This window comes from Vibrio azureus, assembly GCF_002849855.1.
Lineage (GTDB): Bacteria > Pseudomonadota > Gammaproteobacteria > Enterobacterales > Vibrionaceae > Vibrio > Vibrio azureus.
Genome location: NZ_CP018616.1, coordinates 1 through 57,671, shown reverse-complemented (window position 1 = coordinate 57,671; position 57,671 = coordinate 1). Strand labels below are relative to the sequence as shown.

43 protein-coding genes, 7 tRNA genes and 6 rRNA genes (1 of these 56 running past the window's edge) are annotated in these 57,671 nt (G+C 46.2%); 28 read left to right on the top strand and 28 right to left on the bottom strand.

The window, feature by feature from the left end:
* Positions 1-461 carry the final stretch of a dihydroxy-acid dehydratase gene (gene ilvD / locus BS333_RS00285; RefSeq protein ID WP_021709714.1) on the top strand. It extends 1,381 nt beyond the left edge of the window, so only the last 461 of its 1,842 coding nucleotides appear in the window; its start codon lies beyond the left edge, outside the window; it ends in the stop codon at positions 459-461.
* Positions 462-464: 3 nt separating this feature from the next.
* Positions 465-2,012 (top strand): threonine ammonia-lyase, biosynthetic, encoded by a 1,548-nt coding sequence (gene ilvA / locus BS333_RS00280; RefSeq protein ID WP_021709713.1) that lies wholly within the window; start codon positions 465-467, stop codon positions 2,010-2,012.
* Between the two features lie 35 nt (positions 2,013-2,047).
* On the opposite strand, the gene punR is transcribed toward ilvA, so the two are convergent.
* On the bottom strand, positions 2,048-2,953 hold the full coding sequence (gene punR, locus BS333_RS00275; protein ID WP_021709712.1) for a DNA-binding transcriptional activator PunR: 906 nt from the start codon (positions 2,951-2,953) through the stop codon (positions 2,048-2,050).
* Between the two features lie 153 nt (positions 2,954-3,106).
* Here punR and punC point away from each other — a divergent pair, with 153 nt between their 5' ends.
* The gene (punC, locus tag BS333_RS00270) at positions 3,107-4,312 is read left to right on the top strand and encodes a purine nucleoside transporter PunC (RefSeq protein WP_033003722.1); all 1,206 of its coding nucleotides are present in this window, start codon (positions 3,107-3,109) and stop codon (positions 4,310-4,312) included.
* Between the two features lie 77 nt (positions 4,313-4,389).
* Here the strand turns inward: punC and glmU are convergent, their stop codons facing one another.
* The 20 genes from glmU to rpmH all read right to left on the bottom strand — a co-directional run bounded on the left by glmU (position 4,390) and on the right by rpmH (position 22,149).
* Positions 4,390-5,751 carry a bifunctional UDP-N-acetylglucosamine diphosphorylase/glucosamine-1-phosphate N-acetyltransferase GlmU gene (glmU, locus tag BS333_RS00265; RefSeq protein ID WP_021709710.1) on the bottom strand — a complete coding sequence of 454 codons (1,362 nt, stop codon included), beginning with the start codon at positions 5,749-5,751 and terminating at the stop codon, positions 4,390-4,392.
* A gap of 147 nt (positions 5,752-5,898) precedes the next feature.
* Positions 5,899-6,321, bottom strand: coding sequence for a F0F1 ATP synthase subunit epsilon (locus tag BS333_RS00260; protein ID WP_021709709.1), 423 nt, complete (start codon positions 6,319-6,321; stop codon positions 5,899-5,901).
* Positions 6,322-6,339: 18 nt separating this feature from the next.
* Positions 6,340-7,743, bottom strand: a complete 1,404-nt coding sequence (gene atpD / locus BS333_RS00255; RefSeq protein ID WP_021709708.1) for a F0F1 ATP synthase subunit beta — start codon at positions 7,741-7,743, stop codon at positions 6,340-6,342.
* Positions 7,744-7,778: 35 nt separating this feature from the next.
* On the bottom strand, positions 7,779-8,645 hold the full coding sequence (atpG, locus tag BS333_RS00250) for a F0F1 ATP synthase subunit gamma (RefSeq protein WP_021709707.1): 867 nt from the start codon (positions 8,643-8,645) through the stop codon (positions 7,779-7,781).
* Between the two features lie 44 nt (positions 8,646-8,689).
* A complete protein-coding gene (gene atpA / locus BS333_RS00245; RefSeq protein WP_021709706.1) occupies positions 8,690-10,231 on the bottom strand; it encodes a F0F1 ATP synthase subunit alpha in 1,542 nt (513 codons plus the stop codon).
* A 12-nt stretch (positions 10,232-10,243) separates the two neighbouring features.
* Positions 10,244-10,777, bottom strand: a complete 534-nt coding sequence (gene atpH / locus BS333_RS00240) for a F0F1 ATP synthase subunit delta (RefSeq protein WP_021709705.1) — start codon at positions 10,775-10,777, stop codon at positions 10,244-10,246.
* A gap of 14 nt (positions 10,778-10,791) precedes the next feature.
* Positions 10,792-11,262 (bottom strand): F0F1 ATP synthase subunit B, encoded by a 471-nt coding sequence (atpF, locus tag BS333_RS00235; RefSeq protein WP_021709704.1) that lies wholly within the window; start codon positions 11,260-11,262, stop codon positions 10,792-10,794.
* Between the two features lie 56 nt (positions 11,263-11,318).
* Entirely contained in the window at positions 11,319-11,576 is a 258-nt protein-coding gene (gene atpE, locus BS333_RS00230) for a F0F1 ATP synthase subunit C (RefSeq protein ID WP_005372317.1), read from the bottom strand.
* A gap of 56 nt (positions 11,577-11,632) precedes the next feature.
* Positions 11,633-12,445 (bottom strand): F0F1 ATP synthase subunit A, encoded by an 813-nt coding sequence (gene atpB / locus BS333_RS00225; protein ID WP_021709703.1) that lies wholly within the window; start codon positions 12,443-12,445, stop codon positions 11,633-11,635.
* Positions 12,446-12,453: 8 nt separating this feature from the next.
* A complete protein-coding gene (locus BS333_RS00220; RefSeq protein ID WP_021709702.1) occupies positions 12,454-12,843 on the bottom strand; it encodes a F0F1 ATP synthase subunit I in 390 nt (129 codons plus the stop codon).
* A gap of 194 nt (positions 12,844-13,037) precedes the next feature.
* Positions 13,038-13,919, bottom strand: a complete 882-nt coding sequence (locus tag BS333_RS00215; protein WP_021709701.1) for a ParB/RepB/Spo0J family partition protein — start codon at positions 13,917-13,919, stop codon at positions 13,038-13,040.
* A 23-nt stretch (positions 13,920-13,942) separates the two neighbouring features.
* Positions 13,943-14,716: a ParA family protein gene (locus BS333_RS00210; RefSeq protein WP_021709700.1), complete on the bottom strand. Its 774-nt coding sequence runs from the start codon at positions 14,714-14,716 to the stop codon at positions 13,943-13,945.
* A gap of 10 nt (positions 14,717-14,726) precedes the next feature.
* A complete protein-coding gene (gene rsmG / locus BS333_RS00205) occupies positions 14,727-15,365 on the bottom strand; it encodes a 16S rRNA (guanine(527)-N(7))-methyltransferase RsmG (RefSeq protein WP_021709699.1) in 639 nt (212 codons plus the stop codon).
* Positions 15,365-17,260 carry a tRNA uridine-5-carboxymethylaminomethyl(34) synthesis enzyme MnmG gene (gene mnmG, locus BS333_RS00200; protein ID WP_021709698.1) on the bottom strand — a complete coding sequence of 632 codons (1,896 nt, stop codon included), beginning with the start codon at positions 17,258-17,260 and terminating at the stop codon, positions 15,365-15,367. The genes rsmG and mnmG overlap by 1 nt, the downstream gene beginning before the upstream one ends.
* 469 nt (positions 17,261-17,729) lie before the next feature.
* Positions 17,730-18,170: an FMN-binding protein MioC gene (mioC, locus tag BS333_RS00195; RefSeq protein ID WP_021709697.1), complete on the bottom strand. Its 441-nt coding sequence runs from the start codon at positions 18,168-18,170 to the stop codon at positions 17,730-17,732.
* Positions 18,171-18,270: 100 nt separating this feature from the next.
* Positions 18,271-19,632, bottom strand: coding sequence for a tRNA uridine-5-carboxymethylaminomethyl(34) synthesis GTPase MnmE (mnmE, locus tag BS333_RS00190; RefSeq protein WP_021709696.1), 1,362 nt, complete (start codon positions 19,630-19,632; stop codon positions 18,271-18,273).
* Positions 19,633-19,762: 130 nt separating this feature from the next.
* Positions 19,763-21,418, bottom strand: a complete 1,656-nt coding sequence (gene yidC, locus BS333_RS00185; RefSeq protein WP_021709695.1) for a membrane protein insertase YidC — start codon at positions 21,416-21,418, stop codon at positions 19,763-19,765.
* 2 nt (positions 21,419-21,420) lie between these two features.
* Complete coding sequence (gene yidD / locus BS333_RS00180; RefSeq protein ID WP_021709694.1) at positions 21,421-21,678, bottom strand: membrane protein insertion efficiency factor YidD; 258 nt, start codon at positions 21,676-21,678, stop codon at positions 21,421-21,423.
* Positions 21,645-21,968 carry a ribonuclease P protein component gene (gene rnpA, locus BS333_RS00175; protein ID WP_021709693.1) on the bottom strand — a complete coding sequence of 108 codons (324 nt, stop codon included), beginning with the start codon at positions 21,966-21,968 and terminating at the stop codon, positions 21,645-21,647. Before rnpA ends, yidD begins: the two co-directional genes overlap by 34 nt.
* 46 nt (positions 21,969-22,014) lie before the next feature.
* Positions 22,015-22,149: a 50S ribosomal protein L34 gene (gene rpmH / locus BS333_RS00170; protein ID WP_005378825.1), complete on the bottom strand. Its 135-nt coding sequence runs from the start codon at positions 22,147-22,149 to the stop codon at positions 22,015-22,017.
* Positions 22,150-22,856: 707 nt separating this feature from the next.
* Here rpmH and dnaA point away from each other — a divergent pair.
* The 5 genes from dnaA (at position 22,857) to BS333_RS00140 (ending at position 29,987) form a co-directional block, all read left to right on the top strand.
* Positions 22,857-24,263, top strand: coding sequence for a chromosomal replication initiator protein DnaA (dnaA, locus tag BS333_RS00160; RefSeq protein ID WP_021709692.1), 1,407 nt, complete (start codon positions 22,857-22,859; stop codon positions 24,261-24,263).
* Between the two features lie 60 nt (positions 24,264-24,323).
* Positions 24,324-25,424 carry a DNA polymerase III subunit beta gene (gene dnaN, locus BS333_RS00155; RefSeq protein WP_021709691.1) on the top strand — a complete coding sequence of 367 codons (1,101 nt, stop codon included), beginning with the start codon at positions 24,324-24,326 and terminating at the stop codon, positions 25,422-25,424.
* Between the two features lie 9 nt (positions 25,425-25,433).
* Positions 25,434-26,513, top strand: coding sequence for a DNA replication/repair protein RecF (gene recF / locus BS333_RS00150; RefSeq protein ID WP_021709690.1), 1,080 nt, complete (start codon positions 25,434-25,436; stop codon positions 26,511-26,513).
* A gap of 13 nt (positions 26,514-26,526) precedes the next feature.
* Complete coding sequence (gene gyrB / locus BS333_RS00145) at positions 26,527-28,944, top strand: DNA topoisomerase (ATP-hydrolyzing) subunit B (RefSeq protein ID WP_021709689.1); 2,418 nt, start codon at positions 26,527-26,529, stop codon at positions 28,942-28,944.
* 608 nt (positions 28,945-29,552) lie between these two features.
* Entirely contained in the window at positions 29,553-29,987 is a 435-nt protein-coding gene (locus BS333_RS00140) for an Hsp20 family protein (protein WP_021709688.1), read from the top strand.
* Positions 29,988-30,091: 104 nt separating this feature from the next.
* Here BS333_RS00140 and BS333_RS00135 read toward each other — a convergent pair whose 3' ends face one another.
* The 3 genes from BS333_RS00135 to glyQ form a co-directional block, all read right to left on the bottom strand.
* Positions 30,092-31,345: a valine--pyruvate transaminase gene (locus tag BS333_RS00135; protein WP_021709687.1), complete on the bottom strand. Its 1,254-nt coding sequence runs from the start codon at positions 31,343-31,345 to the stop codon at positions 30,092-30,094.
* Between the two features lie 246 nt (positions 31,346-31,591).
* Positions 31,592-33,673 (bottom strand): glycine--tRNA ligase subunit beta, encoded by a 2,082-nt coding sequence (glyS, locus tag BS333_RS00130; RefSeq protein ID WP_021709686.1) that lies wholly within the window; start codon positions 33,671-33,673, stop codon positions 31,592-31,594.
* Between the two features lie 13 nt (positions 33,674-33,686).
* Complete coding sequence (gene glyQ, locus BS333_RS00125; protein WP_009842813.1) at positions 33,687-34,604, bottom strand: glycine--tRNA ligase subunit alpha; 918 nt, start codon at positions 34,602-34,604, stop codon at positions 33,687-33,689.
* A gap of 482 nt (positions 34,605-35,086) precedes the next feature.
* Here glyQ and BS333_RS00120 point away from each other — a divergent pair, with 482 nt between their 5' ends.
* Together BS333_RS00120 and BS333_RS00115 are read left to right on the top strand one after the other, a co-directional pair.
* Complete coding sequence (locus BS333_RS00120; RefSeq protein WP_021709685.1) at positions 35,087-35,641, top strand: TMEM165/GDT1 family protein; 555 nt, start codon at positions 35,087-35,089, stop codon at positions 35,639-35,641.
* Between the two features lie 148 nt (positions 35,642-35,789).
* On the top strand, positions 35,790-36,047 hold the full coding sequence (locus tag BS333_RS00115; protein WP_021709684.1) for a hypothetical protein: 258 nt from the start codon (positions 35,790-35,792) through the stop codon (positions 36,045-36,047).
* A 45-nt stretch (positions 36,048-36,092) separates the two neighbouring features.
* Here the strand turns inward: BS333_RS00115 and tusA are convergent, their stop codons facing one another.
* Positions 36,093-36,341, bottom strand: coding sequence for a sulfurtransferase TusA (gene tusA, locus BS333_RS00110; protein WP_021709683.1), 249 nt, complete (start codon positions 36,339-36,341; stop codon positions 36,093-36,095).
* Positions 36,342-36,469: 128 nt separating this feature from the next.
* Here tusA and BS333_RS00105 point away from each other — a divergent pair, with 128 nt between their 5' ends.
* Together BS333_RS00105 and BS333_RS00100 are read left to right on the top strand one after the other, a co-directional pair.
* Positions 36,470-36,652 carry a hypothetical protein gene (locus tag BS333_RS00105; protein WP_033003714.1) on the top strand — a complete coding sequence of 61 codons (183 nt, stop codon included), beginning with the start codon at positions 36,470-36,472 and terminating at the stop codon, positions 36,650-36,652.
* Between the two features lie 167 nt (positions 36,653-36,819).
* The gene (locus BS333_RS00100) at positions 36,820-37,761 is read left to right on the top strand and encodes a LysR family transcriptional regulator (protein ID WP_021709682.1); all 942 of its coding nucleotides are present in this window, start codon (positions 36,820-36,822) and stop codon (positions 37,759-37,761) included.
* Positions 37,762-37,844: 83 nt separating this feature from the next.
* On the opposite strand, the gene acuI is transcribed toward BS333_RS00100, so the two are convergent.
* The 3 genes from acuI to fadB all read right to left on the bottom strand — a co-directional run bounded on the left by acuI (position 37,845) and on the right by fadB (position 42,480).
* Positions 37,845-38,825, bottom strand: a complete 981-nt coding sequence (acuI, locus tag BS333_RS00095) for an acrylyl-CoA reductase (NADPH) (RefSeq protein WP_021709681.1) — start codon at positions 38,823-38,825, stop codon at positions 37,845-37,847.
* Positions 38,826-39,118: 293 nt separating this feature from the next.
* Positions 39,119-40,294: an acetyl-CoA C-acyltransferase FadA gene (gene fadA, locus BS333_RS00090; RefSeq protein ID WP_021709680.1), complete on the bottom strand. Its 1,176-nt coding sequence runs from the start codon at positions 40,292-40,294 to the stop codon at positions 39,119-39,121.
* Between the two features lie 14 nt (positions 40,295-40,308).
* Entirely contained in the window at positions 40,309-42,480 is a 2,172-nt protein-coding gene (gene fadB / locus BS333_RS00085) for a fatty acid oxidation complex subunit alpha FadB (RefSeq protein ID WP_021709679.1), read from the bottom strand.
* A 266-nt stretch (positions 42,481-42,746) separates the two neighbouring features.
* Here fadB and BS333_RS00080 point away from each other — a divergent pair, with 266 nt between their 5' ends.
* The 16 genes from BS333_RS00080 (at position 42,747) to BS333_RS00005 (ending at position 57,398) form a co-directional block, all read left to right on the top strand.
* The gene (locus BS333_RS00080; RefSeq protein WP_021709678.1) at positions 42,747-43,367 is read left to right on the top strand and encodes a YigZ family protein; all 621 of its coding nucleotides are present in this window, start codon (positions 42,747-42,749) and stop codon (positions 43,365-43,367) included.
* Positions 43,368-43,412: 45 nt separating this feature from the next.
* Complete coding sequence (locus tag BS333_RS00075) at positions 43,413-44,870, top strand: TrkH family potassium uptake protein (protein ID WP_021709677.1); 1,458 nt, start codon at positions 43,413-43,415, stop codon at positions 44,868-44,870.
* A gap of 9 nt (positions 44,871-44,879) precedes the next feature.
* The gene (hemG, locus tag BS333_RS00070; protein ID WP_021709676.1) at positions 44,880-45,407 is read left to right on the top strand and encodes a menaquinone-dependent protoporphyrinogen IX dehydrogenase; all 528 of its coding nucleotides are present in this window, start codon (positions 44,880-44,882) and stop codon (positions 45,405-45,407) included.
* Between the two features lie 514 nt (positions 45,408-45,921).
* Positions 45,922-47,473: ribosomal RNA gene (locus tag BS333_RS00065) — 16S ribosomal RNA — on the top strand.
* An 89-nt stretch (positions 47,474-47,562) separates the two neighbouring features.
* Positions 47,563-47,638: transfer RNA gene (locus tag BS333_RS00060), tRNA-Glu, on the top strand.
* A gap of 19 nt (positions 47,639-47,657) precedes the next feature.
* A tRNA-Lys gene (locus BS333_RS00055) sits at positions 47,658-47,733 on the top strand.
* Positions 47,734-47,762: 29 nt separating this feature from the next.
* Positions 47,763-47,838, top strand: a tRNA-Val gene (locus BS333_RS00050).
* Between the two features lie 387 nt (positions 47,839-48,225).
* A 23S ribosomal RNA gene (locus BS333_RS00045) occupies positions 48,226-51,114 on the top strand.
* A gap of 128 nt (positions 51,115-51,242) precedes the next feature.
* Positions 51,243-51,359, top strand: a 5S ribosomal RNA gene (gene rrf, locus BS333_RS00040).
* Between the two features lie 403 nt (positions 51,360-51,762).
* Positions 51,763-53,314: ribosomal RNA gene (locus tag BS333_RS00035) — 16S ribosomal RNA — on the top strand.
* Between the two features lie 104 nt (positions 53,315-53,418).
* A tRNA-Ile gene (locus BS333_RS00030) sits at positions 53,419-53,495 on the top strand.
* A gap of 42 nt (positions 53,496-53,537) precedes the next feature.
* A tRNA-Ala gene (locus tag BS333_RS00025) sits at positions 53,538-53,613 on the top strand.
* A gap of 336 nt (positions 53,614-53,949) precedes the next feature.
* Positions 53,950-56,838: ribosomal RNA gene (locus BS333_RS00020) — 23S ribosomal RNA — on the top strand.
* A 128-nt stretch (positions 56,839-56,966) separates the two neighbouring features.
* A 5S ribosomal RNA gene (rrf, locus tag BS333_RS00015) occupies positions 56,967-57,083 on the top strand.
* Together the 16S, 23S and 5S rRNA genes with 7 tRNA genes alongside form the textbook arrangement of a ribosomal RNA operon.
* A 106-nt stretch (positions 57,084-57,189) precedes the next feature.
* Positions 57,190-57,266: transfer RNA gene (locus BS333_RS00010), tRNA-Asp, on the top strand.
* 55 nt (positions 57,267-57,321) lie between these two features.
* Positions 57,322-57,398: transfer RNA gene (locus tag BS333_RS00005), tRNA-Trp, on the top strand.
* Positions 57,399-57,671: the final 273 nt, after the last annotated feature.

The following is a 57,671-nucleotide window of genomic DNA, read 5'->3' as shown; positions in this document are numbered from 1 at the left end:
CCGTGGAAGGCATCTTAGGCGGCAAAGTCAAAGCAGGCGACGTGGTTGTTATCCGCTACGAAGGCCCTAAAGGTGGTCCGGGCATGCAAGAAATGCTTTACCCAACCACTTACCTAAAATCGATGGGGCTTGGTAAAGAGTGTGCTCTTCTAACTGACGGCCGTTTCTCTGGTGGAACATCAGGCTTGTCTATCGGTCACGCTTCGCCTGAAGCTGCAAACGGCGGTGCGATTGGTCTGGTAAAACAAGGCGATATGATCGCGATTGATATTCCAAATCGTTCAATTTCACTTCAAGTTTCTGAACAAGAACTTGCTGAGCGACGTGCAAAACAAGACGAGCTAGGCTGGAAACCTTTAGACCGCCAACGTAACGTTTCTTTTGCACTTAAAGCTTATGCCAGTATGGCGACCAGTGCTGACAAAGGTGCAGTACGAGACAAGTCTAAGCTAGAGGACTAGCTTATGAGCGATAGTGTACTTTCTGGTCAACAACCACAAACTGGTGCAGATTATCTGCGCCAGATCTTACGAGCGCCTGTGTATGAAGTTGCGACAGTGACCCCACTGCAAGAGATGCCTCGTCTTGCCGCTCGTATTGGTAACAATGTACAAATCAAGCGTGAAGATCGCCAACCGGTGCACTCGTTCAAACTGCGTGGTGCATACAACATGGTAGCGAGCCTATCTGACACACAGAAAACCGCTGGAGTGATTGCGGCATCGGCAGGTAACCACGCTCAAGGCATGGCACTTTCTGGTACTAAGCTGGGGATTAAAACCACCATTGTGATGCCAAAGACCACCCCAGACATCAAAGTCGATGCGGTACGCAGTTTCGGTGGCAACGTAGTGTTGCATGGCAATAACTTTGATGAGGCGAAAGCTGAAGCTGAACGTTTATCAGAGCTACATGGTTACACCTTTGTACCACCTTTCGATCATCCATTAGTGATTGCAGGACAAGGTACTATCGGCATGGAAATGCTGCAGCAAAATGGCCACTTAGATTACATTTTCGTCCCTGTCGGTGGTGGTGGCTTGGCAGCCGGTGTTGCAGTACTTGTGAAACAACTGATGCCAGAAATCAAAGTCATCGCGGTTGAACCAGAAGACTCTTCTTGTCTTAAAGCTGCATTAGACGCAGGCCAGCCTGTCGTGCTAGATCAAGTTAGCATGTTTGCTGATGGTGTTGCAGTAAAACGCATTGGTGAAGAGACCTTTCGCCTGTGCCAAAAATACATTGATGGCCATATCGCGGTCTCCAGTGATGAAATCTGCGCAGCCGTCAAAGACATCTTTGAAGATACACGAGCGATCGCCGAACCTTCAGGTGCACTCGCTCTCGCAGGCCTAAAAAAGTTCGCGGAACAGAACAAGCTCAAAGACAAAAACCTTGCTACAGTCCTGTCTGGTGCAAACACCAACTTCCATGGCCTACGTTATGTTTCTGAGCGCTGCGAACTGGGTGAGAAGCGAGAAGGTCTCCTCGCAGTAACCATTCCAGAGCGTCAAGGAGCATTCTTTGAGTTTTGTCACTTAATCGGTGGTCGAGCCGTAACGGAATTTAACTACCGTTACAATGATGATGCTTTAGCCAACATCTTTGTGGGTGTGCGTTTGCAAGGCGGCCAGGAAGAACTGGACAACATCATTCGTGATTTACGAGACGGTGGCTACCCTGTGGTTGATTTATCTGATGACGAAATGGCGAAGCTGCACGTGCGCTACATGATTGGTGGTAAGCCATCTAAGTCACTTAAAGAACGGCTGTACAGCTTTGAATTCCCAGAATACCCAGGAGCACTGCTTAAGTTCTTAAGTACACTCGGCACCCATTGGAATATCAGCCTGTTTAACTACCGTAATCACGGTGCAGATTATGGCCGTGTTCTCTGTGGTTTCGAGCTAGATGAGCATGATTTAGCCCAATTTTCCGCACATTTACGTGAACTTGGCTATCGATGCAAAGATGAGACGGACAATCCGTCGTATCAGTTTTTCTTATCCTAGCAACCATAAAGCCACTTTTCGCCAAAGTGGCTTTATTATTCACACTCCAGCCAATCTTGATACAGTTGACTTGAGGTGCCCAAATAATCAACCATCCATTGAATCAATCGGTGATTATCCTCTTTACGCCATACCAAACAACACTGGCTAAGCGGTTTATTATCCAATAAAACTTTTTCCACCAGCACACCTTGATGAATCAACGGCATCGCAATATGTCGAGGCATGTAGCCGACCCCAACACCATTCTTTAAACATTCAATCGCACTGAACCAGTTCGGTAGTAGCAAGCGGCGCTGTTTTGGATAATACCCGGTATAGCGTTTTGGCAACACGTTCGATGTATCATCTAAGCAGATCGCTGGAAATTGACTGACAAATGCTTCGTTGAGTACTTGCTGATGAACACAAGGGTGATTCGGAGACATCACAAAAGCCCAATCCAAAACGCCCATTTCTTTGATTTCAAAATCACCACTAACAGGAATGGCAGCCGTCGCACCAATCACGATATCGGCTCGCTGCTGAGCAATGGCCTCCCAGCAACCGTTAAACACTTCCATGTTGATCTGTAATTCAGCAAATTCAAACTCACGATAAAAATCTTCAATCAAAGGCTTAAGTTTGTCGAGCTTAACCACATTGTCCAAAGTGATCTTAAGGGTCGATTGCCAACCATTAGCGACTCGTTGTGTTTGTGCTTTGACTTCGGCCATCTGTCGCAATAACAGCCGAGCTTCAGCAATAAAAAGTTCTCCCGCAGACGTCAGCTCGACTTTTCGTGGCAAACGATGAAACAACACAACACCCAACTCTTGTTCCACCTGACGAACGCCATAACTGATCGCCGAAGGTACTTTATGCAGAACTTCTGCAGCCGCAGTAAAACTGCCCAAGCGTGCAACCGTATCAAGCATCTCTAACGAAGATTTTGAGAACATCAATATCGACCCTTCAAAAATTTTGATTGATAACCAACAATTTTAGCGTTTCATTTTCTTAAAATCGAAAAATAGAATAGTAAGCCAAATAATTAAGGGTTAGTGAGAACTAACACTGAACCACATTGATTAAATAATTTGATTGGTTGACTCATGAAAATCTCAAAACTCCAGCTTGTTTACCTCGCAGCTTTATCGATGCTCGGCTTTATTGCAACAGACATGTATTTACCCGCATTCAAAGTCATGGAAGTAGACTTTGCGACAGGCCCTGAACACATCGCTCTATCATTAACAGTATTTCTTGTTGGCATGGCTTTTGGTCAATTAATATGGGGACTGGCTTCTGATAAGTTTGGTCATCGTAATACGTTAGCTGCTGGCTTGGCACTGTTTACTGTTGCCTCATTTGGCCTGGCCTTTAGTGAGCAAGTTTGGCAGTTACTCACATTGCGCTTTGTTCAAGCAATCGGCGTATGCGCTCCTGCGGTCATTTGGCAGGCCATGGTGATAAAACGCTACTCGAGTCAAAGTCAGCAGATCTTTGCCACTATCATGCCGTTGGTTGCTTTATCACCTGCCCTTGCCCCTCAACTTGGTGTGTTACTAGCCGACAACTTTGGCTGGCATAGTATTTTTGTTACGTTAACCTTAATGGGCGTACTGCTGGTCGTGGCAACCATGACTCAAAAAGATGAAACACCAGAAATAAAGCAAACCAGCATGTCGACTGACATTAAAGCACTCTTAGGATCGAAAACGTATCTCGGTAATGTGCTGATGTTTGCAACAGCCTCTGCCGCTTTCTTTGCTTACCTAACCGGTATGCCAGAGATCATGTCTCAACTTGGCTACCAAGCAAAAGACATTGGTTTAAGCTTTATCCCGCAAACGATCGCTTTTATGGTCGGTGGTTACTTAGGCAAGGTGGGCGTTCGTAAATATGGCGATGCGAAAGTACTGCTTCAGCTAATTGGTCTGTTTAGTGTTGCTGCGCTACTTATCTTTGTTGCATCACAATGGCACTTGACCTCTATCTGGCCAATCCTCGCGCCATTTTGCTTAATTGCAGTAGCAAATGGCGCACTTTACCCAATCGTGGTAAATCGTGCATTAGCAAGTGCGAAACAAAGCCCTGCGACCGCTGCTGGTCTACAAAATAGTCTGCAAATTACCGTAAGCAGCCTAGCAAGTGCACTGGTAGCCGCGATGGCCAGCCAAGCTCAGTTAGTAACCGGGATCGCGATCGTCATTTGTATGGGCGGATTATGGATAGGTTACATTCTATCAAACCGTGAGCTAGCAAAGCATTTCACACCGCCTGATAACGCTCGCGTAGTCCGCGAAGAAGACATGTAATTCACACTGTTCGATATAGACAACAAAGCCGCTGATTGTAAGCGGCTTTGTTTTTTACGATGAGCAGTAATGGAGACTTACTTTTGTTTTACTGGACGTTGCCATCCGGCGATTTTACGTTCTTTAACGCGCGTAATCACCAGTTCACCTTCTGCTACGTCTTTGGTCAAGGTTGTCCCAGCTCCAATCGTTGCACCATCAGCAATAGAGACTGGCGCGACTAGCTGGCTATCAGACCCAACAAAAACATCGTTACCAATGAGAGTCTTAAATTTGTTCGCACCGTCATAGTTACACGTGATGGTGCCTGCACCAATATTCGTACGCTGACCAATCTCGGCATCACCTAGGTAAGTGAGGTGATTTGCTTTAGAACCTTCACCAATACGCGTATTTTTTACTTCAACGAAGTTACCTACGTGAGAATCGTTACGCATCTCGGCACCAGGACGCAGGCGTGTGAATGGACCAACTGTACATTCTTCACCAACTGTTGCGCCTTCAATTACGCTGTATGGGCGAACGATGGTGTTATCGTCTATTTCACAGTCTTTCAGTACACAACCAGCGCCGATGACAACATTATCACCCAGTGATACCTTGCCTTCAATGATCACGTTGACGTCGATTTCACAGTCCATACCGCATTGCAGTTCACCGCGTAGGTCAAAACGTGCTGGATCACGCAGCATTACGCCTTGCTCTAGTAGCTTCTGCGCCTGCATTGACTGGAATGCACGCTCAAGACGAGCCAATTGCGCACGATCGTTGACCCCTTCCACTTCAATGGCATTAACTGGGTGAACCGCTTCAACTGCACGGCCTTCGTCGTGCGCTGCTGCGATAACGTCGGTTAGGTAGTATTCGCCTTGCGCGTTTTCATTGTTTAGACCAGCAAGCCAGCGTTTCAGGTCACCACCTGTCGCCACCAGCACACCAGTGTTACATTCTTTGATAAGCTTTTGCTCTTCTGTGGCATCTTTTTGCTCAACGATCGCGACTACAGGGCCGTTTTTACGAATGATACGACCATAGCCCGTTGGGTTATCAAGCATCACGGTTAAGAGTGCGATACCACCCGTTGGTTGGGCATCTAATAGGTTTTCAATCGTTTCAGCAGAAATCAGCGGCACATCACCGTAAAGCACCAGCACTTTTTCATCGTCTTCAAACTTTGCAGAAGCTTGATCAACCGCATGGCCGGTACCTAATTGTTCCGCTTGCAGTACCCAGTTGACTGGCTCTTTTGCCAGAGTCTGCTGCATTTGATCACCACCATGACCAAAGACGAGGTGGATGTTTTGGGCTCCAAGACCAGTACATGTATCAATAACATGTTTTGCCATCGGTTTACCGGCTAAAGTATGCAGTACTTTAGGCATGTTAGAGTACATACGGGTCCCTTTACCCGCAGCAAGAATCACCGCGCTGAATTTCATTAGTAACCTATTGATGTTCTGAGTTCATTAACGTTTATTTTAACCATCTCGGTCTAAATAGTTAATGATGAAATATTAATTTCTAATAAAAATAAACAAAAAGGCGACCGAACGGTCGCCTTTGTCATGTAACGTAGCTAATTAAATTTAGCGACGCTTTTTGGTCAGCTCGATAACTCGTAGCTGAGCAATGGCTTTAGCCAGCTCACTGGCCGCTTGTGCAAAGTCCATATCGCCATGCTGGTTTTGGATATTCTCCTCAGCACGACGCTTGGCTTCTTCTGCCTTCGCTGCGTCTAGATCTTCACCACGAATCGCGGTATCAGCCAGTACTGTTGCCGTACCAGGCTGAACCTCGACCATACCACCAGAGACATAAATGAACTCTTCTTGGCCGTGCTGTTTCACAATACGCACCATACCAGGCTTAATAGCGGACAGCAGCGGAGTATGACCATGGAAAATACCAAGTTCACCTTCGCTACCGGTCACCTGAAACGTTTCTACGCGACCAGAGAAAAGACGCTTCTCTGCGCTGACTACGTCTAGGTGAAAGGTTATTGGTGCCATATCGCCTCCTAGTTAGCCTTATAGCTTCTTCGCATTCTCAAGAGCGTCTTCAATTGAACCGCAGTACATGAACGCTTGCTCTGGAATATCGTCGTAGTCACCAGCTAGAAGACCTTTGAAGCCACGTAGTGTCTCTTTAAGAGATACATAAACGCCAGGGTCACCAGTAAATACTTCCGCTACGTGGTAAGGCTGAGTTAGGAAACGCTCAATCTTACGTGCACGAGATACGACTTGCTTATCTGACTCAGATAGCTCATCCATACCAAGAATCGCAATGATGTCTTTCAGCTCTTTGTAGCGCTGAAGTGTCTGCTGAACGCCACGAGCGATGTCGTAGTGCTCTTGACCAACAACCAATGGATCAAGCTGACGAGATGTCGAATCCAGTGGGTCGATCGCAGGGTATAGACCCATTGACGCGATGTTACGGTTAAGTACAACCGTTGCATCTAAGTGCGCGAATGTTGTTGCCGGAGACGGGTCAGTCAAGTCATCCGCAGGTACGTATACCGCCTGTACAGAGGTGATAGAACCTTGCTTAGTTGACGTAATACGCTCCTGAAGAACACCCATCTCTTCTGCAAGAGTTGGCTGGTAACCTACCGCAGAAGGCATACGACCAAGGAGTGCTGATACTTCTGTACCTGCTAGCGTGTAACGGTAGATGTTATCAACGAACAGAAGTACGTCACGACCTTCGTCACGGAAACGCTCTGCCATTGTTAGACCCGTTAGAGCAACACGTAGACGGTTGCCCGGTGGCTCGTTCATCTGACCGTAAACCATTGCTACTTTAGATTCTTCAGGCTTCTCGATGTTTACAACACCCGCTTCCTGCATCTCGTAGTAGAAATCGTTACCTTCACGAGTACGCTCACCAACACCAGCAAATACTGATAGACCAGAGTGCTGAAGTGCGATGTTGTTGATAAGTTCCATCATGTTAACGGTCTTACCTACACCTGCACCACCGAATAGACCGATTTTACCACCCTTAGCGAATGGACAAATCAAGTCGATTACTTTAACACCTGTTTCTAGAAGTGCTGTCTCGTTTGATTGTTCTTCGTAGCTTGGTGCTTCACGGTGGATAGAGTAAGTCTCTTCCGCACCGATCTCACCACGCTCATCAATCGCGTCACCTAGGACGTTCATGATACGACCTAGCGTTTTAGTACCTACTGGTACTGAAATTGGAGCGCCAGTGTTTACCACTTCCACACCGCGACGTAAACCATCAGAGCTACCCATTACGATACAACGAACTACGCCACCGCCTAGCTGTTGTTGAACCTCAAGAACAAGACGCTCTTTTGATTCTGTAACGTTTAGAGCGTCGTATACACTTGGTACATCGCTCTGTGGGAACTCTACGTCGACTACCGCACCGATGATCTGTACGATCTTACCTGTAGCCATCGTTAATCCTCTAAACTAATTCGTTTTACCTAAGCTTAAACCGCAGCTGCACCACTAACGATTTCCGACAGTTCTTGTGTAATCGCCGCTTGACGGGCTTTGTTGTACACAAGCTCTAAGTCTTCAATCAAGTTAGATGCGTTATCCGTTGCAGCCTTCATAGCAATCATTCGTGCCGCTTGCTCACAAGCAAGGTTTTCAACCACACCTTGGTATACCTGAGACTCTACGTAACGCACTAATAGTGCATCCAGCAAAGGCTTTGGTTCAGGTTCATAGATGTAGTCCCATGAATGCTCACGCTGCATCTCTTCGCTGTCTGATTTAGGCAAAGGAAGCAATTGATCGATCGTTGGTTGTTGAACCATAGTGTTAACAAACTTGTTAAAGACTACGTATAAACGGTCCAACTCACCTTCATCGTATTTCTTCAGCATAACGCTAACCGAGCCGATTAGATCTTCTAAGCTTGGACGATCGCCAAGACCAGAAACCTGAGCGACCACTTTTGCGCCACCACTGTTAAAGAAAGCTGTCGCTTTTGAACCGACTACCGCCAGTTCAACTTCAGCACCTTTCTCTTTCCATGTTTGCATATCTGTGACAGCTTTTTTGAACACGTTAATGTTCAAACCACCACACAGACCACGGTCTGTCGAAACGATGATGTACCCAACACGTTTAGCTTCACGCTCTTCTAGATACGGATGACTGTACTCTAGATTTGCATTTGCTACATGACCGATCACTTTACGCATGGTTTCAGCATATGGACGAGAAGCTTCCATCGACTCCTGAGAGCGACGCATTTTTGAAGCTGCTACCATTTCCATTGCTTTCGTAATTTTCTGCGTGCTTTTAACACTACCGATTTTATTACGTATCTCTTTTGCGCCGGCCATCGTTACTCTCCGTTAGTTGGTGGCAGAATCTGCCACCGACCTAATTACCAAGTTTGGGTTGCTACGAAATCGTCAGTCAGTTTCTTCAACTGAGTTTCAACTTCATCGTTGTATTTACCCGTCTTGTCGATCTCAGCTGCAAGTTCAGCATATTGACCGCGAGCGAACGATAGAAGAGCCGCTTCGAAATCTAGCAATTTGTTGATTTCGATATCAGCTAAATAGCCACGCTCTGCCGCAAAGATAACCAGAGCTTGATCAAAAACAGACATTGGAGCGTATTGCTTTTGCTTCATCAGTTCTGTTACTTTTTGACCATGGTCTAGCTGTTTCTTCGTCGCTTCATCAAGATCAGAAGAGAACTGAGCAAACGCTGCAAGTTCACGGTACTGAGCTAGTGCAGTACGGATACCGCCAGATAGCTTCTTGATGATTTTCGTCTGAGCTGAACCACCTACACGAGATACTGAGATACCTGGATCAACTGCTGGGCGAATGCCTGAGTTGAATAGCTCAGTTTGTAGGAAGATCTGACCATCGGTAATCGAGATTACGTTAGTCGGTACGAACGCAGAAACGTCACCAGCTTGAGTTTCAATGATAGGAAGCGCAGTCAAAGAACCGGTCTTACCTTTCACTTCACCATTAGTGAAACGCTCTACATACTCTTCGCTAACACGAGCTGCACGCTCTAGTAGACGAGAGTGAAGGTAGAATACGTCACCTGGGAATGCCTCACGGCCTGGTGGACGTTTAAGTAGTAGAGAGATCTGACGATAAGCAACCGCTTGTTTAGATAGATCATCGTAAACAATCAGAGCATCTTCACCGCGATCGCGGAAGTATTCACCCATCGCACAACCTGCGTATGGCGCTAGGTATTGCAGCGCTGCAGATTCAGAAGCTGATGCAACAACAACGATCGTGTTAGATAGTGCGCCGTGCTCTTCTAGTTTGCGAACTACGTTAGCGATAGTCGATGCTTTCTGACCGATTGCTACGTAAATTGAGAAAATACCAGAATCTTTCTGGTTAATAATCGCATCGATCGCCATTGCTGTTTTACCAGTCTGACGGTCACCGATTACAAGCTCACGCTGACCACGACCGATTGGGATCATTGAGTCAACAGATTTGTAACCTGTTTGTACAGGCTGATCAACCGATTTACGGTCGATTACACCTGGTGCGATTACTTCAACAGGCGAAGTCATTTTCGCTTCGATTGGACCTTTACCATCGATAGGTTCACCTAGCGTGTTCACTACGCGACCTAGTAGTTCTGGACCAACTGGCACTTCAAGAATGCGGCCAGTACCTGTTACTTTCATGCCTTCCCTAAGGTCAGCATATGGGCCCATTACAACCGCACCAACCGAGTCACGCTCAAGGTTAAGTGCTAGTGCATAACGGCCACCCGGTAATTCAATCATTTCACCTTGCATCACGTCCGCTAGGCCGTGAATGCGGATGATACCATCGCTTACCGATACGATAGTACCTTCGTTACGAGCTTCACTTACAACGTCGAAAGATTCGATACGCTGTTTGATCAGATCGCTAATTTCCGTGGAATTAAGTTGCATGCTCCATCCCCATTAAGACTGCAATGCATCACTCAGGCGGTTCAAACGACCACGCGCTGAGTCATCGATGACTAGGTCTCCGGCTCGAATAATAACCCCACCAAGTAGGGTCTCATCTACGCTGCAATTCAGCTTCACTTTACGTTCAAGACGTACTTCAAGTTTGCTGCCGATATTTGCAATTTGCTCATCAGAAAGCTCTGTTGCTGAAATCACTTCAACATCAATTTGCTTCTCATGTTCTTTCTTCAAGATGAAGAATTGCTCACAAACATCGGGAAGGGCCGTTAGACGACCATTCTCAGCCATAACCTTAATTAGGTTCTGGCCAAACGCATCAACTTGTTCACCACAAACAGCAACAAACACTTCTACCGCTTTTTCAGCTGATACAGAGCCAGTTAAAAGCTCTTGTATTTGTTCGTTTTTGGCAACTTCAGCAGCAAAAGACAACATTTGGCCCCATTGGTCCAACTGGTCTTTCTCTACCGCAAAGTCAAAAGCTGCTTTAGCATAGGGGCGTGCGATTGTAGTCAAATCAGACATATGCGCCCCCAGACTTAAAGTTTTGCAGTAATGTTGTCGAGAATATCTTTCTGAGCATCTTTATCGATAGAACGCTCCAGAATTTTCTCAGCACCAGCTACAGCCAGAGCAGCAACTTGTTTGCGCAGCTCATCGCGTGCACGATTGCGTTCAGCTTCAAGCTCAGATTCTGCTTGTGTTAGGATTTTCTGGCGTTCTGCCTGAGCTTCCTCACGAGCTTCGTCGATGATTTGAGACTTACGCTTGTTCGCTTGATCGATGATCTCCGTTGCTGTGCGCTTCGCTTCTTTCAATTGTTCAGAAGCGTTGGCTTGTGCTAGATCCAAGTCTTTTGCAGCACGTTCGGCTGCCTGAAGGCCATCAGAAATTTTCTTCTGACGCTCTTCAATCGCTTGCATCAATGGTGGCCATACATACTTCATGCAGAACCACACAAACAGTGCAAACGAGATTGCTTGACCTAGCAGGGTTGCGTTTATATTCACAACAGCTACTCCCTTTTAAGAATCAACTACAAAATTACAATTAACAGCGTGGTTAATTAGCCTGCTAGTTGACCCACAAATGGGTTTGCGAAAGTGAATAGTAGCGCGATTACGATACCGATCATTGGAACCGCATCAAGTAGACCCGCGATGATGAACATCTTAACTTGTAGCATAGGAGCCATTTCTGGTTGACGTGCTGCACCTTCTAGGAATTTACCACCTAGTAGTGCGAAACCAATCGCTGTACCAAGAGAAGCAAGACCGACGATAATACCTACGGCGATTGCAGAAAAGCTCAGTAAAGTTTCCATTACTATCTCCAATTTATAGTTGTTGGCTTAGTGCCCAAATAAAAAGCTTAAAAAAATTAATGATCAGAGTCTTCGTGTGCCATTGACAAGTAAACGATTGTCAACATCATAAATACGAAGGCTTGGATCGTAATAACCAAGATATGGAAGATTGCCCACGGTAGTGAACCCATCCATTGTAAGTACCATGGTAGCATCGCCGCACAAAGAATGAATACAACCTCACCCGCGAACATGTTACCGAATAAACGCATACCAAGAGAAAGAGGCTTCGCCAGTAGCGATACCACTTCAATCAATAGGTTAAACGGAATCATCAGAGGGTGATTGAATGGATGTAGTGCAAGTTCTTTTGCGAATCCACCTAGACCTTTCACTTTAATGCTGTAGTAAATCATCAAAGCAAAAACACCTAGAGCCATAGCCATGGTGATATTCACATCAGCAGATGGTACAACCTTAAGATAAGGAATACCTAGCCAATGCTCTGCTGGATAAGGCAAGAAGTCGATCGGGACAAGATCCATCACGTTCATCAAGAATACCCAACAAAAGATAGTTAGTGCTAAAGGAGCGATCAGTGGATTGCGTCCATGAAAAGTATCTTTGACGTTTTCCGCGACAAATTCTACTATCATTTCTACAGCACACTGAAGCTTACCCGGTACACCCGTTGTTGATCTCTTTGCTACTTTGTAAAAAATTCCAAGGAAAATTAAACCAGTAAACCAAGAAAAAAACAGACTATCGATATGTACGTTCCAGAAACCTGTCTCCTCCGCTACCAAGCCTAACTTAGCTAAAGATAGGTTTGATAAGTGGTGGGCAATGTAACCGGACGATGTTAGCGCTTCACCTGGCGCAGCCATAACTCATCCTATTTCTTGTTGTTAATGAAAAGCACTGGTGCAAAGATATTAATACCTAGTACCAGCAAATAGGTTAGTTTGAGGGGAACAAGTTCCACCTGCATATACATGTAGGCAACACAGAACAACACAACCGTGATAAGAATTTTCAGAGCTTCACCCGTGTAGAATGATGCTGCAATACGCTTAGCAGCGCGAGCGCCACTAAACATAAATGCAAAAAAAGCAAACACTGCATTGGCAACGACAAAAATGCCTCCACCAATCAACGCTGAAAATCCCCATTTAGGGTTCACGGCCATCGCCATTCCTGCCGCCACAAAAATAACCGCGCCAGACTGGATCATTAACAATTGCTTTGCAAGCTCTCGTCCTGGCCTAGCTAACGCAGCCACCATGTATTCGTACCTCTAGTAATATCCATTCGCACTGACTCATTTGTGCATGGAAAGAGAAATCGGCAAAAATTATACGATGCAAACAGTTGAATGCAATGAGATTGCATTAAAAACTTACAGTTTTGTTTACATACCGACAACTTTTGCTCAAAATTCGGTTAAATCGATTAATTGACTTGAATCAATTATCTCATCTAGGAGTGTAGCTTGGCAATCAGTAGATCTAATTTGTGAGGCTCATCAAGACTTATTGTCACTTTTGCCTTCCCGTTCGCAGTTCGCACTAAACAAACCTGAGCATCAAGCAACTGACTCAGTTTTTGCGATATTTGTTCTGCTTCAACATCTGCTTGTTGAACGTTGTGCTCATTTTTAGGCATTAAGTGCTTTTTTACTAACTGTTCGGTTTGACGAACGGTCATTTGCTTCTTCGCAACTTGCTGTGCCACTGCCACTTGCTCCTCGCCATCAAGGGCTAATAAAGCACGGGCGTGACCCATTTCAAGTTTCTTATCGGCAACTAACGCTTTGACTTCTGATTCCAGCTGATTAAGACGCAACAAGTTACTCACGGTGGCTCTTGATTTACCAATTACCTCAGCAACTTGTTGGTGTGTTAGGGTGAATTCATCTTGTAAGCGCTCAAGGGCTTGCGCTTCTTCGATGACGTTCAAATCTTCACGTTGTATGTTTTCGATCAGTGCCATTGCAATGGCCGCTCGATCTTCAACGGTTTTAATCAAACAAGGTACGCGCTTAAGGCCCGCTTGTTTCGCAGCACGCCAACGACGCTCACCAGCGATGATCTCAAACTGATTCGCAGCAACTTCACGAACGACGATAGGCTGAATAATGCCTTGTGACTGAATCGATGCTGCAAGCTCTTCTAACGCTTCTGGTGCCATATCTTTGCGTGGTTGATACATACCAGGCTGAAGCTGACTCACTGACAATTCAACAAGTTCACCTTCGGTTGAAAGCGCCTGACTGTTCGAAGCAATATGCTGTTTTTCACGAGCTAACGAACTGGTCGACAACAATGCATCCAGCCCTTTTCCTAGACCACGCTTAGACATAGGAGAAATCCTTAGAGTAAATATTAAAGTTGGGTATCTTCGCGGCGAAGCATCTCACCTGCCAATGCTAAGTAGGCTTTCGCCCCTGCGGAGTATTTGTCGTAGTACATGGCTGGCTTACCATGACTTGGCGCCTCTGCTAAACGTACATTACGAGGAATTACTGTCCGATAGACCTTACTGCCAAAGTGCTTTTTAATTTGATCGGAAACTTCATTCGATAAACGATTGCGTGGATCGAACATGGTACGCAGTAAACCTTCAATCTTCAGGTGTTCATTAACCACCGCCGCTAATTTACTGATGGTATCCATAAGTGCAGTCAAACCTTCTAATGCAAAGTATTCACACTGCATTGGGACTAAGACCGAATCGGCCGCCGCCATCGCATTGATCGTCAGTAGGTTCAAAGAGGGAGGGCAATCAATAAAAATAAAGTCATAGTGATCACGTACAGGCGCTAGTGCATTTTTTAAGCGCACCTCACGGGCAAAGACTTCCATAAGCTTAATCTCTGCCGCAGTGACGTCACCATTAGCAGCAATAAGGTCATATTTCCCCGTCGTCTCGGTGCACACCACTTGATCAAAAGGCACTTCTTCGACCAGAAGATCGTAAGCTGTCGCATCGACCATGTATTTATCCACACCGCTAGCCATAGTGGCATTGCCTTGAGGATCGAGATCAATCACCAAAACTTTGCGCTTGGTTGCCGCCATAGACGCAGCTAAATTAATACACGTTGTTGTTTTACCTACGCCACCTTTTTGGTTGGCAATAGCGACAATTTTGCCCACAATGACCTCACTAATTATCCTTGCGCGATAAGATTACTAGATGACGCTCACCTTCTAACTCAGGAACAACCAAAGATATGATCTCTGTCACACTACACCACTCTGGCAACTGTTCTATCTCATTGTTAGGCTGTAAACCTTTTAATGCGAGAAAGACGCCCGTGTTTGCTTTTGGCAAATGCTGACACCATTCGACCATATCTGTCATTGAAGCAAAAGCTCGACTTAAAACGCCATCAAATTTTTCTTCAGGTTGGAACTCTTCAACTCGACTTTGGATAGGAGTCACATTTTTTAGTCCAAGAGCATGAACAACCTGCTTGAGAAAACGAATTCGCTTACCCAAACTATCCAATAAGAAGAATACTTTGTCTGGATTCATGATCGCCAGAGGAATGCCTGGCAATCCAGGTCCCGTACCAACATCGATAAAACGCTCACCTTCCGGTAAGTGATTACTCACTACGATACTATCGAGAATATGTTTAACCAACATTTCCTGAGGATCACGCACTGAGGTTAAGTTGTAAGCTTTATTCCATTTATCGAGCCATTCAACGTAAGCGATCAACTGCTCACGTTGCTGCTCAGAAACGGTTAATTCAGTCTGAGCAATTAAGCTATCGAGTTTGGTCCGTAGAGCGCTCATTATTCGTCCTCACCTTTTTTCAGCAGGCCGTGCTTCTTCAAATGAACAAGTAAAATTGAGATTGCAGCAGGAGTAACACCGGAAATACGAGATGCAATCCCAATACTTTCTGGCTTTGACTCGTTCAGCTTGGTGACAACTTCGTTTGACAGACCTTTGACGTCTTGGTAGTTCAAATCTGTCGGTAACTTAGTGTGCTCATGACGCAATGATTTTTCGATCTCATCTTGCTGACGCTTGATATAACCATCGTATTTCACTTGAATTTCAACTTGTTCTGCTGCTTGTTGATCGTCTAACGCAGGAGAGAATGCATCCAGTTGAGTCAATTGTGAGTAATTAATTTCTGGACGACGCAGAAGATCCTCACCACTGGCTTCACGGGCCATTGGTGTTTTCAATAACTTGTTCAACTCATCCACACCCGCTGAATTTGGATTCATCCAAGTTGATTTCAGGCGCTGACGTTCGGTTTCCATATTATCGATCTTTTGGTTAAAGCGAGCCCAACGAGCTTCATCAATCAAACCAAGTTGATGGGCTTTTTCTGTTAGACGCAGATCGGCATTATCTTCACGAAGCAACAGACGGTATTCAGCACGTGACGTGAACATACGGTACGGTTCTTTAGTCCCCATGGTCGATAAATCGTCAATCAATACTCCCATATAAGCTTGATCACGGCGTGGGCTCCAACCTTCTTTGTCTTGACTGTATAAACTCGCGTTAAGACCGGCCATCAAACCTTGTGCTGCCGCTTCTTCATAACCTGTTGTACCGTTAATTTGGCCAGCAAAGAACAAACCATTGATGAATTTTGTCTCATAGGTTTGTTTCAAATCTCGAGGATCAAAGAAATCGTACTCAATCGCATAACCTGGACGTACAATATGCGCGTTCTCAAACCCTTTCATTGAGCGAACGATCTGTACTTGAACGTCAAATGGTAAGCTGGTGGAAATACCATTCGGATACAACTCATGAGTGGTTAAACCCTCAGGTTCAATGAAAATTTGATGACTGTTCTTGTCCGCAAAGCGCATCACTTTATCTTCGATCGATGGGCAGTAACGAGGACCAATTCCTTCGATCACACCTGCATACATAGGGCTGCGATCAAGGTTGTCACGAATGACATCGTGGGTTTGTTCATTGGTGTGCGTAATGAAACATGGGATTTGGCGTGGATGCTGCTGACGGTTCCCCATAAATGAAAATACTGGGGTTGGATTATCACCGTGCTGCACTTCAAGTGCTGAAAAATCAACACTGCGCGCGTCAATTCGTGGTGGTGTGCCTGTTTTCAGACGATCAACACGAAATGGCAGTTCGCGTAAACGATCAGCAAGTGCGATCGATGGAGGATCGCCTGCACGGCCACCAGAAGAGCTTTCCATACCAATGTGTATCTTTCCGCCAAGAAAAGTTCCAACGGTCAATACAATCGCTTTGGCGCGGAATTTGAGACCCATTTGAGTCACAACCCCAACCGCACGATCATGTTCCACAATCAAATCGTCCACCGATTGCTGGAACAAGGTTAAATTAGGGGTATTTTCTAATCCATTACGAACATAGGCTTTGTAAAGAGCACGATCAGCTTGTGCACGAGTGGCTCGAACCGCTGGCCCTTTAGATGCATTAAGAGTTCTAAATTGAATACCTGCATGATCTATTGCTTCAGCCATTAGACCACCCATAGCGTCAACTTCTTTGACTAAGTGGCCTTTACCAATACCACCAATGGCCGGATTACAGGACATTTGGCCTAATGTATCGATGTTATGTGTTAGGAGAAGCGTTTTTTGTCCTGTGCGTGCAGATGCGAGTGCCGCTTCCGTTCCTGCGTGTCCGCCACCAACAACAATGACGTCAAAATTTTCGTGATAAAGCATGAACCGACCTCAGGTATTCAAAGGATTTTATGGACAGATAAAAAAGAGCGGTATTCTACCTTTTTTATCTCTGAGAGAGAATTGTTTTCTTATGTTAAACATTTTAGTCTCTGAATCTATTAATATAAGATCTTTATATATGATCTTTTATTGGATCTATTATTAGGATCCCACCTTTCTGTGGATAAGTGATAAATGATCAACAAGATCATGGATCTTTTTAAGATCATATCTTGTGATCATGATTGGATCTAAGTGAGGATTTCCTGGGATCAAAATGGCCACTTATACACAGGGGTAGAGATCGTAAAAAGTTATTAATTGGATAACTAAAGGAAGATCACTGGATTACACGATACTTATCCACAGATGGTTTGATGGGTTTTTAAGCACTTAAATCATTAAAGGTGGGAGTCGGACAGGTCTAAATCGTGGTAAAGAGCCGCTGAGCGACTCTCCATCACCATCATTATGCGTTAAAGCGGGCAAGATTTTCGTTTAACCACACCTCTGCGGCATCTTCAGGTACATCGTGACTGAGTACATCGATCTTCAAGCAGTCGCTGATAGGTGTTGCGCCAATGTCTTCTAACAGGTCGTAAGCATGTTGGCCTGCAGCACAGAACGTATCGTAACTTGAGTCACCAATCGCTATCACAGCAAACTTTACGTCTGCCATCTTAGGCGGTGTGTTTTGTAATGCAGCAATGAAAGGCTGAATGTTATCTGGGTATTCACCCGCGCCGTGAGTTGAAGTGATCACCAACCAAGTGCCTTGGTTTTCGATCGCAGACAACTCCGGCTGGTTGTGGATCGTTGTTTCAAAACCGTTCTCATTGAGTAGATCACTTAGGTGATCACCAACGTATTCTGCGCCACCTAACGTACTGCCTGTAATAATGTGGATCATGTGTCTTCCTTTATTGAGCCTCACTGACGCCAACGTGTTATTAGCGCCAGTACAAAAAGAAACGCGGTGTTAAACCTATGCTTAACACCGCGTGTTTTGATTATTTACCGATACAGAATGAGGAGAAGATTCGGCCTAGTAAGTCATCAGAACTGAATTCACCTGTGATTTCGTTCAGGTGTTGCTGAGTAATGCGGAGCTCTTCTGCCAAGATTTCTCCCGCCATATAGCCTTCGAGCTGTTCTTGGCCTATCTGGAGGTGCTGAGCGGCACGCTCTAATGCATCCAAATGACGACGGCGAGCCATAAATCCACCTTCGGTATTACCAGAGAAGCCCATACAATCTTTTAGGTGATTTCTGAGTGCGTCTACCCCTGATCCTGTTTTGGCCGAGAGACGAATCAAGGTAGGATCGTTGACATGACAGATCCCCATCGCTTCGCCAGTTTGATCAGCTTTATTGCGGATCACGGTAATGCCAATGTTTTCAGGCAGGCGATCAACAAAATCAGGCCAGATTTCTTTCGGGTCAGTTGCATCGGTTGTGGTGCCATCAACCATGAATAACACCCGATCAGCTTGGCTAATTTCATCCCATGCACGCTCGATACCAATTTTTTCCACTTCATCAGATGCATCACGTAGACCTGCGGTATCGATAATGTGCAATGGCATCCCATCGATGTGGATATGCTCACGTAGGACATCACGCGTCGTACCGGCGATATCTGTGACGATGGCAGACTCTTTACCAGACAGAGCATTGAGTAGGCTCGACTTACCGGCATTAGGGCGGCCTGCAATCACGACTTTCATCCCTTCACGCATAATCGCACCTTGATTGGCTTCTTTGCGGACGGCTTCGAGGTTATCGATGATCGCCTGTAGATCGGCTGAGACTTTGCCATCTGCCAGAAAGTCGATTTCTTCTTCTGGAAAATCGATGGCGGCCTCGACGTAAATACGCAAATGGATCAGAGACTCCAACAAAGTATGAATACGTTGTGAGAATTGACCTTGTAGGGACTGCAGTGCGGATTTCGCTGCTTCTTCTGAACTGGCATCAATCAGATCAGCAATCGCTTCTGCTTGGGTGAGATCCATCTTGTCGTTCAAGAAGGCACGTTCTGAGAACTCACCAGGACGCGCAGCACGCACGCCGTCAATGCCTAGAATACGTTTGATCAGCATATCCATTACGACAGGGCCGCCATGGCCTTGAAGCTCGAGTACGTCTTCACCAGTAAAGGAATGTGGGTTAGGGAAGTACAGCGCGATGCCTTGGTCGAGTACGCTACCATCTTCCGCTTGGAATGGCAGATACTCAGCATAGCGAGGTTTGAGCACTTTGCCTGTGACTTCAAGTGCTACTTGGTTGGCCTTTGGGCCAGAAACACGAATAATGCCCACACCACCACGACCAGGAGCGGTGGCTTGAGCGACAATCGTATCTGTAGTCATAATCTTGCCTTTTGAGCTGGGCTATAGGGTTATCTCCTAGGGAGCCAAAACGGGTAGTTAGCTGAATTGTAATCAGCCCAAAACAAAAAGGCGACCTTTTGGCCGCCTTTGTTATGCTTTTATTCAAAGGTTACTTAGTATGTAAGCCTTTTTTCTCCAGCGATTTGTAAATAATGGTTTGCTGGATAAGCGTTACAATGTTCGATACTAGCCAGTATAGAACCAGACCTGCTGGGAACCATAGGAAGAACACGGTAAACATGACAGGCATAAATGTCATGATCTTCTGCTGCATTGGGTCAGTAACGTTTGTTGGGCTCATTTTTTGGATAATGAACATCGATACACCCATCAGCAATGGTAGTACGTAGTATGGATCCGGTGAAGAAAGGTCGTGAATCCACAACATGAATGGTGCATGACGCAGTTCAACCGATTCCATCAATGCCCAGTAAAGCGCGATAAAGATAGGCATTTGCAGTACAAGTGGTAAACAGCCACCAAGTGGGTTTACTTTTTCTTTCTTGTACAGTTCCATCATTTCTTGGCTCATACGTTGGCGATCTTCACCAAAACGCTCACGCATCTCTTGCAGTTTTGGTTGCAACATGCGCATTTTAGCCATCGATGTGTACTGAGCTTTTGTCAGTGGGTACATCGCACCACGGACCACAAACGTTAGCAAGATGATCGCGAAACCCCAGTTACCCACAAAACCGTGGATGAAAGAGAGCAGCCAGTGCAATGGCTTAGCAATAAACCATAACCAACCGTAGTCGACAACGAGGTCAAGGTTTGGTGCAACGGCTTCCATCTGTGATTGCAGTTTAGGACCTACCCAAAGAGCCGCTTTAAAGTGCGCTTGCTCACCAGAGGCAATGGTTGTTTCCGGCATACGGAAACCGATGTCGCCAGTATTCTCTATGCCGGGCTTAGTGTTTCTTCGGGTAAACAGTTCCGTGCCAGGTTCACTTTTAGGCACCCACGCTGCAGCAAAGTAGTGTTGGATCATTGCTGCCCAACCCTCACCATTGGTTAATGTCGCTAAGTTAAGCTCTGTATCAGGAGTTTTTATGTCCTCAAAATCTTCAAAGCTGTACTTTTTATAACGTACATCTTGAGTCGAATAAGCGCCACCACGGTATGTTGGCATGGTAATGCTGCCACCGTCATCCATTAGATTTTGGCGTAGGTATGCATACATACGTACGGTTGCGTTGCTGCCTGAGTTGTTGACGATATCGTATTCAACTTTGACGGCATAGCTGCCACGCTCTAGAACGAAAGTCTTAGTGTAGTCAATGCCATTAACGCTTACCGTCATTGGGATACGCAGCTCATTTTGCCCATCGACAAGAGTAAAGCTGTCAGCGCTGACGTTGTAGTAAGGGCGATTGGTTGTGCTTTTATCAATGCCTTGTGGGCCCCAAAGACCACTTTTGGCGATGAACTGGTGACCTTTGGTATTTTTTAACAGGACAAACGGATCAGAAGAGTCCATTTGAGCGGCATATTGGTTGAGGTCTGCATGAACAATGTCACCACCAAAGGTGTTAATCGACAGAGTTAAAACATCAGTCGTCACTGTGATCGTTTTTGCAGCGGCTTGCTGTTGAACTGGTAGTGGATCGAACTCATCTGCATTAGATGGCGCCATTACAGTATTGCTTGATTGAGCCTGTTCAATGGCTTGTGGCGTTGGGTTCTTATCTTTTTGCCATTGTTGAAATAGCAAGAAAGAAACCGCGAGCAAAGCGATGAGCAGGATATTACGTTGAGAATCCATCGTTAATTATCTCTGTCTTGTGTTTGGACTGGTGGAACGGGATCATACCCCCCTTGGTTCAAGGGGTGGCATTTTAATAGACGTTTGCCTGATAACCAACATCCTTTTACAAAACCGTGAGCTTTTAAGGCTTCGAGCGCGTAAGTAGAACAAGTTGGTGTGAACCGGCAACGAGGACCTATCAGAGGGCTGATAAACCAGCGATAAAGATAAACGAGCCCAATGGCTACCCACGTGAAGGGCGAGACAGGCGTTGCCATAACTTATCAAACAACTTAAATAATTCCTCATTGCTTAAATCTTGCGCGCTTTTCTTGGCAATAACAACAAAATCTTTGTTTGCAAGCTGATGTTGATTGTTACGAAAGCTTTCACGCGCTAAACGTTTAAATCGATTTCGGCCGACAGCAGTTTTGATTTGCTTCTTGGGAACCGCTAAACCTAAGCGTGGGTGAGAAAGCTTATTATTGCGAGCAATGATGGTGAAATGAGGCGAGCCAGCTCGATGAGCTTGCTGGAAGACGTTTTGATAATGCTCGGGAGTTAACAAACGTAACTCCCGATTAAACGCGTACGTGTTCAAAATAAACTAGCGATTATTTTGATAGGCGCGCACGGCCTTTTGCACGACGTGCGTTAATAACTTTACGACCGTTCTTAGTTGCCATGCGAGCACGGAAGCCGTGAGTACGCTTGCGCTTTAGAACTGTAGGTTGAAAAGTGCGTTTCATGATAATTACCTTTACTGATCAGTAGTTTTAGGTTCTTGTTGAACCCGGCGTGGGTATGATGCTTTCTTAATATAAAGAAGCTCTTTATATAGAGAAGACTAACCGACGCCTCTCAACAAAGAGGCGGAATTGTAATCACACTCACATAATGTGTCAATGACCCGTGAGTATGAAATTCCGGCCGGACGATTATACGTAGTGTGAGCAAAATCTCAAGGATCGATTGATCTTAGTGTTGATCTTGATGTTTTTTCGTTCCAAGTTGCTGTTTTATTGGGTTTTGTTGTTTTATAAATGCTGATGGAAGCGCTGTGTTTTATCGCAGTGTTGTAGAAGGCTGCCGTTAGAGTTTATTTTGTTTAGGCGAAGATGTGGTTTTTTCAGTTGTGAGCAGTGGTATAAAAATGAAAATTGATAATCTTGTGCATAAATCTAAAAAAATCGCTCAACGGTGTGTATAAATAGACATGGAATAAAATTCATGCACAGAGTTATCACCAACGACGAGATCGCCCCGATTGTGACTAAATGTGGATCAATGTGTGGGCAAAGTTGGGGTAAGGTGTGTTGATCTTACTCTATTGGATGAAATAATTGTGCATAACGTAGATCTTATTCACTGGATCGTCGATCAATTACTGGCGATCTTGGTTATCAACAGGTAAAATTCTATTCTTTCCTATAATTTAATACTCAGTGGGGGCGCCGTGTCATCTTCGCTTTGGCTGCAATGTTTGCAGCAGCTTCAAGAAGAGCTACCAGCTACAGAATTCAGTATGTGGGTTCGTCCGTTACAAGCGGAGCTCAATGACAATACTCTCACTTTGTTCGCACCTAACCGTTTTGTTTTGGATTGGGTTCGTGACAAATATCTAAATAGCATTAACCGTTTACTTCAAGAGTATTGCGGAAGTGACATACCAAGCTTGCGCTTTGAGGTCGGCAGTCGTCCGGTGGCCGCTCCGAAGCCAGTGCCAACTCGTACGCCAGCCGATGTCGCAGCGGAGTCTTCTGCTCCAGCACAGCTGCAAGCTCGTAAACCTGTGCATAAAACATGGGACGATGACGCTCAAGCCATTGCAAACATCAATCACCGCTCCAACGTTAACCCAAAGCACAAGTTCAATAACTTCGTCGAAGGTAAGTCTAACCAACTTGGACTGGCAGCAGCCCGTCAGGTATCAGATAACCCGGGTGCTGCTTATAACCCATTATTTCTTTATGGCGGGACGGGTCTTGGTAAAACACACTTGCTGCATGCGGTGGGTAACGCGATTGTTGATAATAAACCTAATGCAAAAGTGGTTTATATGCACTCCGAGCGTTTTGTGCAAGATATGGTGAAAGCGCTGCAAAACAATGCGATTGAAGAATTTAAACGTTATTACCGCAGTGTGGATGCCTTGCTGATCGATGACATTCAATTTTTTGCCAACAAAGAGCGTTCTCAAGAAGAGTTTTTTCATACCTTCAACGCACTATTAGAAGGTAATCAACAGATCATTCTGACTTCCGATCGTTACCCGAAAGAGATCAGTGGGGTAGAAGATCGCTTGAAATCACGCTTTGGTTGGGGTCTGACGGTTGCGATCGAGCCACCTGAGTTAGAAACTCGTGTGGCGATCTTGATGAAGAAGGCTGAAGACCATCAAATTCACCTTGCAGATGAAGTCGCATTTTTCATCGCTAAGCGTTTGCGTTCTAACGTTCGTGAACTTGAAGGAGCTCTTAACCGTGTTATTGCTAATGCAAACTTCACAGGGCGTCCAATTACGATCGATTTCGTACGTGAGGCGCTGCGAGATCTTCTAGCATTGCAAGAAAAACTGGTCACGATTGATAATATTCAAAAAACCGTTGCGGAATACTACAAAATCAAAGTCGCTGATTTGTTATCCAAACGACGCTCTCGCTCTGTTGCTCGTCCTCGCCAACTAGCTATGGCGTTAGCCAAAGAGTTAACCAACCACAGTTTGCCAGAAATTGGTGATGCATTTGGTGGGCGTGACCATACCACGGTGTTACATGCATGCCGTAAGATTCAGCAGTTGCGTGAAGAAAGCCACGATATCAAGGAAGATTACTCTAACTTGATTCGCACCCTGTCCTCTTAATCGGTTACAATAACAAGATTAAAAGCAAATCATCAATTGAGCTGATAGCGTAAGAACATCATGAAATTTACTATTGAACGTAGTCATTTAATCAAACCGTTGCAACAGGTCTCGGGTGCACTGGGTGGCCGCCCAACTTTGCCGATCTTAGGCAATTTACTACTTAAAGTAGAACAAGGCATTTTGTCGATGACAGCAACTGATCTGGAAGTTGAATTGGTCAGCAATGTCGCACTAGAAGGTGACTTCGAAGCGGGTAGTGTGACGGTGCCTTCGCGTAAGTTTCTTGATATCTGTCGTGGTCTTCCTGATGATGCTATTATTACCTTTGTATTAGAAGGTGACCGAGTTCAGGTGCGATCTGGTCGCAGTCGTTTTTCTTTGTCTACTTTGCCTGCGAGTGATTTTCCTAACATTGAAGATTGGCAGAGTGAGGTTGAAGTCTCTTTAACTCAGGCTGCACTGCGTTCTTTGATCGAAAAAACTCAGTTTTCTATGGCTAATCAGGATGTACGCTATTACCTCAATGGTATGCTATTTGAGATCGATGGCACCATATTACGAAGTGTTGCAACCGATGGCCACCGAATGGCGGTTTCACAAACACAACTCGGTGCTGATTTTGCACAAAAGCAAATTATCGTGCCACGCAAAGGGGTACAAGAGTTAGTTAAATTGATGGATGCACCTGAGCAATCTGTTGTGCTGCAAATCGGCGGTTCTAATGTCCGAGCGGCAGTGAATAACTTTATCTTTACTTCTAAATTAGTCGATGGCCGTTTTCCTGATTACCGTCGCGTACTGCCTCAAAGCACGAATAAGACCCTGGAAACTGGCTGTGATGAGTTGCGCCAAGCGTTTTCTCGTGCCGCGATTCTTTCTAATGAGAAGTTTCGTGGTGTGCGTGTTAATCTGGCAGGTAATGAAATGCGGATTACGGCTAATAACCCTGAGCAAGAAGAAGCGGAAGAAGTGCTTGATGTTAACTTTGATGGCGACGCAATCGAAATTGGCTTCAATGTCAGCTACGTGCTTGATGTATTAAACACATTGCGTTGTGAGAAGGTGCGAGTGTCGATGTCGGATGCCAATGCCAGCGCACTGATTGAAAACGCCGATGATGACAGCGCAATGTACGTGGTGATGCCAATTCGCCTCTAAGTTATTTGCATGCCACTTACTCGTCTAATTATCCAGCAGTTCCGCAACATTAAAGCCTGTGATATTGAATTATCAGCAGGCTTTAACTTTCTTATTGGGCCTAATGGCAGCGGAAAAACCAGTGTGCTCGAGGCGATTTATTTGCTCGGCCATGGGCGTTCTTTTAAAAGCTCACTGACTGGACGTGTGATTCAAAATGAGTGCAGTGAACTGTTTGTTCATGGACGTTTTTTGAATTCAGACCAATTTGAGCTGCCAGTTGGGATCAATAAGCAGCGTGATGGTTCAACTGAGGTTAAAATAGGCGGGCAATCTGGACAGAAACTCGCGCAATTAGCTCAAGTATTACCTCTGCAACTGATTCACCCTGAAGGGTTTGATTTATTAACCGATGGGCCGAAACATCGTCGCTCTTTTATGGACTGGGGAGTATTTCATACTGAACCTGCATTTTATGATGCATGGGGGCGCTTTAAGCGACTTAATAAACAGAGAAATGCTTTACTTAAAACGGCGAACAGTTATCGAGAGTTAAGTTATTGGGATCAAGAAATGGCACGCTTGGCAGAAAACATCAGTCAATGGCGAGCGGAGTACCTTAGCCAGATGAAGGTAACGGCTGAAACTATTTGCCGGACATTTTTGCCAGAATTTGATATCCAATTGCAGTATTATCGTGGGTGGGAGAAAGGCACCTCCTACCAAGAAATACTAGCCAAGAATTTTGAACGCGATCAGTCTTTAGGGTACACCTTTAGTGGCCCAAATAAGGCAGATTTGCGCATAAAAGTGAATGGAACACCCGTTGAGGATGTTCTGTCACGTGGTCAGTTAAAGCTGATGGTGTGTGCCTTAAGGGTTGCACAAGGTCAACATTTAACACAAATGACCGGAAAGCAATGTATTTACCTAATTGACGACTTTGCGTCGGAATTAGACAGCCAACGTCGTAAGCGTCTTGCCGATTGCTTAAAAGAGACAGGCGCACAAGTATTTGTAAGCTCTATTACTGATAGCCAGATCGCCGATATGTTGGACGATTCAGGTAAATTGTTCCATGTGGAACATGGCAGTATAGAGTCAAACTAGAAGAGAGAAACTCATGTCTGAAAATTACGATTCATCGAGTATTAAAGTACTAAAGGGTCTGGATGCGGTTCGTAAGCGTCCAGGTATGTACATTGGCGATACGGACGACGGCACCGGCCTTCACCACATGGTCTTTGAGGTGGTGGATAACTCAATTGATGAAGCGTTGGCAGGTCACTGTAAAGACATCGTTGTGACCATTCATGAGGATAACTCGGTTTCAGTGAGCGATGATGGTCGTGGCATTCCAACAGAAATGCACCCAGAAGAAAATGTCTCAGCAGCAGAAGTTATCATGACGGTACTTCACGCTGGTGGTAAGTTCGACGATAACTCGTACAAAGTATCGGGCGGCCTTCACGGAGTAGGGGTTTCAGTGGTAAACGCTTTGTCCGAGAAAGTAGTACTGACTATCCATCGTGGTGGTCATATCCATACGCAAACTTACCACCATGGTGAACCTCAAGCGCCATTAGCGGTTGTGGGTGATACTGACCAAACAGGTACACAAATCCGTTTTTGGCCAAGTGCTGAAACCTTCACAAATATCGAATTCCATTACGATATCCTAGCAAAACGTCTACGTGAGCTTTCTTTCCTAAACTCGGGTGTTTCTATCAAGCTGGTTGATGAGCGTGAAGCCGACAAGAGTGACCACTTCATGTTTGAAGGTGGTATTCAAGCGTTCGTTGATCACTTAAACACCAACAAAACACCAATCATCGATAAAATTTTCCACTTCGACTTTGAACGTGAAGATGGCATTGCAGTAGAAGTCGCTATGCAATGGAACGATGGCTTCCAAGAAAACATCTACTGCTTCACCAACAACATTCCACAACGTGATGGTGGTACTCACCTTGCGGGCTTCCGTGCCGCGCTCACGCGTACACTGAACTCTTTCATGGATAAAGAAGGGTTTTCTAAGAAAGCAAAAACCGCAACATCAGGTGATGATGCTCGTGAGGGTCTGACTGCGGTTGTTTCGGTTAAAGTGCCAGACCCTAAGTTCTCAAGCCAAACCAAAGACAAACTGGTTTCTTCTGAAGTGAAATCAGCGGTTGAATCAGCAATGGGTGAAAAACTGTCTGAGTTCCTCATTGAGAACCCAACAGAAGCGAAGATGGTTTGTTCGAAAATCATCGATGCAGCACGTGCTCGTGAAGCTGCGCGTAAAGCTCGTGAAATGACTCGTCGTAAAGGCGCATTAGATTTAGCAGGTCTTCCGGGTAAACTTGCAGACTGTCAGGAAAAAGATCCCGCTGTCTCTGAACTTTACATAGTGGAGGGTGATTCGGCAGGCGGCTCCGCAAAACAAGGTCGTAACCGTAAGAATCAAGCAATCCTACCGCTAAAAGGTAAGATTCTTAACGTAGAAAAAGCTCGATTCGACAAGATGCTTTCTTCGCAAGAAGTCGCTACGCTGATCACTGCACTAGGTTGTGGTATCGGTCGTGACGAGTACAATCCGGATAAACTGCGTTACCACAACATCATCATCATGACCGATGCTGACGTTGATGGTTCACACATCCGTACGCTATTGCTGACTTTCTTTTACCGTCAAATGCCAGAGCTTATCGAGCGTGGCTACGTGTACATCGCTCAGCCACCACTTTACAAAGTGAAAAAAGGTAAGCAAGAGCAGTACATCAAAGACGAAGACGCAATGAACCAATACCAAGTGGCTTTGGCGCTTGATAACGCATCACTGCACGTCAACGCAGAAGCACCAGCTTTGGCAGGAGAAGCACTAGAGAAGTTGGTTCAACAGTACAATGCTGGTCTTAAACTGGCAGGACGTATGAGCCGTCGTTACCCAAGTGCTTTAGTTCATGAATTTATTTACACACCTCGTCTGACGGCAGAGCAGTGTCATGATGCGGCAGCAGTGGAAGCGTGGACTAAACAGTTGGTTGAGCAACTCAATGCCAAAGAAGTCGGTGCGAGCCAATACAGCTTCGAAATTGAACAACATCAAGAGCTTGGTTTAAACCTACCTAAAATCATTGTTCGTACCCACGGTGTGACACACAACTACGCGTTAAGTATCGATCTTCTAAACTCGAAAGAGTACAACAAGCTCGCTGAGCTGTCTGAAGCACTCGATGGCTTGATTGAAGAAGGTGCTTACATCAAGCGTGGTGAGCGTACTCAGCCAGTATCAAGCTTTGCATCGGCACTTGAGTGGCTGATTAAAGAATCTCGTCGTGGTCTAAGCCTACAGCGCTATAAAGGTTTGGGTGAAATGAACCCAGATCAGCTTTGGGAAACGACGATGGATCCAGAAACACGTCGTATGATGCAAGTAACCATTGAAGACGCGGTTGGCGCAGACCAATTGTTCACAACGCTAATGGGTGATCAAGTTGAGCCACGTCGTAACTTCATCGAAGAGAATGCGCTTAAAGTAGCGAACCTAGACGTTTAGATTATTTCTCTTCGCTGGATGAACTGATTTCTATATCGAAGGTGCTCATTTATGCTTGTAAACTCTGCGCCTTCTCCTTGAACTAAGCCCATCCAGCTTTGATAAAGTAATCTAAATATATTGAGTCAACTCAAACAAACTTAATAAAAACGCCATCTCGCAAGAGGTGGTTTTTTTTGGTTTGAATACCGAATACGAAGCGCTGCGCTGACAGAATACAGAATCGCTTGACGTAAAAGAGAGACAAACAGACGATAATCCGTAATCCGTAATCCGTAATCCGTAATCCGTAATCCGTAATCCGTAAAAAGTTTTTGTTTCCCCCTTGAAAGCCAATTTTTTGCCCCTATATCTAGTATTGAAGAAGATACTGGCTTGCTAGCAAACTAGAAGTTCAGTATTTTCACCACCGCTAAACCCGTATCGCTCATTGGAGGATAATGGCTTAGCACACAATTGAACCTAAATTCGAGATCATGTCCCCGAGCTGAAACTGTCGGCCAGAGGAGTGAAAATCGAACGTTTAGCCCGGCGTAGATTTGCATAAATACGCCAGTGAATGACCTTCATTCGGGCTAACACTATTGCTTAAAAAAGAGGATAGGATTATGCGTAATGTAGATTTCTCACCACTATACCGTAATGCAATTGGCTTCGACCGTCTGTTTAACCTGATGGAAGCAAGCTCTGCGAAGAACACTTCTGGCGGTTACCCTCCGTACAACATCGAGCAAAAAGGCGAGCACAACTACCGTATCACTATGGCAGTGGCAGGCTTTGCTGAAGACCAGCTTGATCTAACTCAGAACGAAAACATGTTGATCGTGAAGGGCGAGCGTAAAGCAGAAGAAGATAAAAACTACGTCTATCAAGGTATCGCAGAACGTGACTTTGAGCGTAAATTCCAACTGGCGGATTACGTAAAAGTAGTGGGTGCCTCAATGGAAAATGGTCTGCTTCATGTCGACTTAGTACGTGAAATTCCAGAAGCCATGCAACCACGTAAGATTGCTATTGGTGGCAATATGATTGAAAACAACTAATCAGTTCCCCACCTCGGCTATAGAATGAGAAAGAGCGCCATATGGGCGCTCTTTTTAATAGTGCTATAAAGTGGCGGCCTAAAGGCCAGACTGACAGAGAAAGCCTATTCGCCTTCGCGGTAAGCTTTTTCCACTTCTTCAGCAATAATCGCAATGCCTTTTTGCATCATCTCATCGTCTTGAACGTAGTTCATCCGCAAGCATTGGTGCGCATGATCCCACTCGTCTTTCTGACCAATAAAGAAGTATTCACCCGGAACAATCAATACCCCTCGTGCTTTCAAGCGTTGGTACAGTGCCATTGTTGTGATTGGCAACTCATCAAACCATAGCCACAGGAAGATAGCACCTTCCGGTTTATGGATGCGGAATCGGTGATCGGTGATGGCGTTTTGGAGCAGTTCCACCGCACGCTGTGACTTCTGCTTGTAGAATGGTTTGATTACCTCTGAGCTCAGTTTGAGTAAATCACCTTTAGCAATGATGTGATTGGCAATAGCTGGCCCAACACTGCCTGGAGCTAAGCTAATGATGCCGTTCATATTGGTTAACGCTTGAGTGATTTCTTCATTCGCGATCACAATCCCGCAGCGTACACCGGGCAAGCCCAGTTTAGATAAGCTCATACACAGGATGGTATTGTCATTCCAAAATGGAGCGACATCTTCAAAAATAATGTTCGGGAATGGTAAACCATAAGCATTATCGATGATTAGAGGGATACCATTGTCACGTGCTAGTTGATCCAGCTTTTGGATTTCTTCATCCGTAAGTACGTTGCCAGTGGGGTTGGTTGGACGAGACGCGCAGATGGCGGCGACGGAATCATCGACTTGTAGCTGTTCAAAATCAACATGGTATTTAAACAGGCCGTTCTCTAGTAGCTCAATTTCTGGGTGGTAAGAGACAAAAATATCTTCATCAATACCCGCGTCGCCATAACCAATATATTCCGGTGCGAGTGGTAGGAGTATTTTCTTGTGTGAGCCATCAGGCTGTTTACCAGCAAGTAGGTTAAATAAGTAGAAAAAGCCACTTTGGCTGCCGTTGGTTAAACTGATGTTCTTTTCCGAAATGTCCCAGCCGTAAGTGTTACGGAATAAACGAACCAGCGCTTTGACAAATGCGTCTTTGCCTTGCGGCCCATCGTAGTTGGCAAGGGCAGCAATCAGTTCACCACTGGCGAGCAATTCTTCACTGGCTTGGTTAAAGTAATCGAGCATGGCTGGAATGGCGGCTGGATTACCTCCGCCGAGCATGATGGCACCGGGTGTGCGTAAGCCATCGTTTAAATCGTCCATTAACTGCGTAATGCCTGAATACTGATTAAACTTTTCACCAAACTTTGAGAACTGCATGTGTTTTTATACCTAATCCATAGTGATTTTTATTGTGCTGAGACTTTTCCAGCCTGTAGAGTGATTATTGACCTTACCTTAATGTGTGATAAACGCAAAGTGTGAATCATGCCGAAAAAGCAAAAAGGTTGAGTTCAAGACTAGATGAAAAAATAAGAGACCAGATTAGTGGAGATAAAAAAGGAAGCCGAGGCTTCCTTTTTCGTGATCGTATTATCATTCTGTCATTAGGTATGACGTGAATGATTACTTTTGAATCAGTGAGATGTCTGCGATCTGTAGGAACAGATTACGCAGGTTGTTGAGTAGTGTTAGGCGGTTTTTCTTAAGAGCTTCGTCGTCTACCATTACCATTACGTTATCAAAGAACGCATCCACTGGTTCACGTAGGTCAGCAAGTTTGCTTAGGGCTTCTTGATAGTTACCGGTTGCAAATGCTGGCTCTAGTGCTTCTGTCATGACTTCAACGTTTTCTGCTAGTGCTTTCTCTGCATCTTCTTGTAGAAGTGCTAGGTCGATGTCTACTGCTAGTTCGCCGTCGAATTTCGCTAGGATGTTACCGACACGCTTGTTCGCAGCTGCCAGAGACTCTGCCGCTTCCAGTTCACGGAAGTGAGAAACCGCTTTAACACGTTGGTCGAAGTCAGCTGGTTTGGTTGGACGTCGCGCGAGAACCGCTTGAATGATGTCTACGCTGAAGCCTTCGTCTTGGTACCAAGCACGGAAACGACCCAGCATGAACTCGATAACGTCCTGTTCAACGTTGTCGTTGGTTAGGCGACTAGTACCATCTTCTTGGGTGAACAGGGACTTCGCTTTCGCTACTAGGTCAATAAGATCCAAGTTGTAGCCGTACTCAACGATGATACGTAGCACACCTAGAGATGCGCGGCGTAGTGCGAATGGGTCGCTGCCTTTGGGCGCTTGACCGATACCAAAGATACCAACGATGGTGTCCAGCTTGTCTGCCATTGCAACTGCAGTTGAAACGCCGTTTGATGGCAGTGTATCACCTGCAAAACGGGGCATGTATTGCTCGTTCAGTGCGACTGCAACTTCTTCCGCTTCACCGTCGTGGCGAGCGTAGTGCATACCCATGACACCTTGAGTATCGGTGAATTCGAATACCATTGAGGTCATTAGGTCACATTTTGCTAGTAGACCTGCGCGCTTCGACTTCTCAACGTCTGCACCGATTTGTTCAGCAATGTAGCCAGCAAGCTCTGTGATGCGGTCTGTCTTGTCTTTGATAGTACCCAGTTGCTTTTGGAAGATCGCCTGGTCTAGTTCTGGAAGACGGTCGATCAGTGGACGCTTACGGTCTGTGTTGAAGAAGAATTCTGCGTCAGCAAGACGAGGACGAACGACTTTTTCGTTACCTTCGATGACGTAACGAGGCTTTTTAGACTCGATGTTCGATACGAAGATAAAGTTAGGAAGTAGCTTCTTGTCCTCATCGTAAACGGGGAAGTATTTTTGGTCACCTTTCATGGTGTAAACCAAGGCTTCAGAAGGTACTTTTAGGAACTCTTCTTCGAACTTCGCTGTTAGTACCACTGGCCATTCAACCAGAGACGTCACTTCTTCTACTAGGTCATCTTCTAGGTCAGCGATACCGCCAACCGCTGCTGCCGCTTTTTGTGCGTCAGCTAGGATGATGGCTTTACGCGCCTCGTAATCTGCCATTACTTTGCCGCGCTCTTCTAGGATCGCAGGGTATTGCTCTGCAGAATCGATAGTGAACTCTTGCTCACCCATGAAGCGGTGACCACGGATAGTACGGTCAGAAGCGACACCAAGGATCTCGCCTTCGATGAGGTCGCTGCCCATTAGAATGGTTAGTGTCTTAACTGGACGGATAAATTGAGTCGTTTTGTTACCCCAGCGCATTGGTTTTGCGATAGGTAGGTTTGCTAGTGCTTTCGCTGCAAGTTCAACGACAATCTCAGACGTTGGCTGACCTTTTACTTCTTGTTTGAACAGTAGCCATTCGCCTTTATCGGTAACCATGCGTTCTGCTTGGTCAACCGTGATACCACAACCGCGTGCCCAGCCTTGAGCCGCTTTTGTCGGATTTCCTTCTGCGTCAAACGCTGCAGAAACCGCAGGGCCACGTTTTTCAACGATTTTGTCAGACTGGCTGTCTGCGAGTGCCGCGACTTTAAGAGCAAGACGACGAGGAGCCGCGAACCATTTTACGCCTTCATGCGCAAGCTCTGCGCCTTTTAGTTCAGCTTCGAAGTTTGCTGCGAATGCTTCAGCTAAAGTGCGAAGTTGCGTTGGTGGTAGCTCTTCTGTACCTAGCTCGATGAGAAATTCTTTTGCCATGTTATTCTGCCCCTTACGCTTGTTCTTTTTTACACATTGGGAAGCCAAGAGCTTCACGCGATGCGTAGTATGCTTCTGCAACTGCTTTCGTCAGGTTGCGGATGCGCAGGATGTAACGCTGGCGTTCAGTTACTGAGATCGCTTTACGTGCGTCTAGTAGGTTGAATGCGTGACCTGCCTTAAGGATACGCTCGTACGCAGGCAGTGGTAGTGGCTTTTCAAGCTCAAGCAGTTCTTTACACTCTTTCTCACATTGTTCGAAGAAACCAAATAGGAAATCAACGTCTGCGTGTTCGAAGTTGTAAGTCGACTGCTCAACTTCGTTTTGGTGGAAGATGTCACCGTAAGTCACTTTGCTGCCGTCAGGTGCGATGTTCCAAACGAGATCGTAAACAGAATCGACTTCTTGGATGTACATTGCTAGACGCTCGATACCGTAAGTGATTTCACCTGTGACAGGTTTACACTCAAGACCGCCAACTTGTTGGAAGTAAGTAAACTGAGTTACTTCCATACCGTTGAGCCAAACTTCCCAGCCTAGACCCCATGCGCCTAGCGTTGGGTTTTCCCAGTTGTCTTCTACGAAACGAATGTCGTGGACAAGTGGGTCAACACCAAGAACCTCTAGAGAACCTAGGTACAACTCTTGGATATTGTCTGGCGATGGTTTTAGCGCTACTTGGAATTGGTAGTAGTGCTGAAGACGGTTAGGGTTTTCACCATAACGGCCATCAGTAGGACGACGTGAAGGTTGTACGTAAGCTGTAGACATTGGCTCTGGGCCAAGCGCTCGTAGACAGGTCATTGGATGAGAGGTGCCCGCACCCACTTCCATATCTAGCGGTTGAACAATGGTACAACCATTTTGAGCCCAATAATCCTGCAGCGCGAGGATCATTCCCTGGAAGGTTTTGATATCGTATTTTTGCATAAGTCAGGTTCGCGCGATTCTCTTAGTTACTCATGAAGTCGTCTCTTTTGTTGGGCTTTCTGGCTTCAACAATGGCCGCTTCAAAGTAATTACGGTTGAATAAAATAACAATCAAGTATACCCAGATCTTGAGCATGGGAGTAGAGCTAATCTTGATTAATTGGTGGACAAATTTCCCCTTTAATGGATTTTTACTGCTTTACCTGCTGAATTTTTCCTAAAAGGGCGTTTTTACCTACTTGTTGCCTTGAGCTGATGAGTAAGGCGCGTTAATATGCATCTTGTCTTTGGGGAGTAGCTTACTCGATGAAATATCCGTTTCATCCAGTTCGTTCGTCAACATAATTGGTGCAAAATCACCATGGCGTCCGAGACTCATCGCCCGATGAGTTTAGCAAGACCATAGACAAACATCACGAACCGGGGTGGGGCGTGAGGTTTGTCTACGGTTAATATAATTATCCCGCCCCAATGAGCATGTCGTGAGCGTTTTAGCTATTTCAATTACTACTGTAGCGTTAGCAGAAATTGGCGATAAGACCCAATTGCTATCTCTATTACTTGCCAGTCGTTACCGCAAACCGATTCCCATTATTGTCGCAATTTTTTTGGCAACCATTGCCAACCACGCTTTGGCTGCATGGTTTGGTGTGGTTGTGGCAGATTATCTTTCGCCTGAAGTATTAAAGTGGGTGCTGGTGGTCAGTTTTGTCGCTATGGCGGCTTGGGTGTTGATCCCTGATAAACTGGATGATGACGAGCCGCTCTCTAATCGAGGTCCATTCATCGCGAGTTTTATTGCTTTTTTTGTTGCTGAGATTGGCGACAAAACTCAGATAGCCACTTCTATCTTAGGTGCTCAGTACGCCAATGCATTAACTTGGGTGATTGTTGGTACTACGGTTGGTATGTTACTTGCGAATGTACCTGTTGTCCTGATTGGTAAGCTATCCGCCGATAAGATACCTCTAGGGGTAGTGCGTAAAGTGACGGCAGGATTGTTCATTGCCCTTGCAATTGGAGCAGTATGGTTTTGATGTTGGCTTTTAGAGTGTTCTTGTGCTCATGTGGTAGCCCTTAGCTGAACCTTGGCGAAACATCGTTCAAGACCGTGACTGATGATCCATTATTGGCTTAATTGTCATGCTATTTTGACGTTATCAATGATAGTGAGAGGGCTGATTTATGTTAACACGTTACATAGGAATGACCCCCAAAAGTCAAAGTTATCTTTTTACCTTTGGTTTAGCATTGTGTCTATTAGCGATGGCACTGACGGATATGTGGCTGCCTATCGTGGCTGGCGCTTTGATTCTTACTGGCTTAACAGTAGAAGCCTGGATTCGTGTCGCTCATATCATTCCAATGCAGGAGGAGATACGAGCAATGAGGAAGCAATTGAATGCTTTGCAGGCCAAGGTGCATTCCACACAATCAGAGTGATAACCAATCGGCAGCCAATGGCTGCCGATTTTCACTCTACAAAGGCTAGTTTAAACCTTTCTTAATCAGGTATTGGTAGGGAAGTTGCTCTGTCTGAGCGGCAATAAGTTGATGATCCATAAAGCGACAAAAACTTGGAATATCTCGAGTGGTAGAAGGATCATCGGCCGTAACCAGCAATACTTCACCTTCTTGCATGTTGCGAATTGTCTTCCTGACCATCATTACGGGCTCTGGGCAGCGCAATCCTTCTGCTGCTAATACTTTTGTCGCCATTTCAGGATTAAAACTCATAATGTGACTCTCGTAGCTAACTGAGCATTGAATTCTACTTTCGTTGAAAAAATATTCAACATTCACTTGGCAAAATAGGGTTTTTGCTTTACCTTTATTTAACAATTAGATAACACTGGTGGGTGGTGATGTTAACTGCTTTAGACAGGCTGACCATTTATTCTGTTTTATGTTTCATCTCTTTTTGCGCACTTGTTTTACGAGATCCGAGTGAGACTTCGATGTTACCTCTACTTGGGGTTGCGGCGACAATTCTTGGAATTTGGATTGAGATGCGCAAATGGTCGGGTACATCAAAGCAAGAGAACTAGTACCGCTATCAGAGAATCTAATTTTGTAGAAATGCTGCTTACCATGTTTTACGACACTTCATTCCGACACTATCCCCATTTTTCTTGGGCTTCCCCGCTGAAAGGCGGGATTTTTTTTGCCTAAAGAGTACAATTTAACGGAACCCTTCAGCGTTAAGTGACAAATTTTGGAATTAGAAGATATCTACAGGCGAGATCTTAATTTACTGGTGGCATTACGTGTCTTAATTGAAGAGAGCAGTGTCAGCAAAGCGGCAAAACGTTTGAACTTAAGCCAATCTGCTATGAGCCGTGTACTTGGTCGCTTGCGCAGCTTGCTTAATGATCCACTCTTTACCCGGCAGGGTCTGCGCTTGATTCCCACCCCAAAAGCGTTAGAAATTGATCGAGCATTAGGTGAGCCTTTGGAGTCTTTGCGCCAATTATTGTCTCCCCAGGAGTTTGTCCCTCAAAATTGTCAGCAAACTTTCCATGTGTTGACCACCGATTATGCGATGCAAACTCTGATGCCCTATGCTTTACCACGTATCTATCAAGAAGCACCCAATGTTACTTTTAATCTCTTGCCAGTCCAACATGACCGTTTATTTGAGCAGTTGAACTACGAAGGCGCTGATCTGGCTATCTGCCGCCCAACAGGGCAAGTTGAACCTTTACGTAGTCAGGTGCTGGGGCGAGTGGCGGTATTGTGTTTGCTTTCTAGACAGCACCCATTAGCCAACAGAGAAATGAATCTAGAGGATTATCTGCGTCATCCACACGCTATGATTGCGATCAGTGATGGGGTTAGAGCGCTAATTGAGAAAGCGTTAATGGATAAACCACCCCGTAAAGTTGTTCTGCGTGCTTACCATTTGGAAGCTGCTCTGGCGATCATAGAGACTTTGCCCGTGATTATTACAGTACCTGCTGATTTGGCCTATTTAGTTGCAGAGCGCTATGACCTAGTGGTTAAACCATTGCCGTTTCAGTTTACCCCTTTTGAATATTCGATGTTGTGGCATGCTCGCTGTGATCATTCTCCTGCTCAGGAGTGGCTACGTAATGTGATTCATGAAGAGTGCAGTCGTCTGATTGCTCAGCGAATTGATGATATGGGGTTGAACTGATGATCGATACTCGAGCAGTGAAAGAGCTAAAGCCAAATCATGGTTCAGCTTTGCTCTTTCTTATTGATGTGTGGTGTGAAGGTTTATAGCTTGATGACGACGCGGCCAGTTACTTGGCCATTAGTAATATCTTCTGCGTATTTTGCTGCTTCTGCCAGTGTGGCTTCCGTACAAGCTTGCTCGAAGTAACTGTCAGGTAATAACTTAACCAGTTTCTCCCACGCGGCGATGCGTTTTTCGGTTGGGCACATCACTGAGTCGACACCTTGTAAGCGTACGTTACGCAAGATAAATGGCATAACCGTGGTCGGAAGATCGAAACCACCTGCAAGGCCACAGGCTGCGACTGCGCCATTGTAATCCATTTGTGCTAAGACTTTAGCAAGTACCTTGCTGCCCACGGTATCTACTGCACCTGCCCATAATTGCTTTTCTAGTGGACGAGCAGGTTCTTCAAATTCAACACGATCGATGATGCGGCTAGCGCCGAGTTTTTCTAGCAGTGGGCCATTTTTCTCTAAGCGACCCGTCACTGCGGCAACTTTATAGCCGAGTTGAGCGAGCAGTGTTACAGCGACTGAGCCCACGCCACCACTTGCCCCTGTAACCAGTATTTCACCACTTTCTGGCTTGATGCCTGCGTCGAGGAGAGCTTGAACACATAACATACCAGTGAAGCCTGCTGTGCCAACCATCATGGCTTTTTTGCTGTCTAGTCCTGCTGGTAATGGCACTAACCAATCGGCTTTGAGGCGTGCGCGTTGAGACATGCCACCCCAGTGATTTTCACCTACGCCCCAACCCGTGAGCACCACTTTATCTCCAGCTTGGTAACGTGCGTCTTCAGAGCTGACGACGGTGCCTGCGAGATCAATACCAGGTACCATTGGGAAGTTACGGATGATTTTGCCTTTGCCAGTAATCGCCAGACCATCTTTATAGTTTAAGGATGAGTAATCAACGTCGATAAGAACGTCACCCTCAGGAAGTTGTGTCTCATCGATTTGTTCAATGTTAGCAATAGTACGTTTGTCTTCTTGATTTAGAACGAGAGCATGAAACATAAGGTTCTCCGAATTTGCAGTAGCGTGGCAAGCGGCCACAGGTAGCAAGGTTTAAACTGCCGCTAAGTGTATGTCTTATTGAACTATGAATAAAATGAAACTTGAGCATTGAGTTTATGCAATATATGCATAGTTATAGTGCTTGTGGACCTCATACTTGATACAAAATAAAGGGCGACATGGAATGCCGCCCTATGTGTCATAGTCAAATTTTTCAGCGTAAGCTTATTTTTGTGGTGATTTTGAGAGGTTGAGCATCACATAAGCCCTTTAAAGCCTTTTAGCTTTGACTCTTAAGGCCTTTCAAACACAGTGGCAATCCCCTGACCTAAACCGATGCACATGGTCGCCAGACCATATTTAGCATCTTTGGCTTCCATTAGGTTGATCAGTGTGGTTGAAATACGGGAGCCAGAGCAACCTAATGGGTGACCAAGCGCGATGGCGCCACCATTAAGATTGACTTTTTCATCCATCACTTCGAGTAGGCCAAGATCTTTAGCACAGGGGAGAGATTGAGCTGCAAATGCTTCATTGAGCTCAATCACATCCATATCATGAATCTCAAGACCAGCCCGTTTGAGTGCCTTGTGTGTTGCAGGAACTGGTCCATACCCCATGATAGATGGATCACATCCAGCAATTGCCATGGCCTTAATTCGGGCTCGCACTTTTAAGCCAAGCTCGTTAGCCTTATCTTCACTCATAATCAGCATTGCTGAAGCACCATCGGATAGTGCTGACGAGCTGCCTGCTGTGACGGTGCCATTAACGGGATCAAATACAGGTCGAAGTTGCGCCAGTGCCTCAACGGTCGTTTCTGGGCGAATGACTTCGTCATAATTGAGAGTGAATAAGGTGCCGTCAGCCGAGTGTCCTTCCGTTGGCAGGATTTCATTTGCAAAGCGCCCTTCTAGTGTCGCGGCGTGTGCACGAGCATGAGACCGTGCAGCAAATTCATCCTGTTGCTCGCGACTAATGCCATGGAGCTTTCCGAGCATTTCGGCGGTTAAGCCCATCATGCCAGCTGCTTTGGCGACATGTTTCGACATGCCGGGGTGAAAGTCGACCCCATGGTTCATCGGAACATGTCCCATGTGCTCAACACCACCAATCAGGCAAATTTCGGCATCGCCAGTCATGATCGCACGAGTACCATCATGTAGAGCTTGCATCGAAGAACCACATAATCGGTTTACCGTAACTGCGCCTATTTCTATCGGCAGTCCCGCTAATAATGCGGCGTTACGGGCAACATTAAAACCTTGCTCTAAGGTTTGTTGCACACATCCCCAGTAGATGTCTTCAATTTCTTCAGGGTTCACTTTGGGGTTGCGAGCCAGTATGCCCTGCATGAGATGTGCAGATAGGTCTTCCGCCCTAACGTGGCGGTAGGCGCCGCCTTTAGAGCGCCCCATAGGGGTACGAAGACAGTCGACGACGACGACATTTCTAGTTTGATGAGTCATTTTGAAATCCCTTCTTAGATAGAACCTTGCTGTTGTGCGCCGTAAAAGCTTTCGCCTTTCTCCGCCATATCAATCAGCATCTGTGGTACTTGGTACATCGCACCGAGCTCTGAGTATTGTTTTGCCATAGCAACAAACTCAGCAATGCCCACACTATCTAGGTAGCGGAAAACGCCGCCTCGGAATGGAGGGAAACCTAGGCCATAAACGAGCGCCATGTCCGCTTCTTGAGGGGTTGCGATAATACCTTCTTGCAGACACAGTACGACCTCATTGATCATTGGAATCATCATACGTTGTATGATGGTTTGATCGTCAAAGACCTGTTTATCAGAACAAACGTCAGCGAGTACTGGCAAGATCTCTTCAGAGAAGGTTTTCTTTGGTTTACCTTTTTTATCAATGGTGTAGCTGTAGAAGCCACTGCCATTCTTCTGACCATATTTATTGGCTTCGAACAGGGCATCGATCGCGTCACGGTCTTGTTTACCCATACGCTCAGGAAAACCTTGCGCCATCACGGCTTGTGCGTGGTGAGCGGTATCAATGCCAACAACATCCAGTAAATAAGCCGGTCCCATTGGCCAGCCAAATTGACGTTCCATGACTTTATCGATTTGAGTGAAATCTGCGCCATCACGCAGTAGCATACTGAAGCCACCGAAATATGGGAACAATACGCGATTGACGAAGAAGCCTGGGCAGTCATTAACCACAATTGGTGATTTACCCATTTGGGCTGCATACGCGACAACGCGATTAATGGTTTCGTCAGAGGTATCTTGCCCTCGTATGATTTCGACCAGTGGCATGCGATGTACAGGGTTAAAGAAGTGCATACCACAGAAATTCTCTGGGCGTTTGAGTGATTTCGCCAATAGGTTAATTGGAATAGTTGAGGTGTTTGAGGTGATAACCGTATCGTCGCCAACATGGGTTTCTACTTCACTCAAAACTGCCGCTTTTACTTTCGGGTTTTCAACCACGGCTTCAACAATCACGTCCGACTCTTCAATACCCGCGTAATGGAGGCTTGGGGTGATAGATGCTAAAATTCCAGCCATTTTAAAGCCATCAATGCGGCCACGAGATAGACGTTTGTTCAGTAGTTTAGATGCTTCGTTCATGCCCAAGTTAAGCGAGGCTTGAGCGATATCTTTCATCAAGACAGGGACGCCTTTGAGCGCGGATTGGTAAGCAATACCGCCGCCCATAATACCTGCTCCAAGTACGGCGGCACGCTGGGTATCTTTATTTGCAGATCTAGCCGCTTTTTTGGCAAGGCCTTTAATGTATTGGTCATTAAGAAATAAACCAACTAAAGATTTCGCCTCTTCAGATTTTGCCAGTTTAATAAAATGTTGGCGTTCAATATCAAGCGCTTCATTTCTTGCACAACATGCCCCTTGTTCTATGGTTTTCACCGCTGTTATTGGTGCTGGATAGTGCGGGCCTGCTTTTTGTGCTACCAAGCCTTTTGCAGTAGTGAAGCTCATCATCGCTTCTAGCTTACTCAATTGCAGAGGCGATGTTTTTTGTTTGCGTCGCTGTTGCCAATCTAACTGCTCGTTAATGGCAGCAGTGAGTGTTGCCAAGGCAGAATCGTAGAGCGCATCTGTTTCTACAACCGCATCGATCAAACCAAGCTTTAAGGCTTCATCTGCACGACATGCTTTGCCTTGCGTGATGATCTCCATCGCACTATCTGCACCAATCAGTCGAGGCAGGCGCACACAACCTCCAAACCCAGGCATGATGCCTAACTTGGTTTCGGGTAAGCCGATGCTGGTGGTGCGGTCTCCGATACGAAGGTCGGTGGCGAGTACACACTCACAGCCTCCACCAAGGGTGTGGCCTTTAAGGACGGAAACAGTAGGGACGGGTAAATCTTCCAGTTTATTGAAAATGCTATTGGCAAATTGCAGCCACTGATCGAGCTCTGAATCTGTTTTAGCGAACAGGCCCAAAAATTCAGTGATGTCGGCACCCACGATAAAGGCGTCTTTATCAGAGGTCAGCATTAATCCTTTTAGTCCTTGGTGGGACGTTAGGGCATCTAAAGCTTTATCCAGCGACTCTAGGGTAGCGAGGTCAAGCTTATTAACAGATTTTGGAGAGCAGAAGCACAGTTCTGCAATGCCAGCTTGTATTTCCTTTACCTGAAGGGTTTCGGCTTGGTAAATCATTGTCTATCTCCATGACATACAATCTTGGATTGTCTGTATATCGTTTCAATGTAGGTAATTGCCCTAGGGCTGATATCGTCGATATAGAGGAAAGTCGTTGCTTTATTATTCTGGTTTGACCAGTTCTTTAATTCTGAACGTCTATTTGTATAAATTCAATACATTTTTTAAACAACTGTTTAACATTGTGCGCTGTGGCCAATCTTGTGCGACGCTGAAATCAATCTCATGGTAGACTTTATCCAAAGAAAAAATGATGCAACGTTATGAATGAACAGCCTTATCTAATTCCAGCCGAATCGATTCAGTTTGAAGAAGAAATAAAAAAGAGCACCTTTATTACTTATTTAGCCCATACCCCTAGCATTGATGCTGCAAAAGCGTTTATTGAACAGGTCAAATCCCGGCATGCTGATGCTCGACATAATTGCTGGGCATTCGTAGCAGGAAGGCCAGAAGACTCAATGAAATGGGGATTTAGTGATGATGGTGAGCCTTCTGGTACCGCAGGAAAGCCTATCTTAGCGCAGTTATCTGGCTCGGGTGTTGGCGAGCTCACCGCGGTTGTGACTCGCTACTATGGTGGTATTCGGCTTGGTACGGGAGGGTTGGTTAAAGCTTATGGTGGCGGGGTGCAACAAGCACTCAAACAGCTTCAAACAATTGAGAAAAAAATAACCATAAAAATTAGAGTCGAGTTAGACTATGGGTTTATGCCTATCGCACAGTCACTCATGTCTCAATTTGGTGCGGTTGAAATTGATGCCAAATACAGTGGTTCGGTTGTGCTCATTGTTGAGATCGAACGGCGTGAATTGACCGCCTTCACTCAAGCTATCATCAATAAAAGTGCTGCAAAGGCCATTGTGACACCATTAAAAGGTTAATAATGAAAACTAATAAGCTACAGAGGCAGCTTCGCTAGTCAATCCATGCAATTTCGTTCAATTATTCGAATCGTCGGGCTATTACTCGCACTTTTTAGTGTCACTATGCTTGCCCCAGCTTTAGTCGCTCTGATCTATCGAGATGGAGCGGGCGTGCCTTTTATGGTCACTTTCTTTGTTTTGCTTTTATGCGGAGGTGCGTGTTGGTTTCCTAATCGCCGCCACAAACATGAGTTAAAAGCTCGCGACGGCTTTCTTATTGTTGTGCTTTTTTGGACAGTCTTGGGTAGTGCCGGGGCGATGCCTTTTTTGATCGCTGATAATCCGGGCGTTTCTATCACAGATGCTTTCTTCGAATCTTTTTCAGCTCTGACAACGACGGGGGCGACTGTTATTGTTGGATTAGATGAGCTACCCAAAGCGATTTTGTTCTACCGCCAGTTATTACAATGGTTTGGTGGGATGGGAATCATCGTCTTGGCGGTGGCTATTCTTCCTGTGCTTGGTATCGGTGGGATGCAGCTATATAGAGCAGAAATCCCAGGTCCTGTAAAAGACACCAAAATGACGCCACGAATTGCGGAAACAGCTAAAGCGCTTTGGTATATCTATTTAAGTTTGACTATTGCGTGTGCTGTTGCGTTCTGGTTAGCGGGTATGACTCCTTTCGATGCGATCAGTCACAGCTTCTCAACGATTGCGATTGGTGGCTTTTCTACGCATGATGCCAGCATGGGATATTTTAATAGTTACGCGATTAATATGATTACGGTCGTTTTCTTGTTGATCTCAGCATGTAATTATTCATTGCATTTTGCTGCGTTTGCTTCTGGTGGCGTGCATCCCAAATATTACTGGAAAGACCCAGAGTTCCGAGCATTTATCTTTATTCAAGTGGTGCTATTTTTGGTTTGTTTCCTGCTATTACTCAAACATCACTCCTATGACTCTACCTATGATGCGTTTGATCAGGCTTTATTTCAGACGGTATCGATTTCTACTACCGCAGGTTTCACCACCACAGGTTTTGCCGATTGGCCATTATTTTTACCTGTTTTATTGTTGTTTTCTTCATTTATTGGAGGGTGTGCTGGTTCCACTGGTGGTGGAATGAAAGTGGTCCGAATTTTACTTTTAACCCTTCAAGGGGCTCGAGAGCTAAAGCGCCTTGTCCATCCTCGAGCAGTCTACATCATTAAAGTCGGTGGCAGCGCGCTCTCGCAACGAGTGGTTGACGCGGTGTGGGGATTTTTCTCTGCATACGCACTGGTATTCGTGGTATGTATGTTGGTCTTGATAGCAACGGGTATGGATGAGCTTAGTGCCTTCTCTGCTGTAACGGCAACATTGAATAACTTAGGGCCAGGGTTAGGGGAGGTATCATTGCATTTTGCTGAAGTTAACGATACAGCCAAATGGGTGCTGATCATATCGATGCTCTTTGGTCGTTTAGAAATCTTTACTTTACTTATTTTGTTAACACCAACATTTTGGCGTAGTTAAGGAGTCACCTTGAAAAAAGCATTGTTTTTATACTCCTCTCGAGAAGGTCAAACTAAAAAAATTCTCGGCTACATTGAGAATCAGATGACAGAGTTCGATTGCGAAATCGTCGACTTACATAACGTTGGTACGGTTAACTTTGGAGAGTACGATAGAGTTTTGATTGGGGCTTCTATTCGTTATGGCCACTTAAATAAGAAGCTCTATGAGTTTATAAAACGAAATCTCGCTCAATTGAATGAACATAAAGTGGCTTTTTTTTGCGTCAACCTGACTGCCCGTAAAGAAGACCAAGGTAAAGATACACCTGAAGGTAGTGCTTATATTCGTAAGTTCCTAATAAAGTCACCTTGGCAACCTGAGCTAATCGGAGTGTTTGCTGGTGCTCTGTATTACCCGCGTTACAATTGGTTCGACAAGATGATGATTAAATTCATTATGTCGATGACTGGTGGTGAAACCGACACGGCCAAAGAGGTTGAGTATACAAACTGGGAAAAAGTCACTCTTTTTGCAAATAAGTATAAAGAATTGTAGAAATAACCTACAATTTTAACCGCTTTTGTTGATAATTCATTCGAATGATAAGAAAAAACAAAAAAAGCATAAAAAAGGGCTTGCCAATGTGATCGCAATCTCTATAATGCCACCTCACTGACACGGCAACGCTCCGAAGCTTAAGTTTCAAAGGCAAGTCGTTAGTTAGTAAGCCAATTAGCCAAGCGGAAACGCTAAGAAAAAGTTTGAAAAAAAGTGGTTGACACTAAACTTTAAATCGCTAAAATGGCTGTCCGATTTGAGCATGGCTCAATAGGAAAGCTCTTTAACAATATAGACCTATCAATCTGTGTGGGCACTCGTTGATGATAATCCAATTAGAAGCTTCGGCTTCAAATTAGGTTTCAATGATACGAAGTGACCATTGAGTCGAAAGACTCAGCACAGTCAATTCATTATCATTCTGTTGGAATGGTAATAGCTTTAAAATTACTTCTTACTTTTGAGTAAGGATGAGTTTTGAAGTCAGTATTCATTGAGCCGAAAAAACTTTAAATTGAAGAGTTTGATCATGGCTCAGATTGAACGCTGGCGGCAGGCCTAACACATGCAAGTCGAGCGGAAACGAGTTATCTGAACCTTCGGGGAACGATAACGGCGTCGAGCGGCGGACGGGTGAGTAATGCCTAGGAAATTGCCCTGATGTGGGGGATAACCATTGGAAACGATGGCTAATACCGCATAACGCCTACGGGCCAAAGAGGGGGACCTTCGGGCCTCTCGCGTCAGGATATGCCTAGGTGGGATTAGCTAGTTGGTGAGGTAAGGGCTCACCAAGGCGACGATCCCTAGCTGGTCTGAGAGGATGATCAGCCACACTGGAACTGAGACACGGTCCAGACTCCTACGGGAGGCAGCAGTGGGGAATATTGCACAATGGGCGCAAGCCTGATGCAGCCATGCCGCGTGTGTGAAGAAGGCCTTCGGGTTGTAAAGCACTTTCAGTCGTGAGGAAGGTAGTGTAGTTAATAGCTGCATTATTTGACGTTAGCGACAGAAGAAGCACCGGCTAACTCCGTGCCAGCAGCCGCGGTAATACGGAGGGTGCGAGCGTTAATCGGAATTACTGGGCGTAAAGCGCATGCAGGTGGTTTGTTAAGTCAGATGTGAAAGCCCGGGGCTCAACCTCGGAATAGCATTTGAAACTGGCAGACTAGAGTACTGTAGAGGGGGGTAGAATTTCAGGTGTAGCGGTGAAATGCGTAGAGATCTGAAGGAATACCGGTGGCGAAGGCGGCCCCCTGGACAGATACTGACACTCAGATGCGAAAGCGTGGGGAGCAAACAGGATTAGATACCCTGGTAGTCCACGCCGTAAACGATGTCTACTTGGAGGTTGTGGCCTTGAGCCGTGGCTTTCGGAGCTAACGCGTTAAGTAGACCGCCTGGGGAGTACGGTCGCAAGATTAAAACTCAAATGAATTGACGGGGGCCCGCACAAGCGGTGGAGCATGTGGTTTAATTCGATGCAACGCGAAGAACCTTACCTACTCTTGACATCCAGAGAACTTTCCAGAGATGGATTGGTGCCTTCGGGAACTCTGAGACAGGTGCTGCATGGCTGTCGTCAGCTCGTGTTGTGAAATGTTGGGTTAAGTCCCGCAACGAGCGCAACCCTTATCCTTGTTTGCCAGCACTTCGGGTGGGAACTCCAGGGAGACTGCCGGTGATAAACCGGAGGAAGGTGGGGACGACGTCAAGTCATCATGGCCCTTACGAGTAGGGCTACACACGTGCTACAATGGCGCATACAGAGGGCAGCCAACTTGCGAAAGTGAGCGAATCCCAAAAAGTGCGTCGTAGTCCGGATTGGAGTCTGCAACTCGACTCCATGAAGTCGGAATCGCTAGTAATCGTGGATCAGAATGCCACGGTGAATACGTTCCCGGGCCTTGTACACACCGCCCGTCACACCATGGGAGTGGGCTGCAAAAGAAGTAGGTAGTTTAACCTTCGGGAGGACGCTTACCACTTTGTGGTTCATGACTGGGGTGAAGTCGTAACAAGGTAGCGCTAGGGGAACCTGGCGCTGGATCACCTCCTTATACGATGATTATTACGATGAGTGTCCACACAGATTGATACGGTTTATAAAGTAAAAGAGAAAGAACATCCCCAAGATGTTCAACTTAGTGTCCCGTTCGTCTAGAGGCCTAGGACACCGCCCTTTCACGGCGGTAACAGGGGTTCGACTCCCCTACGGGATACCACTTCTTTTTGAAGTAAAATGGGTCGTTAGCTCAGTTGGTAGAGCAGTTGACTTTTAATCAATTGGTCGCAGGTTCGAATCCTGCACGACCCACCATTCTCTCCACGAGAATGAAAAAACAATGTGGGCGATTAGCTCAGTTGGGAGAGCACCTGCCTTACAAGCAGGGGGTCACTGGTTCGAGCCCGGTATCGCCCACCATTCTCTAAGTATTTTTGGATAAATTAGCCAAACCACTTCAGTAAAAAGTATGTGGTTGGAATTTTTGTCGCCGAAAGGCCAAGCAAAAGTCTTTAGAAAATGACCATTAAGGTTCATTGCTCTTTAACAATTTGGAAAGCTGACAGATAACAATTTGATTGATTGTTATCTAATAAAAGTTCTCAAATCCTATGTCTTTTAAAGATGTAGGTACCAATACACATTCAAGTGTTCTTGGGTTTTACTTCATTTTTAATCAATGAAGCAAAACATATTTGAGTCCGGCAAAATCGAACGCTATCTCGCTCATTCAAATAATGAGATAGCAAACTTTGGTTGTTTAAACAACAAGCTCAAGATTTCTTCTGAAACTCTTTGGGGTTGTATGGTTAAGTGACTAAGCGTACACGGTGGATGCCTTGGCAGTCAGAGGCGATGAAAGACGTAGTAACTTGCGATAAGCCCAGATTAGGTAGTAACAACCATTTGAGTCTGGGATTTCTGAATGGGGAAACCCACGTGCATAAGCACGTATCGTTATGTGAATACATAGCATAACGAGGCGAACCGGGGGAACTGAAACATCTAAGTACCCCGAGGAAAAGAAATCAACCGAGATTCCGAAAGTAGCGGCGAGCGAAATTGGATTAGCCCTTAAGCTTTTTATGCGTCAGGTGAAACTTCTGGAAAGTTGTGCGATACAGGGTGATAGCCCCGTAACCGGCAACGCATTTAAAGTGAAATCGAGTAGGGCGGGACACGTGATATCCTGTCTGAATATGGGGGGACCATCCTCCAAGGCTAAATACTACTGACTGACCGATAGTGAACCAGTACCGTGAGGGAAAGGCGAAAAGAACCCCTGTGAGGGGAGTGAAATAGAACCTGAAACCGTGTACGTACAAGCAGTAGGAGCCCACTTGTTGGGTGACTGCGTACCTTTTGTATAATGGGTCAGCGACTTATATTCAGTGGCAAGGTTAACCATCTAGGGGAGCCGTAGGGAAACCGAGTCTTAACTGGGCGCTCAGTCTCTGGATATAGACCCGAAACCAGGTGATCTAGCCATGGGCAGGTTGAAGGTTGAGTAACATCAACTGGAGGACCGAACCGACTAATGTTGAAAAATTAGCGGATGACTTGTGGCTAGGGGTGAAAGGCCAATCAAACCTGGAGATAGCTGGTTCTCCCCGAAAGCTATTTAGGTAGCGCCTCGGACGAATACTACTGGGGGTAGAGCACTGTTAAGGCTAGGGGGTCATCCCGACTTACCAACCCTTTGCAAACTCCGAATACCAGTAAGTACTATCCGGGAGACACACGGCGGGTGCTAACGTCCGTCGTGGAGAGGGAAACAACCCAGACCGCCAGCTAAGGTCCCAAATTACTACTAAGTGGGAAACGATGTGGGAAGGCTCAGACAGCCAGGATGTTGGCTTAGAAGCAGCCATCATTTAAAGAAAGCGTAATAGCTCACTGGTCGAGTCGGCCTGCGCGGAAGATGTAACGGGGCTAAGTAGTAAACCGAAGCTGCGGCAATGCACTTTGTGCATTGGGTAGGGGAGCGTTCTGTAAGCCGTTGAAGGTGTGTTGTAAAGCATGCTGGAGGTATCAGAAGTGCGAATGCTGACATGAGTAACGATAAAGGGGGTGAAAAACCCCCTCGCCGGAAGACCAAGGGTTCCTGTCCAACGTTAATCGGGGCAGGGTAAGTCGACCCCTAAGGCGAGGCCGAAAGGCGTAGTCGATGGGAAACGGGTTAATATTCCCGTACTTCTTACAATTGCGATGGGGGGACGGAGAAGGCTAGGTGGGCCTGGCGACGGTTGTCCAGGTTCAAGTGCGTAGGCTGAGAAATTAGGTAAATCCGGTTTCTCTTAAGGCTGAGACACGACGTCGAGCTACTACGGTAGTGAAGTCATTGATGCCATGCTTCCAGGAAAAGCCTCTAAGCTTCAGATTGTAAGGAATCGTACCCCAAACCGACACAGGTGGTCGGGTAGAGAATACCAAGGCGCTTGAGAGAACTCGGGTGAAGGAACTAGGCAAAATGGTACCGTAACTTCGGGAGAAGGTACGCTCTCGACGGTGAAGTCCCTCGCGGATGGAGCTATTGAGAGTCGCAGATACCAGGTGGCTGCAACTGTTTATTAAAAACACAGCACTGTGCAAAATCGTAAGATGACGTATACGGTGTGACGCCTGCCCGGTGCCGGAAGGTTAATTGATGGGGTTAGACTTCGGTCGAAGCTCTTGATCGAAGCCCCGGTAAACGGCGGCCGTAACTATAACGGTCCTAAGGTAGCGAAATTCCTTGTCGGGTAAGTTCCGACCTGCACGAATGGCGTAATGATGGCCACGCTGTCTCCACCCGAGACTCAGTGAAATTGAAATCGCTGTGAAGATGCAGTGTACCCGCGGCTAGACGGAAAGACCCCGTGAACCTTTACTACAGCTTGGCACTGAACATTGACCCTACATGTGTAGGATAGGTGGGAGGCTTTGAAACCAGCACGCCAGTGTTGGTGGAGCCGTCCTTGAAATACCACCCTTGTAGTGTTGATGTTCTAACGTCGACCCCTTATCGGGGTTGCGGACAGTGCCTGGTGGGTAGTTTGACTGGGGCGGTCTCCTCCCAAAGCGTAACGGAGGAGCACGAAGGTGGGCTAATCACGGTTGGACATCGTGAGGTTAGTGCAATGGCATAAGCCCGCTTGACTGCGAGAATGACAATTCGAGCAGGTGCGAAAGCAGGTCATAGTGATCCGGTGGTTCTGTATGGAAGGGCCATCGCTCAACGGATAAAAGGTACTCCGGGGATAACAGGCTGATACCGCCCAAGAGTTCATATCGACGGCGGTGTTTGGCACCTCGATGTCGGCTCATCACATCCTGGGGCTGAAGTCGGTCCCAAGGGTATGGCTGTTCGCCATTTAAAGTGGTACGCGAGCTGGGTTTAGAACGTCGTGAGACAGTTCGGTCCCTATCTGCCGTGGGCGTTGGAGAATTGAAAGGGGCTGCTCCTAGTACGAGAGGACCGGAGTGGACGAACCTCTGGTGTTCGGGTTGTGTCGCCAGACGCATTGCCCGGTAGCTAAGTTCGGGATCGATAACCGCTGAAAGCATCTAAGCGGGAAGCGAGCCTTGAGATGAGTTCTCCCTGATACATTAAGTATCCTAAAGGGTTGTCGGAGACTACGACGTTGATAGGTCAGGTGTGTAAGCGTTGTGAGGCGTTGAGCTAACTGATACTAATTGCCCGTGAGGCTTAACCATACAACACCCAAAGGGTTTTGATGGACTCAAAGCAAGAACGAATTGAATGTGTAGAGAATCTACTTTTATTAAGTAACCAGCTTTCCAGATTATTTAAATCCTGATAACAGGATTTAAAACAGAATTTGCTTGGCGACCATAGCGATTTGGACCCACCTGATTTCCATCCCGAACTCAGAAGTGAAACGAATTAGCGCCGATGGTAGTGTGGGGCTTCCCCATGTGAGAGTAGGACATCGCCAGGCTTTTAATTTTCTTTTCACTTTTTAAAAAAGTGAAGACAAAATAGCGCACTTGCTTAAGATTTAAGCAAGTCACCATAAAGTTCTAAGTTATTTTAGAGTTTTATGTTGACTTTCAAAGTGGAAAGCGTATTATACGCGCCTCGCTTAAGTGCTAAGGTACTGAAAGCCAAGCTCTTTAACAATATAGACCTATCAATCTGTGTGGGCACTCGTTGATGATAATCCAATTAGAAGCTTTTGCTTCAAATTAGGTTTCAATGAACTGAGTGACCAAACGAGTCGAAAGACTTGGCACAGTCAATTCATTATCATTCTGTTGGAATGGTAATAGCTTTAAAATTACTTCTTACTTTTGAGTAAGGATGAGTTTTGAAGTCAGTATTCATTGAGCCGAAAAAACTTTAAATTGAAGAGTTTGATCATGGCTCAGATTGAACGCTGGCGGCAGGCCTAACACATGCAAGTCGAGCGGAAACGAGTTGTCTGAACCTTCGGGGAACGATAACGGCGTCGAGCGGCGGACGGGTGAGTAATGCCTAGGAAATTGCCCTGATGTGGGGGATAACCATTGGAAACGATGGCTAATACCGCATAACGCCTACGGGCCAAAGAGGGGGACCTTCGGGCCTCTCGCGTCAGGATATGCCTAGGTGGGATTAGCTAGTTGGTGAGGTAAGGGCTCACCAAGGCGACGATCCCTAGCTGGTCTGAGAGGATGATCAGCCACACTGGAACTGAGACACGGTCCAGACTCCTACGGGAGGCAGCAGTGGGGAATATTGCACAATGGGCGCAAGCCTGATGCAGCCATGCCGCGTGTGTGAAGAAGGCCTTCGGGTTGTAAAGCACTTTCAGTCGTGAGGAAGGCGGTAATGTTAATAGCATTATCGTTTGACGTTAGCGACAGAAGAAGCACCGGCTAACTCCGTGCCAGCAGCCGCGGTAATACGGAGGGTGCGAGCGTTAATCGGAATTACTGGGCGTAAAGCGCATGCAGGTGGTTTGTTAAGTCAGATGTGAAAGCCCGGGGCTCAACCTCGGAATAGCATTTGAAACTGGCAGACTAGAGTACTGTAGAGGGGGGTAGAATTTCAGGTGTAGCGGTGAAATGCGTAGAGATCTGAAGGAATACCGGTGGCGAAGGCGGCCCCCTGGACAGATACTGACACTCAGATGCGAAAGCGTGGGGAGCAAACAGGATTAGATACCCTGGTAGTCCACGCCGTAAACGATGTCTACTTGGAGGTTGTGGCCTTGAGCCGTGGCTTTCGGAGCTAACGCGTTAAGTAGACCGCCTGGGGAGTACGGTCGCAAGATTAAAACTCAAATGAATTGACGGGGGCCCGCACAAGCGGTGGAGCATGTGGTTTAATTCGATGCAACGCGAAGAACCTTACCTACTCTTGACATCCAGAGAACTTTCCAGAGATGGATTGGTGCCTTCGGGAACTCTGAGACAGGTGCTGCATGGCTGTCGTCAGCTCGTGTTGTGAAATGTTGGGTTAAGTCCCGCAACGAGCGCAACCCTTATCCTTGTTTGCCAGCACTTCGGGTGGGAACTCCAGGGAGACTGCCGGTGATAAACCGGAGGAAGGTGGGGACGACGTCAAGTCATCATGGCCCTTACGAGTAGGGCTACACACGTGCTACAATGGCGCATACAGAGGGCAGCCAACTTGCGAAAGTGAGCGAATCCCAAAAAGTGCGTCGTAGTCCGGATTGGAGTCTGCAACTCGACTCCATGAAGTCGGAATCGCTAGTAATCGTGGATCAGAATGCCACGGTGAATACGTTCCCGGGCCTTGTACACACCGCCCGTCACACCATGGGAGTGGGCTGCAAAAGAAGTAGGTAGTTTAACCTTCGGGAGGACGCTTACCACTTTGTGGTTCATGACTGGGGTGAAGTCGTAACAAGGTAGCGCTAGGGGAACCTGGCGCTGGATCACCTCCTTATACGATACGGATAGTTTGCTTTCACTTTTTAAAAGTGAAGACAAATGAGTCACGATGAGTGTCCACACAGATTGATACGGTTTATAAGTAAAAGAGACGATACTGGGTCTGTAGCTCAGGTGGTTAGAGCGTTCGCCTGATAAGCGAGAGGTCGGTGGTTCGAGTCCACTCAGACCCACCAATTCTTCCCCAAAAGAATTGGTAAGAGTATCGACACCTTAATGGGGCTATAGCTCAGCTGGGAGAGCGCCTGCCTTGCACGCAGGAGGTCAGCAGTTCGATCCTGCTTAGCTCCACCATCTTTAAGCGCATTTTCTTGAAAAAGACGAGTGCTTTTAAAAATGGTTACTTTATCTTAAGTAATTAGCTCTTTAACAATTTGGAAAGCTGACAGATAACAATTTGATTGATTGTTATCTAATAAAAGTTCTCAAATCCTATATCTTTTAGAGATGTAGGTACCAATACACATTCAAGTGTTCTTGGGTTTTACTTCGTTCTTAACGAATGGAGCAAAACATATTTGAGTCCGGCAAAATCGAACGCTATCTCGCTCATTCAAATAATGAGATAGCAAACTTTGGTTGTTTAAACAACAAACTCAAGATTTCTTCTGAAACTCTTTGGGGTTGTATGGTTAAGTGACTAAGCGTACACGGTGGATGCCTTGGCAGTCAGAGGCGATGAAAGACGTAGTAACTTGCGATAAGCCCAGATTAGGTAGTAACAACCATTTGAGTCTGGGATTTCTGAATGGGGAAACCCACGTGCATAAGCACGTATCGTTATGTGAATACATAGCATAACGAGGCGAACCGGGGGAACTGAAACATCTAAGTACCCCGAGGAAAAGAAATCAACCGAGATTCCGAAAGTAGCGGCGAGCGAAATTGGACTAGCCCTTAAGCTTTTTATGCGTTAGACGAACGGTCTGGAAAGTCCGGCGATACAGGGTGATAGCCCCGTAGTTGACAACGCACATTCAGTGAAATCGAGTAGGGCGGGACACGTGATATCCTGTCTGAATATGGGGGGACCATCCTCCAAGGCTAAATACTACTGACTGACCGATAGTGAACCAGTACCGTGAGGGAAAGGCGAAAAGAACCCCTGTGAGGGGAGTGAAATAGAACCTGAAACCGTGTACGTACAAGCAGTAGGAGCCCACTTGTTGGGTGACTGCGTACCTTTTGTATAATGGGTCAGCGACTTATATTCAGTGGCAAGGTTAACCATCTAGGGGAGCCGTAGGGAAACCGAGTCTTAACTGGGCGCTCAGTCTCTGGATATAGACCCGAAACCAGGTGATCTAGCCATGGGCAGGTTGAAGGTTGAGTAACATCAACTGGAGGACCGAACCGACTAATGTTGAAAAATTAGCGGATGACTTGTGGCTAGGGGTGAAAGGCCAATCAAACCTGGAGATAGCTGGTTCTCCCCGAAAGCTATTTAGGTAGCGCCTCGGACGAATACTACTGGGGGTAGAGCACTGTTAAGGCTAGGGGGTCATCCCGACTTACCAACCCTTTGCAAACTCCGAATACCAGTAAGTACTATCCGGGAGACACACGGCGGGTGCTAACGTCCGTCGTGGAGAGGGAAACAACCCAGACCGCCAGCTAAGGTCCCAAATTACTACTAAGTGGGAAACGATGTGGGAAGGCTCAGACAGCCAGGATGTTGGCTTAGAAGCAGCCATCATTTAAAGAAAGCGTAATAGCTCACTGGTCGAGTCGGCCTGCGCGGAAGATGTAACGGGGCTAAGTAGTAAACCGAAGCTGCGGCAATGCACTTTGTGCATTGGGTAGGGGAGCGTTCTGTAAGCCGTTGAAGGTGTGTTGTAAAGCATGCTGGAGGTATCAGAAGTGCGAATGCTGACATGAGTAACGATAAAGGGGGTGAAAAACCCCCTCGCCGGAAGACCAAGGGTTCCTGTCCAACGTTAATCGGGGCAGGGTAAGTCGACCCCTAAGGCGAGGCCGAAAGGCGTAGTCGATGGGAAACGGGTTAATATTCCCGTACTTCTTACAATTGCGATGGGGGGACGGAGAAGGCTAGGTGGGCCTGGCGACGGTTGTCCAGGTTCAAGTGCGTAGGCTGAAGAGTTAGGTAAATCCGGCTCTTCTTAAGGCTGAGACACGACGTCGAGCTACTACGGTAGTGAAGTCATTGATGCCATGCTTCCAGGAAAAGCCTCTAAGCTTCAGATTGTAAGGAATCGTACCCCAAACCGACACAGGTGGTCGGGTAGAGAATACCAAGGCGCTTGAGAGAACTCGGGTGAAGGAACTAGGCAAAATGGTACCGTAACTTCGGGAGAAGGTACGCTCTCGACGGTGAAGTCCCTCGCGGATGGAGCTATTGAGAGTCGCAGATACCAGGTGGCTGCAACTGTTTATTAAAAACACAGCACTGTGCAAAATCGTAAGATGACGTATACGGTGTGACGCCTGCCCGGTGCCGGAAGGTTAATTGATGGGGTTAGACTTCGGTCGAAGCTCTTGATCGAAGCCCCGGTAAACGGCGGCCGTAACTATAACGGTCCTAAGGTAGCGAAATTCCTTGTCGGGTAAGTTCCGACCTGCACGAATGGCGTAATGATGGCCACGCTGTCTCCACCCGAGACTCAGTGAAATTGAAATCGCTGTGAAGATGCAGTGTACCCGCGGCTAGACGGAAAGACCCCGTGAACCTTTACTACAGCTTGGCACTGAACATTGACCCTACATGTGTAGGATAGGTGGGAGGCTTTGAAACCAGCACGCCAGTGTTGGTGGAGCCGTCCTTGAAATACCACCCTTGTAGTGTTGATGTTCTAACGTCGACCCCTTATCGGGGTTGCGGACAGTGCCTGGTGGGTAGTTTGACTGGGGCGGTCTCCTCCCAAAGCGTAACGGAGGAGCACGAAGGTGGGCTAATCACGGTTGGACATCGTGAGGTTAGTGCAATGGCATAAGCCCGCTTGACTGCGAGAATGACAATTCGAGCAGGTGCGAAAGCAGGTCATAGTGATCCGGTGGTTCTGTATGGAAGGGCCATCGCTCAACGGATAAAAGGTACTCCGGGGATAACAGGCTGATACCGCCCAAGAGTTCATATCGACGGCGGTGTTTGGCACCTCGATGTCGGCTCATCACATCCTGGGGCTGAAGTCGGTCCCAAGGGTATGGCTGTTCGCCATTTAAAGTGGTACGCGAGCTGGGTTTAGAACGTCGTGAGACAGTTCGGTCCCTATCTGCCGTGGGCGTTGGAGAATTGAAAGGGGCTGCTCCTAGTACGAGAGGACCGGAGTGGACGAACCTCTGGTGTTCGGGTTGTGTCGCCAGACGCATTGCCCGGTAGCTAAGTTCGGGATCGATAACCGCTGAAAGCATCTAAGCGGGAAGCGAGCCTTGAGATGAGTTCTCCCTGATACATTAAGTATCCTAAAGGGTTGTCGGAGACTACGACGTTGATAGGTCAGGTGTGTAAGCGTTGTGAGGCGTTGAGCTAACTGATACTAATTGCCCGTGAGGCTTAACCATACAACACCCAAAGGGTTTTGATGGACTCAAAGCAAGAACGAATTGAATGTGTAGAGAATCTACTTTTATTAAGTAACCAGCTTTCCAGATTATTTAAATCCTGATAACAGGATTTAAAACAGAATTTGCTTGGCGACCATAGCGATTTGGACCCACCTGATTTCCATCCCGAACTCAGAAGTGAAACGAATTAGCGCCGATGGTAGTGTGGGGCTTCCCCATGTGAGAGTAGGACATCGCCAGGCTTTAATTCGTTTTCATCTTTTTTTAAAAAAAGATGAAGGCAAAAAAATTAGATATGCGCTTTGAACGACGTATATCGGATAGACAATACATTGTTTATCACCGTGTGGAGCGGTAGTTCAGTTGGTTAGAATACCGGCCTGTCACGCCGGGGGTCGCGGGTTCGAGTCCCGTCCGCTCCGCCACTTATTTAGAAACCTTGCAATGCAAGGTTTTGTTGAATCTACAGTACGTAGAAATAGGGGTGTAGCTCCAATTGGCAGAGCAGCGGATTCCAAATCCGCGTGTTGGGAGTTCGAATCTCTCCACCCCTGCCACATTTAGAAAGCTCATATCGAAAGGTATGAGCTTTTTTATTATCTGTATTTTGGCTGACTATCGCTATATTTATGGTTGGCACTTCTGATAGTGTTGTTGTGCGTGTGATAGTATTGCTATGCTTGCCATAAGTGACACCTGTAACTTTTAAGATATTTGCAATATCGCTATGTTTTTCCTTTATTTGTAAACCTCTTAGAATTTATTAAACGCCTATCTCAAAGTTGACTACAATATGGCTATTCACTGTTAAGGGGAAATTATGGGACAAG

Bases quoted from the DNA above. Each gene is read 5' to 3' on its own strand.
- ilvA (WP_021709713.1), top strand. From the start codon at position 465: ATGAGCGATAGTGTACTTTCTGGTCAACAACCACAAACTGGTGCAGAT.
- punR (WP_021709712.1), bottom strand. From the start codon at position 2,953: ATGTTCTCAAAATCTTCGTTAGAGATGCTTGATACGGTTGCACGCTTG.
- punC (WP_033003722.1), top strand. From the start codon at position 3,107: ATGAAAATCTCAAAACTCCAGCTTGTTTACCTCGCAGCTTTATCGATG.
- glmU (WP_021709710.1), bottom strand. From the start codon at position 5,751: ATGAAATTCAGCGCGGTGATTCTTGCTGCGGGTAAAGGGACCCGTATG.
- BS333_RS00260 (WP_021709709.1), bottom strand. From the start codon at position 6,321: ATGGCACCAATAACCTTTCACCTAGACGTAGTCAGCGCAGAGAAGCGT.
- atpD (WP_021709708.1), bottom strand. From the start codon at position 7,743: ATGGCTACAGGTAAGATCGTACAGATCATCGGTGCGGTAGTCGACGTA.
- atpG (WP_021709707.1), bottom strand. From the start codon at position 8,645: ATGGCCGGCGCAAAAGAGATACGTAATAAAATCGGTAGTGTTAAAAGC.
- atpA (WP_021709706.1), bottom strand. From the start codon at position 10,231: ATGCAACTTAATTCCACGGAAATTAGCGATCTGATCAAACAGCGTATC.
- atpH (WP_021709705.1), bottom strand. From the start codon at position 10,777: ATGTCTGATTTGACTACAATCGCACGCCCCTATGCTAAAGCAGCTTTT.
- atpE (WP_005372317.1), bottom strand. From the start codon at position 11,576: ATGGAAACTTTACTGAGCTTTTCTGCAATCGCCGTAGGTATTATCGTC.
- atpB (WP_021709703.1), bottom strand. From the start codon at position 12,445: ATGGCTGCGCCAGGTGAAGCGCTAACATCGTCCGGTTACATTGCCCAC.
- BS333_RS00220 (WP_021709702.1), bottom strand. From the start codon at position 12,843: ATGGTGGCTGCGTTAGCTAGGCCAGGACGAGAGCTTGCAAAGCAATTG.
- BS333_RS00215 (WP_021709701.1), bottom strand. From the start codon at position 13,919: ATGTCTAAGCGTGGTCTAGGAAAAGGGCTGGATGCATTGTTGTCGACC.
- rsmG (WP_021709699.1), bottom strand. From the start codon at position 15,365: ATGAGCGCTCTACGGACCAAACTCGATAGCTTAATTGCTCAGACTGAA.
- mnmG (WP_021709698.1), bottom strand. From the start codon at position 17,260: ATGCTTTATCACGAAAATTTTGACGTCATTGTTGTTGGTGGCGGACAC.
- mioC (WP_021709697.1), bottom strand. From the start codon at position 18,170: ATGATCCACATTATTACAGGCAGTACGTTAGGTGGCGCAGAATACGTT.
- mnmE (WP_021709696.1), bottom strand. From the start codon at position 19,632: ATGACTACAGATACGATTGTCGCTCAAGCCACCGCTCCTGGTCGTGGT.
- yidC (WP_021709695.1), bottom strand. From the start codon at position 21,418: ATGGATTCTCAACGTAATATCCTGCTCATCGCTTTGCTCGCGGTTTCT.
- yidD (WP_021709694.1), bottom strand. From the start codon at position 21,678: ATGGCAACGCCTGTCTCGCCCTTCACGTGGGTAGCCATTGGGCTCGTT.
- rpmH (WP_005378825.1), bottom strand. From the start codon at position 22,149: ATGAAACGCACTTTTCAACCTACAGTTCTAAAGCGCAAGCGTACTCAC.
- dnaN (WP_021709691.1), top strand. From the start codon at position 24,324: ATGAAATTTACTATTGAACGTAGTCATTTAATCAAACCGTTGCAACAG.
- recF (WP_021709690.1), top strand. From the start codon at position 25,434: ATGCCACTTACTCGTCTAATTATCCAGCAGTTCCGCAACATTAAAGCC.
- gyrB (WP_021709689.1), top strand. From the start codon at position 26,527: ATGTCTGAAAATTACGATTCATCGAGTATTAAAGTACTAAAGGGTCTG.
- BS333_RS00140 (WP_021709688.1), top strand. From the start codon at position 29,553: ATGCGTAATGTAGATTTCTCACCACTATACCGTAATGCAATTGGCTTC.
- BS333_RS00135 (WP_021709687.1), bottom strand. From the start codon at position 31,345: ATGCAGTTCTCAAAGTTTGGTGAAAAGTTTAATCAGTATTCAGGCATT.
- glyS (WP_021709686.1), bottom strand. From the start codon at position 33,673: ATGGCAAAAGAATTTCTCATCGAGCTAGGTACAGAAGAGCTACCACCA.
- glyQ (WP_009842813.1), bottom strand. From the start codon at position 34,604: ATGCAAAAATACGATATCAAAACCTTCCAGGGAATGATCCTCGCGCTG.
- BS333_RS00115 (WP_021709684.1), top strand. From the start codon at position 35,790: ATGTTAACACGTTACATAGGAATGACCCCCAAAAGTCAAAGTTATCTT.
- tusA (WP_021709683.1), bottom strand. From the start codon at position 36,341: ATGAGTTTTAATCCTGAAATGGCGACAAAAGTATTAGCAGCAGAAGGA.
- BS333_RS00105 (WP_033003714.1), top strand. From the start codon at position 36,470: ATGTTAACTGCTTTAGACAGGCTGACCATTTATTCTGTTTTATGTTTC.
- acuI (WP_021709681.1), bottom strand. From the start codon at position 38,825: ATGTTTCATGCTCTCGTTCTAAATCAAGAAGACAAACGTACTATTGCT.
- fadA (WP_021709680.1), bottom strand. From the start codon at position 40,294: ATGACTCATCAAACTAGAAATGTCGTCGTCGTCGACTGTCTTCGTACC.
- fadB (WP_021709679.1), bottom strand. From the start codon at position 42,480: ATGATTTACCAAGCCGAAACCCTTCAGGTAAAGGAAATACAAGCTGGC.
- BS333_RS00080 (WP_021709678.1), top strand. From the start codon at position 42,747: ATGAATGAACAGCCTTATCTAATTCCAGCCGAATCGATTCAGTTTGAA.
- BS333_RS00075 (WP_021709677.1), top strand. From the start codon at position 43,413: ATGCAATTTCGTTCAATTATTCGAATCGTCGGGCTATTACTCGCACTT.